The organism is Mycobacterium sp. E2327 (genome assembly GCF_001672675.1).
Taxonomy (GTDB): domain Bacteria; phylum Actinomycetota; class Actinomycetes; order Mycobacteriales; family Mycobacteriaceae; genus Mycobacterium.
The window spans coordinates 1-53586 of record NZ_LZKE01000022.1 but is presented as its reverse complement, the minus strand read 5'-3'; the positions used below and the strand labels follow the sequence as shown (position 1 = coordinate 53586).

Sequence of the window (53586 nt, the reverse complement as noted above, 5' to 3'; positions counted from 1 at the left end):
CAGCCCGCCAAACCAGCCGCGACGCCGCCGGCACGTCCCGTCGACCGCAACACCTGGCGGATGCCGCCGCTGACGCTCCTCGAACCGGTCACCTGGTCCCCCGGCACCCGGCTCGGCATGATCGCCCTGCGCAGCTACCTGGTCGTCGGCGCGCTGCTGCTAGTCGTCAAAGCCGTCCAGCTCGGCCGCTGAGTTTCCCCGAAGCGCTTGCCTGCCAATGCTTAGCAGTGTTAGCTGAGCAACCAGCAGCAAAGCACATCGCCGGCAAGTAGGGAGGTTTGGAGCATGCTCCAGCGAGCGTTCATCGTTACAGCAATCGTTGTCGGGATAGCGGTGCCACCCGTCGCCGATGCGGCGCCGTCGACCACCACGCCGTCGCCCGCCCCGACGACCGGGTCCAACGTCTACTACCCGAACTGCAAGGCGGCGTGTGCCGCCGGCGCGGCCCCGATTTACATCGGGCAGCCGGGTTACCGGGCGCCCCTTGATCGCGACGGCGACGGCATCGCGTGCGAGGTGTGCCACTGAATTCACCTAGCGGCTCGTCGGCGTGCCGGCGGTGATCCGGGCGGCGACCGAATCGAATACCAGGGTCACCAGGTCGACCACGTCCTGGCGCGTCACGTCCAATACCCCGTCGAGCCAGGCGAGCAAGTAGGAGTCGGCGGCGGCCACCACCCCGACGCCGAGCAACAGCCGTTCCCGGTCGTCGACCGTGTTCGACTCCGGCAGCAGGTCGGCGACGAGCCGGGCGAGTTTACGAAGTCCTTGTTGGCGTTGGGCTTGAACCGTTGGCCCGCCGGAAAACACCTCGCGAAGCTTGATGCGCGCATGGCCGGGATTGCCCTCGAGTGAGCGGCTGATGGCATCGATCATCGCCCGCGCACCGTCCGAGGCCCGGGAGGTGGCGCCGATCGCTGCCTGGCACGCACTGACTTCCTCGTCGATCACTTCGTCGTAGGCAGCCGCCAGCAGCGCATCCAGGTCGGCAAAGCTCTCGCCGAAATACCGGTCGCGCAGTCCCGCCTGACGCAATACCGCGCGGATGGACGTGCCGGCGTAGCCATATTTGCCGAACAGCTCGATGCCTGCGGTGACCAGGCGCGCACGGCGCTCGGCCACCCGTTCGGCCGCCGTCTTCCCGTCGTAATCCCTCATGCCCTGCCTTCTGGTTACACGCGTCCCACGATGTCGAATCCTAGGCCAACCTGCGAACTCGCGTCCCGACAATGTGAGGGCAGTCATCATCTGATTGCGCTTGCTCTCAGATGGCGGTAGCGTTCGGCGCATGACATCTTCAGCTAGAAAATCCGCACAGGATTCGTTCGACTACGTCATCGTCGGGGCCGGAAGCGCGGGGTGCGTGGTGGCCAACCGCCTCTCCGAGGACCCGTCGGTACAGGTGCTGTTGCTCGAGGCGGGCCCCGAGGACACGATGGACGCGATTCGGGTACCGGCGATCTTCGGTTCGCTGTTCGGGTCGGAAGTCGACTGGAACTATCGCCTCGAACCGCAGGCGCACTATCACGGATCGACGACCTACCCGCGCGGCAAGACCCTGGGCGGTTCGTCCTCGATCAACCTGATGGTCTACATCCGCGGACACCGCGCCGACTTCGACGGATGGAGCGAACGCGGCTGCGCCGGCTGGGATTACGACAGCGTGCTGCCCTACTTCATCAAGGCAGAGAACAACAGTCGACTGGGGCAGCCGTTGCACGGTCAAAGCGGTCCCCTGCACACAGAGGACCGGCTGTTCACCCACGAGCTCTCACACAGTTGGGTCAGCGCGGCAAGCGAATGGGGCCTGGCGACGACCGACGATTTCAACGGCGCATCCCAGATCGGTGCGGGCGCTTATCAAGTCAACTGCCATCGAGGCTGGCGGTGGTCGAGCGCCGACGGCTATCTGAGACCGGCGCTCGCCCGACCCAACCTCACCGTGCGGGCCAACGCCCTCGCAACGCGGATTCTGGTGGACGGCGGCCGTTCGACGGGTGTTTCCTACGTGCACGATGGCGCTGAGATCAGCGCCTACGCCGGCGCGGAGGTGATTCTCTGCGGCGGGACCATCAACTCGCCGCAACTGCTGCTGTTGTCCGGCATCGGTCCGGCCGATCAGCTGCGCGGTCTCGGCATCGGCGTCAACGCCGACCTGCCGGGCGTCGGAGAGAACCTGCACGATCACACGATGACGCCGATCGTCTGGGCCACCCAAAACTCGACCGATTTGTTGGAGATGGCCAGCCCGGAAAACCTTTCGCTGTGGCAGAGCCGCAGCGGCGGTCCGTTCACCTCCAACGGCGGCGAGGTCGGGGGCTTCGTATCCACCCACGGCCAGGCGATCCCGAACATCCAATTCATCGGCGGACCAACATCATTCGTCGATCACGGCCGGTTCAGCTTACCGCTGCCCAACTTCACGATGAACGTCGCCGCGACGCACCCGCGCAGCCGCGGTCGGCTGTGCCTGTCCTCCGCCGATCCGGGCGAGGCGCCCCGGATCAATCCGGCCTACTTCGCCGACCCGGCGGACCTCGACGACGTCACGGCCGGGCTGGGCGCCGCCGTCGAGATCGCGCAGCAGTCCTCGTTCCGGAAGTTCGTCAAGGGATTGAACCTGCCGACCGAGGCGAATCCGGGCAAGGCCGCGCTCACCGAGTATGCGAGGACCTGGTCACAAACCGAATATCACGCAGTCGGTACGTGCGCGATGGGCGTCGACGAGCGGGCAGTGGTCGATCCCGACCTCAAAGTCCGTGGCGTCGAGGGACTTCGCGTCGTCGACGCATCGGTGATGCCCGCGATAGTCAGTGGAAACACCAACGCGGCGGCCGTCATGATCGCCGAGAAGGGTGCCGATCTGATCAAGGGCCACCGGTCTCCGGGGCGGGACGTATGCTGCTGACCGGTAGGCGCCGGGCCGGGGTCGCTGCCCCTTATTGGGGCAGCGCCTCGCCCCGCGTCTCGGGCGCAAAGGGAATGATGAAAAGCCCGATCACGAACGCAATGGCCGTCAAAGCGACCGGTAGTCCCAGGGTATGCAGGTGCAGCACCGCCGCGCCGAGCAGGAAGTTGACGCCCGCGCCGACGAAGCGGCCGAACGACGTGCAGAAGGCGAACGCCGTTGCGCGCACGCGCGTCTCGAACTGCTCGGGCAGCCAGAGGCTGAAGATCGCGAAGTTGCCGCCAAAGAACCCGAGCACGAACAGCCACGCGATGAACGGCGCGAGCCCATTGGGCAGATAGAACGCCCAGCCGAAGCTCCCGACGATCGAAACAGCCATCCCCGCAAAGTAAATCGCAAGCGTCTTTCGGCGCCCGATGCGCTCGGAGAGCACCGGCACCATCAGGCACCCCAGGATGGTGCCGATGGACAACAGGCCCGTGGCCCAGGACGCCGTTCTGGTCGCGCCGGCCTTGTCGAAGCCCGCGTGCTGCGCCAACTGAATGACGGCGGTGGGTTCGTAGACGGCGCCGGCCCATAGGCCCACGATCGCGATCGTCAGCAGCGCGCAGGCCACCCAGGTGCGACGCCGATAGCGCGGCCCGAGAATCTCGCGCAGTGGCTTCACGCGGACCTTGGGCTGAGCCTCCAGGTTCTCCCACTTCTCCGTCTCCTTCACCCGCGTCAGGATCAGGATCGCAACGACGATCGGCACCGCGCCCGTCAAAAACATTGCGCGCCAACCGAAATGGACGCCGATCGTGTAGTTCAGGGCCGCCGCCAGAAAGAACCCGGCGTAGTAGCCGGTCTGCAGGTAGCCCGCCCCCATCTTGCGCCGGTCCTCGGGCCACGCCTCGGCCACGTAAGTCCCCGCCAACGCCCATTCGCCGCCGATGCCGACGCCCGCGATGAAGCGGAAAATCGCCAGCTGCCAGACATTTTGCGCCGCGGCCGAAAGCCCGGTGAAGATGGCGAAGGTAAAGATCGTCGCGGCCAGCACCTTGGTGCGCCCGAAGCGGTCGGCGATCGGCCCCCAGATGAACGACAGGCCCCAGCCCACCAGAAACAGGGCGAACAGGATCGATCCCGCGAGACCGACGTTGGTCGAAGTCGCGGCGAAACCCGAACGCGGCAGCAGTTCGGTCAGCGCGGGGGCGAGCACGAGGGCGTAGATGAACGAATCCATTCCGTCGAGCGTCCAGCCCGTCCATGCGCCCCAGAACCCCGCGATCTGGGAGCGATTGAGCGGTGTGCGACGCCTGGCGAGGCTTGCCGGCTCCGTCGTTGACGTCATCTGGCCTCCGTTGGCACGGGTAGAACGACTATCGGGATTCGCATATGCACGCGCCGGTGCTGGCCTAGCCACCCTCCGGCATCACATTGTATATAATATAGTGATGAGCGTAACAGGTCGAACTCCGTCGGACAATGCGTTGGGTGCGTTGCCGACGGCGCTCTCGCTGGCGGAACGCGGCAGCACGTCGCGGTTGATCGCCAACGCGCTGCGCGCCGCCATCGTCGACGGCACCCTCGCCCCCGGGGCACCGCTGCGCCAGGACGCCATCGCGCGGCACTTCTCAGTCAGCGCGATCCCCGTTCGCGAGGCCCTGCGCCAGCTGGAGAGCGAAGGCTGGGCCAAGGTGGAGATGAACAAGGGGGCGACGGTGGCCCCGTTGTCGCCCGGCGAGGCGCGCGAGGTGTACGAGATCCGCGCCGCCCTCGAGAGCCTCGCCATCGGGCTGGCGATACCCGCTCACACGTCGGACACGCTGCGCCACTGCGAGGCGCTGTACGAGGCGGCCGCGGCCGAAACCGAGCCGTCGCTGTACGTCGCGCGCAACGAGGCCTTTCACATGAGCCTTTACGAGCCGGCCGCGCGCCCACAACTCCTGGCGCTGATCGGCATGCTGCATGAGCGCGGAGAGCGCTACCTGCGGCTCAAGTTCGGGCTGCCGTCCTACAAGGGCGAGTCCGACCGCGAACACGCGTCGCTGCTGCGGGCCGTGCGCCGGGGCGATGTCGAGCGCGCACAGTCGCTGGTCACCAGGCACCTGCTCGGCACCGGCGAGCTACTCCACCGCGTCCTCGGCGAAAACACCGATGTGGTCGGCTCAACCGGGGACTCGGAAACCGGACGAGAAATGGGCGCGTAATTCAGCGCCGAAACGGACGGCGGCTCGCCGGGGCGGTGAAGCCTTCGGTGTCATCGAAGAATGCCCAGGTCCCCGCGTCGTCGACCTCCATGCGCCAGCCCAGCTCGGTGCTGCCCGCGACGGCGTCGGTGAACCACACGTATGCGGCCTCGGCGCTCTCGAAATCCTTGGTCGCCACAATCCCGCCATGTGGGTCGATGATCCGGAACTTGGCCATGCGCTGTGATTATCCCTTCCGGGGGAAATTCAACCGCAATTAGCCGGCGCCGGCGACCGGAAACGCTCAAACCGTGCGCGCCAAACGCTGCGCGAGCAGCTCGGCGAAGCGCGCCGGATCCTCGAGCGCGCCGCCTTCGGCGAGAAGGGCTGTGCCGTAGAGCAGTTCGGCGGTCTCGGCGACCGATTGGTCGTCGGCGCGGTCCTTGTGCGCGTCCCGCAGGCCCGTGACGAGCGGATGATTCGGGTTGAGTTCGAGGATCCGCTTGCCGACCGGAACGTCCTGCCCGGTGGCGCGGTAGAGGCGCGCCAGCGTCGGGGTGATCCCGAAGGCGTCGGTGATCAGGCAGGCGGGCGATTCGGTCAGGCGCGTCGACAGCCGCACGTCCTTGACGTGCTCGCTCAGGGTCTCTTTGAGCCAGGTCAGCAGGTCGGCAAACTCCTTCTCCTGCTCCTCGCGCTCGGCCTCGCTTTTGCCCTCTTCGTCGTCGAGGTCCACTTCGCCCCTGGCCACCGACTGCAGCGGTTTGCCGTCGAACTCGTCGACCACCCCCACCCACACTTCGTCGACCGGATCGGTGAGCAGCAGGACCTCGTAGCCCTTGGCCTTGAACGCCTCGAGGTGCGGTGACTTCAGCAGCTGCTGGCGCGTCTCGCCGGTGGCGTAGAAGATCTGCTGCTGGCCCTCCTTCATCCGCTCGACGTACTCGGCCAGGGTGGTGGCCTCCTCCTCGCTGTGGGTGGAGGCAAACGACGACACCTGCAGCAGCATGTCCTTGTTGTCGGCGTCGGACAGCAGCCCTTCCTTGATGGCCCTGCCGAACTGGGTCCACAGGGTGCGGTAGTCGTCCGGCCGCTCGGACTGCAGCTCCTTGATCGTGGACAGGACCTTCTTGGTCAGGCGGCGACGGATCGCCTTGATCTGCCGGTCCTGCTGCAGGATTTCGCGAGATACGTTGAGCGACAAGTCTTGTGCGTCGACGACGCCCTTGACGAAGCGCAGGTATTTCGGCAGCAGCTCGTCGCAATCGCCCATGATGAACACGCGCTTGACGTACAACTGGATTCCGACGTGGGCGTCCCGGTCGAACAGGTCGAACGGCGCGTGCGACGGAATGAACAGCAGGGCCTGGTACTCGAAGGTGCCCTCGGCCTTCATCGCGATGACCTCGAGCGGGTCGTCCCAGGCGTGGGCGATGTGCTTGTAGAACTCGTTGTACTCCTCGGCGGAGACCTCCTCCTTGGGCCTGGCCCACAGCGCCTTCATCGAGTTCAGGGTCTCGGTTTCGAGCGTGACGGTCTCCTCGCCACCGTCCTCGCCCGGGGTGCGTTTCTCGACCTCCATCCGGATGGGCCAGGAGATGAAGTCGGAATACCGCTTGACCAGATGCCTGATCTTCCATTCGGCGGTGTAGTCGTGCAGCTCGTCCTCGGCGTCCTCGGGCTTGAGGTGCAGCGTGACCGAGGTTCCCTGCGGCGCGTCGTCCACGGATTCGATGGTGTAGGTGCCCTCGCCGCTGGATTCCCACCTGGTGGCGGCGCTCTCGCCCGCCTTGCGGGTCAGCAGCTCGACCTTGTCGGCGACCATGAAGCTCGAGTAGAACCCGATGCCGAACTGGCCGATCAGTTCCTCGGAGGACGCCGCATTTTTGGCGTCGCGGAGCTGTTGGCGCAGCTCGGCGGTGCCGGACTTGGCCAGCGTGCCGATCAGGTCCACCACTTCCTCACGCGTCATCCCGATGCCGTTGTCGCGGACGGTCAGCGTTCGCGCGCTTTTGTCGACGTCGATCTCGATATGTAGGTCGGAGGTGTCGACGTCGAGGTCCTTGTTGCGAAACGCTTCCAGGCGCAGCTTGTCCAGCGCATCGGAGGCGTTCGAGATCAGCTCCCGCAGAAACGAGTCCTTGTTGGAGTAGACCGAGTGGACCATCAAATCCAGCAGTTGCCGGGCCTCGGCCTGAAACTCCAACTGCTCGACACGCGCGTTCATGACACTCCCTGCACTTTCCTTCCTGATACGACGTTGCAAATTTACCGAGGTGCGGTTGGTCTACGCCCGCGGGCTGGCCCTACCCTGAACCCATGTCCGTTGCTCAGCGCGAACGCGCCGCCCTCGTCGCGACCATGCGGGCCGTCGGCCCCGAGGCGCCCACCTTGTGCGAGGGCTGGAAGACGCGAGACCTGGCCGCCCATTTGGTGATCCGGGAGTATCGGCCCGATGCCGCGGCGGGCATCATGATTCCGTTCTTCGCGGCGCACACCGCCAAGGTGCAGCAGGAGGCGGCGTCGAAGAACGACTGGGACGAGTTGGTGGACAAAATCGCGTCCGGCCCGCCCGTCTATTCGCCGTTCATCCTGCTCGACCCGGTGGCCAACGTCGCCGAGATGTTCATCCATCACGAGGACGTGCGCCGCGCACAGCCGGCCTGGGAGCCCCGTGTGCTGGAACAAGGGATGTGCCGGGCGCTGCGTCGCACGCTGTCGCTGATGGCCCGGGTCACGCTCGGGAAGGTCCCGGGTCGGGTTGCGTTGCGCACGCCCGGGGGCAAGACGGTGCTGACGGCCGGCTCCGGCCCGGCGGTCGTGGTGACCGGTCCGCCCGAGGAGCTGTTGCTGTTCTCCGTCGGCCGGGAGGCTCGGGTCGAGTTCGACGGCGACCCGGCGGCGGTGCAAGCGGTCCGCGACGCGCCCAAGGGGTTGTAGCCGGACTATCAAGTCTCCAGACGACCGGTGGCGAGGGCCTCGCGCAGCTCCTTCTTGATCACCTTGCCGAACTGATTGCGCGGCAGCGCATCGACGATCACCAGGCGCTCGGGGTGTTTGTAGCGGCTCAACCCTTGCGAATGGCAGTGCTGCACCAGGGATTCCAGCGACACGTGGTCGCTCGACGCCGGTACCACCACGGCGCAGACGCGCTCGCCGGTGCGCGGGTCGGGTACTCCGACGACCGCGACGTCGGCGACAGCGGGATGGGTGGCCAGCGCATTTTCGACCTCCTGCGCCGAGACATTCTCCGCGTTGCGGATGATCGCATCCTTGATCCGGCCCGTGACACGGACGTTGCCATTCCCGTCGATCAGCCCGAGATCCCCTGTGCGAAGCCATCCTTCGGCGTCGAATGCGTCGGCGTCGAGCGCGGCATCGGCGTAGCCTAGGAAGCATTGGGGTCCCTTGAGCCGCAGCTCACCCTCCTGCCCGACGGGCAGTTCGATCCCTGCGTCGACGACCCGGACGCTGACGCCGGGTCCCGGTGCGCCGACGGTGTGGTCGAGCACCTCCGGCGCCCCGGTCAGCGGCGGTGAGGTGGCGACCGGAAACTCGGTGAGGCCCCATGCGTTCGCGATGCCGGCCACACCGAAGGTCTCGCGGACCTGGTGGCCCAGTTCGGGGGTGATCGGCGCGCCGCCGGCCAGGCAGCCACGCACGAACGGGAACAGCGGCTCGTCGCCGTGGTTGCGTTGAGCTTCGAGGAAGGCCAGGAAGAACGGTGTCGCCATGCCCAAAAAGGTCGGGTTGTGGGCGGCGATGGACAGCGGCGTGGTGGCCGGGTCGAATACCTCGAACAGCGCTAACCGCATGCCGGTCATCAGCCCGACGGCCAGCATCACGGCACCGCCGATGTGCGCGAAGGGAAAGCCGATGGGGTCCACGTCGCTAGCGGTGATTCCCATCTTTTCCGCCAGGCCCGTTGCGGGCGCCATCACCGACGCGTCGGTATGGCGAATTCCCTTGGGGGCCGCGGTGGTTCCGGACGAGTAGTAGATCCATCGCGCGGCGCCGGTAGGTCCCGGCGGCCGGCCGAGGGCATCGGCGCTCGCGCGGGGCAGCCGAAGCTCACCGGCCGCCGGGGGCGTCGCAAGGTCGACGGTGATGACGCGGAAGCCCCTGTCCGTGGCCAGGGCCCGCGCTAGGCCGCCGTAGTCGAATCGGTGCCAAAACTCGGGCACCACAAGGAATTCGGTAGACAGCTGGGCGGTGATGAAGCCGACCTCGTGTTCACGCAGTATCGGGATGATGGGGTTCTGGACCGCGCCGAGTCGGGCCAGCGCCGCCATGACGACGGCGGTTTCCAGCGTCGTCGGCAGTTGCCAGGACACCACGGTTCCCGCGCCTATCCCCCGTGCAGCGAACGCGGCGGCCGTCGCGCACGCGGCGTCGCGGAACTGGCGTGCGGTCAGGCTGCGGCCATACTCGTCGGCGAGCAGCGACAGGTCCGGTCTTCGCCGTGCGGCCTCGGCAATCAATGCCCAGTAGGTGAGGTCCTTCATCCGGCCGGTGGCGCGGTGATCGGCCGAAATCCAGAGTGCGCGATGGCAACTGACACGGAACTGCCGATCGGGCCGTGGTGGTCGACGAGCACGGCCGAGCCGGTGGCGACGCCGTCGTGGCTGTAATGCGTGAGCGAGGCCAGCCCGATGTGGGGTCCTTCGGGCAGCCGGGTCAGCGTCAGGGTGTAGTCGACGTTGATGAACTGCAGTCCGTTTGTGCCCCAATTGGCCAGTGAGGCCGTGATGTCCGCGCCCATGGCCGCGCGGGTGAAAGGGGTGAGCGGCTCGCCGTCGATCAGCGAGCGTGTCTCGTGCAGCCAGGTGTATTTCGGTCCCGAGGTGTGGGGCCAGTCGGGATCGGGATTCTGAATGTCGGTGCCCCAGCCGTAGGTGCGCATGAACAGCGACGGCGCGGGGCCGTCGTCGATGGGCAGCGGCGGCATCTGCACGGCCGGTGACCACACGTCCCCCTCGGGCTGCGGGCCGCGCCGCAGAAACAATGCGCTCCCCCGCGCGACGGGTGTACCGCGCTGGGTGAGGACGGTCTCGACGAGTCGCAGTCGCCGACGGTCGTGGTGCACCTGCGTGTGGACCTCGATCGGTTCGAGCGCGGTGGGCGCGGGTAGGTCGACGGTCAGCCGCGCGGGTTGCAGTTGCGGATCCTCCACCGCGCGTTCGGCGGCCCACCCCAAGAGACCGCCCACGACGTGGCCACTCAGCGACGGACCCCAGCCGCCCCGCGCGATTCCGTTTGGCACAAAACGGTTTTCGTCGCGCAGAAAGTATGGCACCTGCGCCGCGGAATCAACCTCATCCGGCGCGGTATTGGTTTCGGTCAAAGCGCGGCTCTTTCTCGTCAGGACGGCAACAGTTGATATTACAGTTTCTGTTTCCAGTCCAACCGAGAGGACTACGCGATCGCGGCGCCCACCAGGTGTCCGATCGCGTAGGTGACCGCCAACGCGAGTCCACCGCCGATGACGTTGCGGGCCACCGCCCGCCCCTGCGGCGCGCCGCCCAGTCCGGCCGACACCGCACCCGTCAGCACCAAGGCCAGCAGCACCGCGACGACGGTGGCCGGGATTCTCCATGCCGTCGGCGGCACCAGGATCACGATCAACGGCAACAACGCGCCCACGGTGAACGACAGCGCCGAGGACATCGCCGCTTGCCACGGATTGGTCAGCTCCTCGGGGTCGATACCCAGTTCGATCTCAGCGTGGGCGACGAAGGGATTGTGGTCGGTGAGCTCCTCGGCCACGGTGCGGGCCGTCGCCGGTGACAGTCCCTTGGCCTCGTAAAGCTCGGCCAGCTCGTCCAATTCGGCGGCCGGGTCGTCGCGCAACTCCTGCATTTCCTTGGTCAGCAGCGCCTGCTCGGTGTCGCGCTGCGTGCTGACCGAGACGTATTCACCCAACGCCATCGACACGGCCCCGGCGACCAGACCGGCGACGCCGGCGGTCAAGATCGGGCCGCGTTCCACCGTCGCCGCCGCGACGCCCACCACGATGCCCGCGGTGGACACGATCCCGTCGTTGGCGCCGAGCACGCCGGCACGCAGCCAATTCAGCCTCGACGAGACCGAACCCACATGGGGTTCGGCGGGGTGGGAGGTAGTCGACACGTCCGCAACCATATACGGCGAAATGGCTTCCGACCAGCAAATATAGGCTTGCCAAAGCGAGCGCAGCCTTGCCTCATTCGCCGTTCTCGGTGACGTGTCGCCGCCCAAACGTTGCGCATGGGCCCGTCACAGCTAATCCATAGACGCACTATCTAACGTGTGGGTTGTTGGGGGGTTCTAGGAACTCACTTATGGACAGGTGAAGGACTATGAAATTAAAGCAATTGATCGCGGGGGGAACCATCGCCGGCGCTCTCGGCGCCGCCGCGTTGGGTATGGGCGCCGGTTCGGCGTTTGCCGCTCCGGGAGCGCCCCCGCCGGCACCCGGTAACCACGGTGGCCCGGCGCCCGGGGATCACCGCCCGGCCGGACCGAATGACCCGGGTGGCCCGGGCGGGCCCGGCAATCCTGGTGGTCCTCCGGGTGGTCCCGGCGGGCCCGATCACCGCGGTGGACCGGGCGGTCCCGGCGGGCCCGGCGGCCCCGGTGGACCCGACCATCCTGGCGGACCCGGTGGCCCCGGCGGACCCGACCATCCTGGCGGACCCGGCGGCCCCGACCATCCCGGCGGACCCGGCGGTCCCGACCATCCCGGCGGACCGGGCGGCCCCTGGCATGGCGACCCGCAGCGCGGCTACTTCCACGGCGCCCCGTGGGGCGACGGGCCCGGACCTTGGGGTTACGGTCCACCGCCGCGGCCGGCGTGGGATCGACCGCTGCCGCCACCCGGCGGGCCGTGGGGGTATGGCCCCATCCACTACTACGGCTACGACGAGACGCCCGTCTGGGATCCCGGCTTCAACCAGTGGGGGTTCTGGTTCTTCGGGGTCTGGATCCCGCTGTAACAGGCCGACCGGCCCGATGCCCGTCTCGCCGACCGGCGGGGCGGGCATCGGCGGGATCGGTTGAGCCTAGGCCACTTTGGGCTTGATCTCCTCGATGACCCACTGGGCGTAGTCGAGGTACTCGTCGATCCCGCGGACGGCGGGAACCGGCACGGCGCTGAAGGTCACCCCCTGCTCGGCGAGCCAATTCAGGCGGTCGACGATCTCCTGAGCGCTCATGCCGGGACGCGCGTGTGGATCGCTGACGGCGCGATGTCCCTCGCCGACGCGGTTGGTGCCCAGCCCGTGCATCACCTCGAACGGGCGCCCGTCGTAGGCGGGTTGATCCTTGATGAACTCGACCCGCTCGGCGATCTTTTCCGGCGGGGTCAGAAACGGCCACCACCCGGAGGCGAATCGCGCCGCGCGCTTCAGCGCGGCATCGGCGTCGCCACCGATCCATACCGGAAGATGCGGTTTCTGAATGGGTTTGGGCTCGAACGCCATGTCGTGGAACGAGACGTAGTTGCCTTCAAATCGGGGCGAGTCGCTGGTCCACAGCTCGATGATCGCCTCGAGGTACTCGTCGGCGATGCGGCCGCGTTCGCGGAAGGGTACGCCGAGGAAGTCGAATTCGCGCTCGAGCCAACCCACTCCGAAGGTCACCATCATGCGCCCGCCGCTCATCCAGTCGGCGGTCGCCAGCGCCTTGGCGAGCACGATCGGATGATGCAGCGGCAGGATCGTGACGCACGAATTCAGCCGAATCTTCTCGGTGGCGCCCGCGATGTAGGCCTGCGCGACAGTCGAGGAAAGGTAATGCGGGCCCGACAGTTCGACATGGTCGGTGGGGATGACGTAGTGCTCGGGGATCGCGACCATGTCGTAGCCCATCGCCTCGGCGCGCTTGGCCATTCGGGTCTGATCGGCGCCGGTCACGCCGGCCTCCCAGGGCTGGGTGATCACCTTGAGGCGCAGCATGTGCGGTAGCGGGAAGGCGAACTTCATTTGCGCTCCTGGCGTGCTCGACGACCACTGTGTGGCATTGTGACTGGCCGAACGGCATGCGGTCGATGACATAGCAGAACCGCTATAATATGGCATGTCTTCTTACGGCGGTGATCTGGTCCGCGAGGCCCGGCGCCGGGCCGCCCTTACGCAAGCCGAGTTGGCGACCCGGGCCGGCACAACCCAATCCGCAATCGCGCGTTGGGAATCCGGCCGGACCGCTATCAGTCTCGATGACGTCCGTCGGCTGACGCGCTTGTGCGGCTTCGATCTCGAGCTCATGCTCGTACCGCGCGATGACAGCGACATCGCTCAGGCGACGCGGCTGGCGGGGCTGAGTGGCCAGGAACGGATGGATCGGCACGCCCGGGTGGCCCGGCAACTCGCGGCGCTGCGACAGGCGGGACGGGATTGAGTTGGAACTCGATTTGCCTCGCATGCTTGGGGCCCTGCACCGAAACAAAGTCGCCTACGTCCTCATCGGCGGCCTCGCCGCGGTCTACCACGGTTCTCCCTTTCCCACGGAGGACGCCGATATCACCCCCGACATCGGCCGGCGGAATCTCGACAACCTCGCGGCTGCCCTACGGGAACTCAACGCAAGGGTCCGCCCCGAGTCCGAGCCGAGCGGCCTGCCTTTCAGCTGTGACGGCGAGACACTGGCCGGCGCGCAAACCTGGAACCTCACAACCGACGCCGGCGATCTCGACATAACTTTTAAGCCTTCTGGCACAGGCGGATACCGTGATTTGCGCCGAGACGCGGTCCAGGCCCCGCTCTATGGAGTAAACGTGCGCATCGCGTCGCTCGGTGACGTCATCCGGTCAAAACAGGCAGCGAACCGACCCAAGGACCAGCGAACGTTGCCCACCCTTCGGGAAATCCTCGCCCGGCGGCGCGGCTAGCTCTTGGTGCCGACGGTGATCAGGTCCGACACGACCCGCGTCCACAGCGGCCGTTGAATGCGGTGTTGATCGCTGATGGTGAACCCGGCGTCCTCGAACAACGTCCGCATCTCGGCCGGCGACGCGTTGTGCTGTGGTTTCCACCGATTGGTCGCGGGAGCCTGCAGCATCGGTTGCCGGGTGCTCAGGGCGGAGACGGCCACCAGCCCGCCGGAGGCCAGCACGCGATGGAATTCCCGCAGGGCCGCGGGTTGGTCGAAGAAGTGAAAGGCCGACGTCGTCACAACGGCGTCGAGTGCCCCGTCGGCGAAGGGCAGCTGCTCGGCCGGACCGCGCCGCCACTGCACCCGGTCGGACCGGGCGCGCGCCTGGGCCAGCATGCCGTCGGACATGTCGACGCCGTAGATCTCGTCGGGATGCAGTTCACGCTCGATTCGATCGCTGAGAATGCCCGTGCCGCAAGCGATGTCGGCGATCTTGCGGCAGTTGTGGGCGCGCAGTTTCGCGATCACCTCGTCGTGTGGCGGGCGGTACACCCACCGCTGCAGAAAAGGCAGGTCGTAGGCCGGGGCGAGGAAGCTCCACATCCGGGTGACCGCATCGTTGAGCCCGCGGCGCTGAGCTGACGTCATCCGCCCAGTATGACCTTGGTCGCCGCGCCAGTGTGCGCTGGCGGCTTTGCGGGTGTACCCACGGCGGAATCTCGGCCGCTTTCCCGCCCAGGATGCACACGAAAGACCAGGATTTACACGCGAACGCCGGGCCGGGCTAGTGCCGGCCGGGACCGCCCGGTCCGGCGGGACTGCCCGGTAATCCAGGCCCGCCGGGGCCACCCGGGCCACCCGGACCGCCGGGCCCGCCCGGGCCGCCGGGCCCGTTTGCGGCGGGGAGCACGAACACGCATTGATTCAAGTCGACGCTCCACGCCCACCCCGGCGCGCAGGGGGGCGGATCGTCGGCCCTGCTGATCGCCGGCGCGGCGATCGCGATCACCGGCAGTCCCGCCAGCGCGAACGCGAACGCGCCGATGGCGCAACGCGTTCGAAGGTCCCTTGCTTCGGTCATGTCGGTCCTCCTCATGCCGTATGCCTATCGATTTAATCGCTCCGCGCGCGTGTTTACCGGCATTTTTGCGATTTTCAGGTCACCCGGCGGTGGTGAAGGTCCGGCGGTAGGCGTCCGGCGTGGTGGCAAGCGTGTCCCGGAAGTGCCGTCGCAGCGTGGCGGCGCTGCCGAAGCCGCAATCGGTTGCGATGCGCTCGATGGGTAAATTGCCGCGCGTCGGCCGGACCGAACTCCGACGTCGACGGCCGAGCGCTCGCGGCCGCGCCCAATTGAGGACTTCCTATTTGAGGACTTTGAGCAACTCCTGCGCGAGCGGCCCCGCCGAGGCGGGATTCTGCCCGGTGTACAGGTTTCGGTCGACGACGGTGAAAGGCTTCCAGATCTCGCCGCGGACGAAGTCGACGCCCATCTTCACCAATTCGTCCTCGGCCGTCCAGGGCGCCGTCTCACGCAAGCCGACACCGTCCTCCTCGTCGTTGGTGAAGGCGGTGACCCGGTAGCCGGCGAAGGGCGAGACGCCGTTGCGCCGGGTGGCCAGCATTGCGACCGGCGCATGGCACACGATGGCGAGGGGCTTACCCGACGCGAGCGCGGCGGTGAGCAGCCGGCCCGAGTCGGCGTCCCGCCACAGGTCCTCCATGGGACCGTGCCCGCCGGGGTAATACACCGCGTCGTAGTCGTCCAGGCGGGCGTCGGCCAGTTCGATTGGCCTGCGCAACTCTTCGGCGGACCGCAGGATCTCTTCGAGCTGGCGGGCGATCTCCTCGCTGCCGGCCATCGAGGGACGGAGGCTCATCACGTCCACGTAGGGCACCACGCCACCGGGAGTCGCCACCACGATTTCATGGCCGGCGCCGCTGAACGCGCTGTACGGGGCGGCGAACTCCTCCGCCCAGTAACCCGTCGGGTGCCTGGTCCCGTCCTTCAGCGTCCAGAAGCTTGTTGCGGTCATGACGAACAGGACTTTGGCCATCAGCCGATCCCTCCGTTTGAGCCGGCGGGCCTCTGGGAAGTCATGCGGGCATACCGACGGCAAAAGTCTATGTTGTCCCGCAGCCGACGGCAATCGGCGCATGGTCGTTGCAGGCCGACGCGGCGGATCGGGAATCGCTTGTGCGGCAACGCAATAAGTTCATCGTCAAGCCCAGGCTCGCTGCGTCCACGAACAGTGGTGCCGCACGAAGTCAGCGAAGAGCCAGGGCGGTGGATTGACCCCTCAAGAATCTGGGTATGACCTGGTCATCCCATCGATTGGGTGTCGGCTTTGAGAAATGAAGTGAGCACGTATGGTCGGCTGGCTGGACAGGCTGCAGCGGCGGAACCGCCCCGTCGGCGTAACCATCGCCGTCATCTACAAATACCTGGACGACCAAGGCGGCTATCTGTCCGCCTTGATCACCTACTACGGGTTCGTGTCGCTGTTTCCACTGCTGCTCCTGCTGACGACCGGGCTGGGGGTGATTCTGGCCGGACGCCCCGACCTGCAGGAGCAGGTGCTGCACAGCACGTTGAGCCAATTCCCCGTCATCGGAAGCCAATTGCATCAGCCCGAGGGGCTCAGCGGCGGGACCGTCGCGGTGGTCGTCGGCATCGTGGGCGCACTCTATGGCGGCCTGGGCGTCGGGCAGGCGGTGCAAAACGCGATGGACTCGGTGTGGGCCGTGCCAAGGAATAAGCGCCCCAACCCAATCCTGTCGCGCGTGCGCAGCGCGCTGCTGTTGTTGGTTCTCGGTTCGGCTGCCGTCGCGTCCACCGTCCTGTCCGCGATCGGCCAGGCCACGGGCTCCCTGGGCTTCGTCGGAAAACTCGGCCTCACGCTCGCCGCCATCGCCATCAACGGGCTGATCTGCCTGGTGGCGTTTCGCGTGACCACCGCCCGCCAGCTCAGCTACCGTCAGGTCTGGCCGGGAGCGCTTGCGGCGGCGTTGATTTGGCAGATCCTGCAGCGGTTCGGCGCCGGCTACGTCGCGCACACGGTCAAGAGCGCCAGCGCGACCAACAGCGTCTTCGCTTTGGTGCTGGGGCTGCTGGCCTTCTTGTACCTCGTCTCGACGACACTGGTCCTGTGCGCCGAGATCAACGTCGTTCTCGTGGAGCGGCTATACCCGCGCGCGCTCCTCACCCCGTTCGCCGAGGACGCGGATCTCACCGAGGCCGACCGTAAGACCTACGCCAAGAGAGCAAAAGCCGAGCGGGTGAAGGGGTTTCAGCGAGTCAGCGTCCGATTCCGCGACCTCACCCGCAATGAAGGCGATGAACAAACGCCGACCGTCCGCAGCCGGCCCGCCGGCTAGTCGGCGCCGCGTCCCGTCTGCTGTTGCAATTCGTCGATCAGCTCGGAGGCTTGCGCTTTCGTCATGTCGTCGGGAACGTCGCGACCGGCCTCCTGGGCCAGGGTATGTAGGTAGCTGCGCTGGGGTCCCGTCATCGGCTCGTCGCCAGTTACCCACTCGGACCTGTCCTTCTCGGGACTCTCGCGCGGGGCTTGTTGCGTGTCGTCAGTCATGCACTAGAGATAACCATCGCACGGGTGTTCGAAACGTGTCGCCGGAGAAAGTTCGCCATCGCGCTCGGCGCCGGGTCGTAGCCGGCCGTCAGGCGTCGATTACCACGCGGTCGCTTTTCGCCCGCGACACGCAGACCAGCATTTCGTCGTCGCCTTCCACGGTTCGGCCCCGGCGATCGACCTGCCCCCCAAGCACCTTGACCTTGCATGTCCCGCAGAACCCTTGCTGGCACGAATACGCGGTCGCCGGTTCGCGGTCGAGCATGACGGCGAGCGCCGACCGGTTCGCCGGCACGCTGAGCACCCGATTGCATCGCGCCAACTCGAGTTCGAACGGGACACCGTCGACAACCGGCGGCGGGCTGAACCGCTCGTAGTGCAGTGGCGCGTCGACGTGAGCGTCCCGGGCCGCACGAACCGCTTCGAGCACGGCGGTCGGCGCGCAGATATACACGGCCGTCGCCGGGCCGGCGCCGGCCAGGAGCTCGTCGGTGGTCGGGAAGCGGCCCCGCTCGTCGTCGGCCCAGACGGTGACCCGGTCCGCGTCCACCGCCAGCACCTCGTCCAGCAGCGGCATGTGGTCGCGTCGCCTGCCGGCATAGATTGCGCGCCAGTTGATTCCGTGCTGATGCGCCAGCCGGATCATCGGCAGGATGGGCGTCACCCCGATGCCGCCGATGATGAACAAGATGTCACGTTCGTCGGTGACGAGATAGAACGCGTTGCGCGGGCCCTCGAACTCCAACGTGTCGCCCACGTCGAACGCGTCGTGCATTTCGATGGAACCGCCGCCGCCGTCGGCGATCCGGCGCACGGCGATGCGGTAGTCGGTGCGCCGCTCGGGCGGACCGCACAGCGAATACTGCCGGCGGCGACCCGAGGGCAGCCGAACGTCGATGTGCGCACCGGGAGTCCAGGACGGCAGCAATCCGCCTTGGGGATCGGCCAACGTCAATGCGACCACGTCGGGCGTGAGAAGCTCACGTTTGATCACCGTCGCGGTGATGGTCCGCTGCACCGGCGATATCTGCGACGGCGTCCATCGCGACGCCGACGCGAAGCCGCCGAAGAGTGAACCCACACCCCACAACGCCGTGTAGCTCCGGTCGCGCTTGCGGCGGCCGTAGAGGTCGGCGGGTCTGCTCGCCCAAATGCTCTCTGCCATGGTCAATTTCCTATGCCTGCCGAACACCGGAGGTCAGCTTGACCCACTCGCCCGTATACCGGGCGACGACGTCGGGATGCGAGGCGACCACCCAGTGGCCGCCCTCGATGGAGACGATCCTGCCCTCGGGCGGTATCGAGCCGGTGAACCGCTGCAGGGCGGGCGTCACGAAATAGTCTTTGCGCGCCACCAGCACCTGCACCGGGACGTCGGTCTGCGGCAGCTTCTCCGGCGGCGCCAAGATCGGTGCAGGCATGTTGGCACGGTACAGGTTGAGCCCGTTGAGGTAGTCATCGATCGAGCGGATCGACGCCGCGCGCCGTTGGCCGCGGCGCCGAGAGCGGCCGATAAGCTCCACCGCCTCAAAGACTTTCACGGTCGCCCGGGATCGGATCGCCATCTCGGGCGCGCCCGGGCACAGAAAGAACCAGATATACGACGAAGCCAGAAGCTGTTTGACGACGTCGGGCACGGCGCGGGGCGTGCGCGCCGTGCGCAGGAACCGGCCCGCGTAGTTCAGGTGCGGCCCGGAGATCGACGTGAACGAGGCGATTTTGCCCATCACCGTGTCGTCGGTGACCGCGGCCCAGCCCTGAATCGATCCCCAGTCGTGGGCCAGGAGGTGGACCTCGTCGACACCCAGGCTGTCGATCACCGAGTCGATGTCATCGACGAGCTGGTTGAGGTGATACCCCGATCGATCTGCCGGCGTTGAGGATTCGCCGGCGCCACGCACGTCGAACGCGACGAAGTTGTACCGGTCGGCGAGTCCCCAGGCGACGCCGTCCCATACGTGGTGATTATCCGGGTAACCGTGAATCGCCAATATGGTCGGCCGCTCGGGGTCGATCCCGGTGTGCGCGTGCACGGCGAGCGCCACCCCGTCGGAGGCGGTCACGGTGCTGGTATAGGTCATGCTCGAGTTCTCCGCGGGCTCAATGCGACGCCCGCGCGGCGGGCGATCTGGCCAAGTAGTCGACCGCACGTCCCACGCCACCCAGTTGGGAAGGGTGAAAGCTCGGCCGGTAGTACGCGCCGATGACGCCCAGGAACTCAAATGGGCCGGGTACCAATCCGCGTCGCGCCGCGCGGAAGTAATCCCGCCAGCGCGGTTTGGTCCCCGGCGGCAGGTTCGGGTCGACGGAGTACATGAACCGGACGCCGCGGACGAACAACCACAACAGCGCCGGCGTGACCAGTAGCTGGGTGCGCACCTGCCGCCAGTAGCCCGCGCGCAGATGCTTCATGGTGTCGAACGCGACGGCCTTGTGTTCGACTTCCTCCGCGCCGTGCCAGCGCAGCAAATCCAGCATCACCGGGTCGGTGCCCAAGGCGTCATGTTGCGGCGTGTCGAGGATCCATTCACCCAGGATGGCGGTGTAGTGCTCGAGGGCCGCCACCATCGAAACCCGTTCGAGCAACCAGCTTTCCCGTCGCCGCCGGCTCCACTGGGGCCGGTCGCCGATGAGCCGCTGGAACAGCCAGGCCATCTGGTCGGTGAACGGTGTCACGTCGATGCCCTTGGCCGCGAAGTGCCCGAGCACCCCCGAGTGTGCCTGGGAGTGCATCGCCTCCTGGCTGATGAATCCCTGCACGTCCAACCGCAGCTGATCGTCCTTGATCAGCGGCAGGGTGCTCTTGAACGCCTCGACGATGAACTCCTCGCCCGCCGGCAGCAGCAGGTGCAGGACGTTGCAGAAGTGGGTGGTGAAGGGCTCGTTGGGCACGTAGTAGAACGGCAGCGTGGCCCAGTCGAAGTCGACGTCACGCGCCTGCAGAACGATCCGCTCGTGATCGAGGGATGCGTCGTGCGGGCCCGTCGCCTGGTCATCGACCGTGAACATGGTGGACCCCCCAACGTCATGATCATTACGCGGCGACCCGCTGCGCCCGGCTTCGCCGCCCTTGCGATCGCCGCTACGCACTGCGTTGCGCCTCCCCCTCAGCCTCGGTGATCAGGCCCTCCTGACGCAAGAACCGCACGAGGTTCTCGACCGTCTTCGTCAGGGCCGGCTCCCGCAGATGAACCTTGGCCAGCGTGCGAGCATGCCGGTATTGGGTGTTGTCGTAACGCTTTTCCCGCATCGCCGCGATCTTGTCCGCCGACCGGGTGAGGAAATCGACCAGCGGATAGAGCTGATCGCGCGGCGTGCACCGGCGGTTTAGCTGCTCGGTGAAGGACGGGATGTCGTGGTAGTCGAAGCGGTAGCCGTAGCGTTCCGACAGGATCCGCGTGATGTCGGTCAGGTTGTAGTAGTCATCCGCGGTCATGTTAAAGACGCTGCCCGCCTCCGGGGGGAGGTCCATCAGGGCGACGATGTGGTCGGCGATGAGGTCCGCCGGCAACATGCTGAGCTGGTTGAGCGCGTTGACGGCCACCCCGTGCTCGATCATGAACGCGGTCAGGCGCACCAGGATGTCGTCCTCGCTGCCGAAACCCGCGCGGGTGGGCGAGATCAGCGAGGGCCGGAAGATGCGCACGTCGAGCCCTTGCCGCTGCGCTGCCAGGACCAACTGCTCGGCGACCCACTTGGTCTGCGAGTAGCCGAAGTCCAGACCGCTCATCTTGGTGTTGGCATCCCACTCCCCGACCACCGGCTCGGTGCTCCAGCCGTAGATGAACGTGCTGGAGACCAGGTGGAAGGTCTTGCGGTGAGCGGTCATCGCCAGGCGCAGAAGCTCATGTGTGCCAATCACATTGGCCGCGCGCAGCGCGTCGTAGGTCCTGACGTAGTTGACCAAGGCGCCGTTGTGGACGATCGCGTCGACGCTTTCGGCCAGTCGCCGGAACGCCGCCTCACCGATGCCCAGGTGGGGCTGGGCGAGATCACCGCAGATCACTCGCACCCGCGCCCGGACCTCGGCTTCGAGAGCCGGGGACCACAGCTGGGCGCGGCGCAGCGAGGCGACGATCCGGTCCAGCCCGTGGGCGGCGTCCGTGGCGCGGACCAACGCGTGGATCGTGTAGGAAGTCTGGCCCAGCAGGCTGTTCACCAAGAACGGCCCCAGGAATCCGGTCGCCCCGGTGAGCAGGATGTCGCTCGCCGGGCCCGATTGCGCGATCGGCAACGCCGGCAGCGGCAGCCGCGCATCGGCGCGCATCTGCTCGATCTCCTGCGCCTCATACCTGGCGGAGATCTGGTCCAGCGCCTGCCGCAGTGCCTCCACGGGCTGCCCGGACCGATCACCGAATTGCCGCATGAGCCGGAAGAACTCGGCGACCGTCAGGCGCTGAAGCAGGCGCGTGTTGACCTCTTCGGCCAACTCCCCCGCCCCGTGCTCTTCCAGTAGCGCCTGTAGGTCCGCGCGCAGCTCCGCCAGAGCCAGCGAGTCGATCCCGAGATCGGCGAAGGAGCAATCTTCGTAGCCGGTGAGGTCGTAGCTCTCGATGAGGTTTTGGAAGCGTGCGAGGGGGCCCGCGCTGGCGTCCGGCCCGTTGTGGGTGTGGTGGGCCGTCTGGTTAACCCAGCTCGCCAGCGCGGGCAGCTTGCCGTCCAGCCACAACTGGCGGGTCTGCGAGCGCCTGATCTTTCCCGAGGTGGTCTTCGGGATGCTGCGCGGCGGCGCGAACACGATCGTGTGCGGATCGATGTGGCCGTGCCGGCGGATCGCTCGCGCCAGGGCCTTGCCGTCCGGGAGGTCATTACCATCCCGCACCTCGGCGACCACGATCAGCGCTTCCTGCTCCTCGGACTCCTCGCGTTCGACCGCGAATGCGGCGACGCAGCCGTGCCGGACTTGCGGGGCGGATCGTTCCACGACGGCCTCGATGTCCGACGGGTAGCAGTTGACGCCGCGGACGATGATCAGGTCCTTGGTCCGGCCGCAGACGAACAGCTCGCCCTCGTAGAGGAAGCCGAGATCGCCCGTCCGCAAATAGGTGTGCTCGTCATCGCCGGCGATGCGCGCGCCGAAGGTTTCCGCGCTGGCATCGGGGCGATGCCAGTAGCCGCCCCCCTTGGAGGGTCCGTCCACCCAGATCTCGCCGACCCGGCCCTGGCCCAGCGCCTGGCGGGATTCGGGGTCGACGATGCGGACCACGTTCCCGGCGACCGGCTTGCCGCTGCTTACCAGGCGGGCCTGATTGTTGTTCTCCGGCAGCGCCTTTTCGACCCGCACCACGTTCTGCTGCAGGGCCCGCTTGTTCACGGCCAGGGTCTGGCGCCCCTGCAGGGACACGATCAGGGTGTTCTCGGCCAGGCCGTAATTGCCGGTGACGGCATCGGGGCGCAGGCCGTAGGGGGCGAAGCGCTCCCGGAAGCGGGTAAACGTCTTGGCCCGCAACGGCTCTGCCCCGATGAGCAATGACTGGAGGCTGCTCAAATCGATGCCCTCGAGATCCGCCGCGGGAAGCTTGTCCTCGCGCAGGCAGTACTCGAGCGCGAAGTTCGGCGCGGGCGTGCGGGTGGCGTGCACCTCGCTGATGAGCCGCAGCCAGGATGCGGGTCGCTTCAGGAAGTCCTCCGGTGACATCCCGTGCGTAGTCCCGCCGAGCACCACGATGAACAGGTAGGCGGAGATCAAACCCATGTCGTGGTGCTGCGGCAGCCAGCTCACCGCCACCTCGATGTCGGGGAAGGCCGACGCGTTGGCGATGACGTTGGAGTGGGTCACCACCACGCCCTTGGGATCGCTGGTTGAACCGGATGTGTACTGCAGGAAGAGCACCCGGCCGGGCGTGTCGCCAACGGGGGCGCCGCCGAAGTTGCGCGTCCCGTCGGTCGCGACCCACGGGAGGTCCGGAAGCCGCTCGGCGTCCGGCCACGGCATCGCCCCCTGCCGGTGGTTGAGCAGCTGACGGAAGCCGGACTCGAGTTCCTTGGTCGACAGCACCGCCTTCGCCTGGCAGTCGCGGGCGATGAAGCTCAGCTTCGCCAGTCCCGACTCGAATGCCATTGGCAGCGGGGGGCTTACCGGAACGGCGATGACGCCGAGGCGCGCGCAGGCGTAGAACGCGGCCACCATCTCCAGACCGGGCGTGTAGACCAGCAGTGCTCGATCTCCCGGCCGGAGCCCGGCTTCAGTGGACAGGTAGGCGGCCAGCTCGCGCGTCCGCTCCGCGAAGCTCCGGAATGTGTAGTGCTCGAGCTCATGGCCGTCGGCATCGACGAACCGGAAGAGGGTCTGGTCCGGTTTCCGCGCTTCCCACATCTGCAGGTAGTCGATCAGAGTCTCCATCACGGAGTCACTCCCCTTCCAGGTTGGTGGCCCGATTTAAGCCGAAATCAAAAGAAGAACTGGTTACGTCGTAATTCACCCACGGTAGCGCCGTTAATCCATGTCCCGCAAAGCCATTTCGACGCCACACACGGATTTCACAGGTACGCGTGACGCATCCCACAGCGGAGGCATTTTCCGGCGAGCCAGGAATTGTTTATGCGGATACTGGTTTCAGTAGTTCAGTGCGCCCTCCCTCCTCGATAAACCCTGGTGGAGCGGCGGTACGCGAATACTGACCTACGGACACGCGACGTTCCGTACGCAACGACCCAGCCCGGGTGCGGGCGACCAATGACAGCGTTCTGATAAACCGGCCAGAAAGGGCCCCTTTGCAAATTCGCCGCTATTGCGGAGTTGCTTTTCCAACACGCCTAAGGCCAGCCGAATGACGACCGCAATTCGACGTGTGGGCGAGATGGGCGGAGCGGCGACAGCGGCCCGGGCAGGACTCAGAATCTACGGATATACTGAAACTGACTTACTGATCAACTGTCTACCGGCTACGACGAGAGAGTCCCCATGAGCACCCCGGACCGCATGGCCGCGGCGCCGACCGATCGCTTCGCGGTCGGGCGCACCCGTAATCCTCGCACCCGACGAACGGTTGACCTCACGCCCGCCCAGCATCGAGCTCTCGACATCTGGCAGCGAGAGGCCGCCGACCGGCTGGGCGTCGCCCGCGTCACCGGGCAAGAGGTGCTCGCCACGCTCGTCGACCAACTGCTCAACGACCCCAAACTCGCGGCCCAGATCACGCGCACCATCCAGGCCAAGCGGTAGCGCCCTCGTCAGGATTCCAAACGCCGCGAATCGATTCCGCGTGCCACCGCGTCACGCAGCGGCGACGCGTCGAGCGCGGCCGGTAGTTGGCGACCGACCTGTGCGATGCGGATTCGGGGTCCGGCGCGGGCGACGAGCCGGACGATGCCGTCGAAACGCTCGCCGTCGATGATCGGCGACAGCGGCTCGTCCTCGGCCTCGATGATCATCTCTTCGCCGTTGACATCCCGCACCCGATCACCGGGAAGCGTCCCGTTGCGGAGCGCCGCAGGCAGGTGCGCGATGATCCTCGACGGCCGCAGGTACCCGGCTTGGAAGTGCAGCGCGCCAGGTTCAGACGCTTTCGGGAAGAGCCGGAAACCTGCGCCGATATGCAGGTCGATCGCGCCGGCGTGCAGCAATGTGTGTGTCCGCGTAGGCACCTCGACGCCGTCGATCACCACGCGCGCGCACGTCGGCGCGAACAGGCGGGTCGCATAGTTGGACTTGTTCGAATGCCCGGGGACCACCTTGTTGGTCAGGTAGTCGCCGAACGAGCGGGCCATCACCCGAACGACGTCCGCCCGGCCATGGGTGTGGTTGTCGTAGTACTTGTCGTAGAACCGGTTACCGACACCCCCGGCGGCCAGGCCAAAGCAGAGCCGGTAAAACTTTGCGCCGTCCGCGGTTTCGCCGTCGAGCGCCAGGGTGTCCAGAAACGTTTCCGGCGGAGGCTGATTCGCCTCGGCCGCCGCGACCAGCGCGCGCAAAACCGCTTCGGGCCGGCCGCGCACCCGCGCCTTGCGCGCGACGGCGTTGACGCTGCCGCCATTGCTCGGCACGAACGCCGGCCAGTGGTCCGGATCGTCGACGCAGTGCCGGGTTTCGTTGATCAACCAGTTCAGCGAACCGTCGCCGCCGTCGCTGATCAGGTGGCTGACCCGCGGGTACAGCTGCCCGACGGTGTTGCGCAGCTCCTCCACCGAGGTGGTTTCGTGCACCTCGCCCCACGGGCCGACGATGCGGCGCATGTCGGCGGCGACATCGTGGCGCGCGGCACGGTTCTTGCGCGCAAGCGGATTGACGATGACCCCTAGATACATCTGGGGCTCCCCGACTCACGCCGGCCGGAACGCGTACTTGGGATTTCGCTGGCCATCTTCGCGACGATACCCGCGATGGCGATGTGGGCGAGTCGACGCGAATCTCCGCGCGGTCAAGGTGGAGCAAAAGCATTGCCCGGGACGGCCCCTGCCGCTTCGCGGCTATGGTGGCTGCCATGTCAGGTTGGACCGCGGCGGACCTGCCGTCGTTTTCGGGACGCACCGCCATCGTCACCGGTGCCAGCGGCGGGCTGGGCGAGGTGACCGCGCGGGAGTTGGCGCGGGTCGGCGCCCACGTCATCCTGGCGGTGCGCAACACCGACAAGGGTGACGCCGCGGCCGCACGAATGACCGGCCAAGTCGAGGTGCGCCGGCTCGACCTGCAAGACCTCTCGTCGGTGCGACACTTTGCCGACCAGGTCGACAAAGTCGACGTACTCGTCAATAACGCCGGCATCATGGCGACCAAGCGCGCGGTCACCGTCGACGGGTTCGAGGGCCAGATCGGCACCAATCACCTCGGTCATTTCGCGCTGACCAACCTGTTGTTGCCCAGGCTGACCGATCGCGTGGTGACGGTGTCCTCGCTGCTGCATCACATCGGCTACATCAGCCGCAAAGACCTGAACTGGCAGTCCCGGCCGTACTCGGCGTGGCTGGCCTACGGCCAGTCGAAGCTGGCCAACCTGCTGTTCACCAGCGAGCTGCAGCGGCGCCTGGATGCGGTCGGTTCTCCGCTGCGTGCGCTGGCCGCGCACCCCGGTTGGTCGCATACGAACCTGCAGGGCAACTCCGGCCGCAAATTCGGCGACGCGGCGGTGTTGGCCGTCGACCGCCTCGTGTCCACCGACGCCGACTTCGGTGCCCGGCAAACGTTGTACGCCGCATCGCAGGACCTGGCGGGCGATACATTCGTCGGCCCTCGGTTCGGCCTGTACGGCCGCAGCCAGCCGACCTGGCGAAATTGGCCGGCCAGGCGCGCAACCACTGCCGCCGCGCTTTGGGAGCTGTCCGAACAGCTCACCGGCACGAAATTCCCGCTCTGAGGCTGACCGCGCAGCCGTCGACGCGCCCCTCCCACGAGTCGCGGTTAGATTTGTGGGTAGCCAGTCAGCAGCTTGCTGCGCGGGTCCGCTACGGCGAGCCAGCTAACGGCGAACGAGTTCGGGTGAGGAGGTTATGCCATGTCGGATACGAACCTGGCGGTGCTACTCGCCCTGTGCGCCGCGCTGGCATCCGCGGTTGGCAATGTGATCCGGCAGCGCTCCGCGCAGGAGGTCACCGAAGAACAGGTCGGTCATCTGACGCTGTTCGGCATGTTGCTGCGCGACAAGCGTTGGTGGCTAGGCGGTTTGGGCGACATCTCGAGTTACCTTCTGCTGGCCTGGGCCCTCGACGAGGGGTCGGTGCTGTTGGTGATGTCGCTTCAGGTGACGGCGCTGCTGTTCGCGCTGCCGATCTACGCGCGGGTGACCCGCCATCGGGTGAGCCGCGGCGAATGGCTGTGGGCAATAGTGCTGGCCGCGGCATTGGCGGTCATGATCGTGGTCGGGCAACCGGCGGGTGGCCAGGAGCGCGGCTCGCTGGCAGCCTGGCTGGTGGTGGCGATCGTGATGGGCCCGCCGCTGTTGCTGTTCTTGGTGGGCGCCCGGATCTGGTCGAACCGTCCGGCCGCGGCATTGCTGTTGGCGGCGGTGGCCGGCTCGTTACTGGCGGTGTTCTCGGTGCTGATGAAGGGCGTTGTCGACGTCATCGAACACCACGCGGGAGACCTGTGGCGTACGCCCGAGCTGTATGCCTGGCTGTTCACCGGAGTCGCCGGGATGATCATCCATCAATCGGCCTATCGCGCCGGAGCGCTCACCGCGTCGCTGCCGACGATCATCGTCGCTAAACCCGTCGTGGCCGGCGTGCTCGGAATCACCGTGCTGGCCGAGACTTTGAACGCCGACGGCACAGGTTGGTTACTGCTGGCGGTGGCTGCGGTGGTGGTGATCGTCGCGACCATCGGTCTGGCTCGGGGCGAGGCGGCGACCATGGCGGCCGGCGCCGGGCGCGACGTGAAGCTCACCGACCGGCCGAAGGCGGCATCCCAAGCCTGAACCTGTTCAGCCTGAACAGATTTCGAAGGTGAATTCGTGGCCGCAGATGGAGATGCGGTCGCCGTCAGCCAGGGTCGCGCTGGTGCGGATCCGTCGGCCCGCGACGTCGACGCCGTTGGCCGACTGCAGGTCGGTGATCACAAAACTGTTCCCGGTGTCGACGATCACGGCGTGGTGGCGGCTGACGGTGTCGTCGTCGATGACGATGTCGTTGTCGGCGAGGCGGCCGATCCTGGTCGTCGCCCCGCGCAGCGGATGACGACCGCCGGCGGCATCGCGCAGGTATGCTACGACGAAGTCGCGTGAGTCCTCGGTAGGCCTACGCATAGTCGCGACAACACGTTTCGCCGTTGCGCGGGCCACCTGTTTGACGTCGAGCGGCTCCTGGCGAAGGATCCGCTGGTGCAGGGTTCGCAAGGTGGGACCGGGGTCGATGCCCAACTCGTCGGCGAGCGTCGTCTTCAGCCGGCCGTACGCGTCGAGCGCGTCGTATTGGCGCTCGTTCAGGTAGTAGGCCGTTATCAGCTGTGCCCACAACGGTTCTCGGTAAGGGTGCTCGGAAACCAGCGCTTCGAGCTCGCCGATAACCGAATGGACTCGCCCGCAAGCGATCTCGGCTTCCGCACGCGCGGTCAGCGCCACCAGCTTGTCCTCCCCCAGCCCGGCGGCGAAGGCCTCCACGAATTCGAAGTCGCGCAAGTCCTCCAGCACCGGGCCGCGCCACTCGGCCAGCGCGGTCGACAGGTGGCGGCTGGCCTGATCGAACCGGCCCGCCGCGGCCGCCTCGATCCCGGCCTTTTGCTCGACGGCGAAGCGCCCGACGTCGCATGCCTCGTCGGGCACGTTGAGCCGATATCCCGGCTGGGCGCTGACCAGAACGCCGGCGCCACCCACCAGTCGACGAAGCCGAGACACGTGCGCGTGCAGGCTCGCCCGCGCCTCGGGCGGGGGGTCCTGCTGCCACGCCGCGTCGATCAGCGAGTCGATGGCAACGGTGCGATTTCGATTGATCAGCAGGGCGGCCAGCACGGCTCGCTGCTTCGCAGGGCCCAGCGCAATCTCAATGCCGTTGGCGCACAATTGCAACGGTCCCAACACCCCGAACCGGAGAGCGTCATCGGCCATCGCGCGTCCCTTCGCCGTCACCAGAGGTACACGCGGGCGCTGCTGCCCCCGACGCAGGTAATCCAGCTGTCACCCGGGTGCTGCTGGCAGTGCATGAGGAAGTTCGAGCCGTTGCACAGCGCGCCGGGAACGGTCTTGCAGTCGACGGCGCCCGGCGCCGAGACGGCCCGAGGCAACGGGCTGGCGTTGCCGTATTCAGCCCAATAAGACGTCAGGACGCTGTTGGCGAAAAGGCATGACGTTTCCGGAGTCCCGCGTCCGGCGTGGGTGCCGAACCCGGTGGCCGTCGGCAGGGAGAAGCCTTGGTCGCAGGATTGATGCAGGACGCTCAGGTCCGGTCCCGTTATCAGCGGGGGCACCGCGGCGCGCGGTGGCGAGGTCGGCGGCTGCCCGCTCGGCCAATGGGCGACGAGCGCGATGACCACACCGACGCCCGCGAGAATCAGGGCGGCCGAGACCCCAATGACGGTCGGCAGCAGCCATTTCCGCTTGCGCTCGCTCGAACCGCGCTTCGGGAGTTCGCCCGTGGCGATCTCGTCCGTCGCACCGCCTGACGCCAGGCCGACGGTGGTAAAGGGACGGGTGCCGTCGCCGTCGGTCGACGAGCTGCCCAACGCGCGCTGCGCCGCGCGAGCGAGGGCACCCGCCGTTGCGTACCGATCGTCGGGGTCTTTGGCCATGCCGCGGGCGACAACTTCGTCGAGCGCGGCCGGAACGCGTCGATTCACCACGCTCGGGCGCGGGGGCGGCAAGACGAGGTGACCCGCCACCAGATGCTCGAGGCTGTCGCCGGCGAACGGCGCGTCTCCGGTCAGCGCCTCGTACAACACGCACGCGAGGGAGTAGACGTCCACGGCGGGCGTCGTGGCCCTGTCGTTAAACCGTTCGGGCGCCATGTAATTCAACGTGCCGATCTGGGTCCCGACCGTCGTCAGCCGGGGGTCGCCCTTGGTCTGGGCGATGCCGAAGTCGACGAGATACACGAAATCGGCCGGGGTGACGATGATGTTCTGCGGTTTGACGTCGCGATGAATCAATCCCTCGGCGTGCGCCGCGTCCAGAGCGGCGGCGACCTGCCCGATGATGGCCACCGCCCGGGCGGGCGCGAGCGGGCCCTGAGCGATCAGGTCGAGCAGCGTCTGCCCCTGCACCAGGCGCATGTCGATGTAGAGGCTGCCGTCGATCTCGCCCCAGTCGTGGATCGGAATGACGTGTGGCTCCTGCAGCATCGCCGCCGCCTGGGACTCGCGCTGGAACCGGGCCCGAAACGTGTCGTTAGTCGAGAGCTCGTCGGCGAGGATTTTCAGCGCGACGGTCCGGCCTTTGCCGGTGTCGTATGCCTCGTACACCACCCCGCCGCCGCCCTTGCCGAGCAGACGCGTGAGGTTGTACTTGCCGAACGTCGTACCGACGCGCGAGTCCACCACCACCGCCTCGATTCCTCGGGTACCGAGGCAGTATCTCCCGAGGCGGCCGGGCGATGCAGCTCTTTGCTGCGCGAGCCTTCACCGGCGGGTCGTCGGCCCGGCACAAGGTTGGCGCAAGAAACGCGCAAGGTCGGCGCCGCAGCCTCTACGTGACCGGGCAGCAGACCCGGACACGTACTTGAGGAGCCCGCTATGACCACCACGTCCCGCGCGACGTTCGCGCTGATGGCACTGGCCACGGCCGCGACGATCACCCTGGCACCGGCCGCGCACGCCGAACCCGAAAACTCACAGCCGATGGCGGCCCACGGCGTCGAAGCCCCGCTCGGGGCCGTCCCCTGGTCGCAGGTCGGTCCCGGCTGGATGCTCGCCGTGTGGAGCCCGGTTCCCGGCTTGCATACCGGCGAGACGCCTCCGCCCGGCACACCGACCTGGGAGACGGCAACGACGACGCTGTACCTGGTCGACCCCGCCGGTGGCCGCTACCCGATCACCACCTTCCCACCGCCGGGCAAGGGTCAAAGCCCGGAGCTGGTCGACTGGGCGGGTGACGGGACGCGCGCCCTGTTCTCCACGGACGAGAAGGACCGCACGGTCCTCACCGAGGTCGACCTGCGCAGCGGGGCGAAGACGACCTTCGCGGTCGACCGCACCGGAGCCAACCCGCGCTACACGCGCCCCGACGGCAAGGCGGTGCTGCTGTACAAATGGAAGGGTTCGAAGCCCGGGTCGCTCGAACGAGTCGATCTTGCCGGCAACCATCAGCTGACCTATCCGGTCGGGCAGGATTTCGACGGGTATCTGTCCACACCGGACGGCACGCAGCTGGTGCTGGGCACCGCCTCCGGCCTGGCTCTCATGGGCAACGACGGTGCGGTCGGCAAAACGCTGCCGATCGCCGGGGAACGGGACTGCACACCGACCCGGTTCTGGGACGCCGACTCGACGATCGCCGTCGCGCGCTGCAGTGGCTCCGCCGGATCGCAGCTGTGGCTGGTGCCCATCGACGGTGGCACCCCAACCGCGCTCACCGCGCCGAACAACGGCCAGAAGGGGCCTGACTACGGCGACTTGAACGCGTGGCAGGTCCCCGCCGGCAGGTACGTGCAGGCCGCGGGCGCGTGCGGCGTCATCTTCCTCGCCAAGGTCAACGACGACGGCACGACATCGAAGGTCTCGGTGCCCGAGGCGAAAAGTGACAGCGTCACCGTGCTCGGCGTCAACGACGGCCACCTCGAGCTCAGGGCCAGGGCCGGCTGCGGGGGCGGTCAGGCACTGATCGACTTCAACCCCGCCGCAGGCACCTCTACTGTGTTGCTCGGGCCGCCGGTCAACGGCGGTGGGGTCATCACCGCGGTGCCCTATCCGGGCCAGCGGTAGAGAGGGCGACCGACGTGACCAAAACCGCACGCTCCCAACGGCTTAGAAAGCGTGTGCTGATAGCGGCGCTGACCATCGCGACTGCGACGTTTGGCGCCGCATGCTCAACGAGCACCCCCGACGCGGCGTCGACCAGCTCGCCCAGTGGACGGACGCCGGCGCCCGCGCCCCGACAGACCGTGCTGCCGTTCACCGGCCTCGAAAGTCCGCACAGTCTGGCGGTGGACAGCGCGGGCAACGTGTACGTCGCCAACCTTCATCACTCCAAGGGCGAAACGGGACTGCCCTCCGTGACCACCCGCGTGATCGAGCTGCCGGCAGGGTCGACCACCCAAACGGTGTTGCCGCAGTTCGTTAATGCCGACCTGATGGCGGACTCCGCGGGCGGCGTGTGGGTCATCGACGCGGGACACGAGCAGTTGGTGAAGCTTGCGGCCGGGTCGAGCCCCCAGACCGCGCTGCCACTGCCCGATCTCGGCTTGCGCAGCGAAGTTCTCGCGGTGGATTCTGCCGGCGGCACCTACGGCACCGACGGAGGCGGGGTGTACCCCGACGGCGGGTGCTGCAGGCGTGTCAACGTGGTGAAGGCCGAGGCGGGGTCGCACACCCCGAAAGTGTTGCCGTTCACACACATTCTGGGCCTCGGCGGAATGGCGGTGGACGCCGCCGGAAATGTGTACGCGGGCGAGTTCAGACAGGTGCTGAAGCTGGCGGCCGGCACGGACACCCAAACGGTGCTGCCGCTCGACCTTGGCGGTGTCGGAGGCATGGCGGTGGACTCCGCCGGAGGCGTGTATGTGGTCGACGCCGAACGCAAGCAGGTGCTGAAGTTGCCGGCCGGGGCGGACAAGCCGATCGTGCTGCCGTTCAGTGGCCTCAATCAGCCCGTAACGGTCGCGGTGGACGCCGCGGGCGGCGTCTACGTCACCGACATCGGCAACCACAACGTGGTCAAACTTGAACCAGGAGGCCAGGAATGACTTCGAAGCTGCCGCTTTTCCTCGCCGGCGCGATGGCGTCGGTCGGTTTCGTCATCGCGCCACCCGCAATCGCCGACGCCGGGTGCGGACCGGGCGGGCCGCCGCCCGGCGCGGCGAGCAGGGACGTCAGCGACGCCTACGGCCAGCCGGCCACGCTGTGGATCACCGACATGGTCGTCGGCATCACGACCGCCCAGGGCTACGGCGAGGCAAAGATACAGAGCCCCAGCCCCCTTCGGCGCTCCGCGCTGCTGATCGACGCCCAACAGGACGGCAACCACCAGATCATCGTCGACGCCGGCCGGGAAGCGATCCTCTATGCGGTGTCGGGCTGCACCATCACCCCCGTTGTTGACCCGCAGGGCGCGGAATTCCGATTCGACCGCGGCCACCGCAGGGGCAATGGCGACGGCATCGGCTGCAGCGACCTCGGCGACGGCCGCCGCCTAGTCGGATTGCTACAGCTTCGCGACGAACACGGCACGCCCCCGTTGACCGTGCGCCGCAGCGAGATTGACCTCTATGGCGCGACCGCGACGATCGGTCGCTCGGATACCGTCACCGCAACGTCGGCTCAAGACCCGGCATGGACTTCGGCGGCGAACGTCAGCTGCGGCGACCTCACGATGACGCGCGACGGAGTTCAGGCCGTCGACTGACGCAAGGCTCACGCAAGAATCGCGCAAGGCCTCCCCCGCAGCCTTATACACATGAAGAGATTGGTCACCCGAGCCCTGACGGTCGGGCTCGCCGCGGCGGCACTGTCATTGACGGGATGTTCCACGACCACGGCCGGCGCGCCGGTGCCGTCCGTCGCGGCCACATCGGCTGCGGCGCAGGGACAAATGGGATGCACCGATCTGGGCGGAAAGGTTGGCCCCAACGGGATGTGCCAGGTGCGGAGCGCCACCCCCAGCTACCAGATCCAGATGAGCTTCCCCGTTGACTATCCGGAGATGCCGGCGGTGGCCGCGTTCCTGAAACGGAATCGCGACGACTTCGTCGACTGGGTCGCCAAGTTCGGGCCGCACGGTGGGCGCGATCGGCAGTATCTGTACGCCGTCACCGCCAAGACCTACCGCTCGGGAAAGCCGGACGCCGGCACCCAAAGCCTGGTGCTCAAGATCGACAACGACACCGGCTTCGCCCACGAAGGCCACCCGAACACCACGTTTCGGGCGTTCAACTTCGACCTCGCCAAGCATGTCCCGATCACGTTCGACACGTTGTTCAAGCCCGGCGCAAAACCACTGGAGTTGCTCAACCCGATCGTGCGGGCCGAATTGGACGCGCCGGCCGCCGATCTCGACGAGACGACGTACCAAAACTTCGGGATAACCGACGACGCGGTGATCTTCTTCTTCGGCCAAGACCAGGTGATCCATGACAACGCCGGACCACACAAGGTCGCGGTGCCCCGCACCGAACTCGCATCAATCCTGACCTAGGAAAGGAACGAATCAACATGGAGCATAAAGGCATTCGAGGGGCCGCCGCCGCATGGCGCGGCCGGGTAGGCGTGATCGCGGTGGCCGCGGTGCTGGCCGCCGGATGCGCGCCGTCGACCGGAACTCCCATGGCGCAGAGCCCATCCAGCGCCCCGGCAACGTCGGCACAGCCGGCGGCCCACGGCGTCGAGGCCGCGATCGACACTATCCCGTGGTCGCAGGTCGGCCCGGGTTGGATGCTCGCCCTATGGAGCCCGGCCATCAGCCATCAGCCGGGCGCGAAACGAGACCCCAACGAGCCCGACGCGAACAAGGTCACCACGACGCTGTACCTGGTCGACCCGGCCGGTGGGCGCTACCCGATCACCGCGTTCCCGCCCGGATCCACCGCCCGTCTCATCGACTGGTCCGGGGATCGAACCCACGCCCTCATGTACGCGACCAAACCGGGGTCCTTGTACGACGAATCGGTCATTGCGGTCGACCTTCGCAGTGGCAACCAGGCGACGTTCGCCGTCGTCGATGGCGGCCCCGTCCGCTACGCGCGCCCCGACGGCACGTCCGTGTTGATCAGCAAGGGGCACTACCCGGATCGACCCTCGCTCGAACGCGTCGACCTCGCCGGCAAGCAGCAGCTTGCCTATCCGCTGGGGCCGGACTATCAGGGTGGAGCGCTGCCGACGCCCGACGGCGCACAGCTGGTCCTCGGTACAACCAAAGGCCTTGCCCTGACGGGCATAGAGGGGGCGCCCGGAAAGGAGCTGCCGGTACCCGGGAACCTCACCGCGTGCACACCGGTCCGATGGTGGACCTCACCAACCGTGGTGCTCGCCCACTGCACCGACACCGGCCGGTTCTCCCACGTCGGTCAGCTCTGGCGAGTGCCCGTCGACGGCACAACACCGACCGCGCTGACAGCGGTGAACTCGGGAGGCGGAAACGATCCGGGATTCGACGGCGACCTCGGCGACACGGATGCATGGGAGTTGCCGAGCGGCACGTTCCTGCACTCGATCGGGGCGTGCGGCACCATGTTCCTGTCCCGGCTGACTCCCGACGGGCACGCTACCCGGGTGAAGGTGCCGAGCCTGTCCGACAGTGTGGTGGTCGACGGCGTGAGCGGCGACAAGTTGGTCCTGGTGGCCAAGGCCGGCTGCGGTCCCGGCACTTCGTTGCTGGCCTACGACCCCGCGGCAAACACGTTCACCGCGTTGCTCGGGCCGACCGTCAATGGCGGCAGCGTGACGCAGGCGATCGTCTATCCCGGCCGGAAATAGGCTTTGCGACAGTCTGAGTTCATGCGAAAACGCATAGATAGCTCATAACCGGCATTTCACACCCGCTTTTGCTGTTCATAACTTCATAGTTGAGCGCAAACGGTGCCACACGAGACCAGACTGTGAATTTAAATCGCAGTTGCGGTGTTGTGCGGGGAGTGGACCGGGCAGGAGAACAGCAGATGACTGCAACATCAGCGAAAGGGTCGGCCGTCGGTGCCGCGCGCACCCGCCGCGTCGTCCTCGCCGTGGTGGGCCTGTGCCTGATGCTGAGCGGCTGCACGGTGTCCGCCACCGGGCGTCCCGTGGCGGCGCCGAACATGGGCCATTGGCAACCGGCGCCAATCCTCAACGCGCGCTTGGCGAAGCTGCTGCTGAGTGCCAGGGACGTCAACGCCGTCGGGCAGACCACCGCCATGGCGCTGCGCAGGCCGATCTCCGAGATGTCGCACAGCGACGACGTGGTTTCCGACCGGAATTGCCTCGATGCCTACTCGCCGGTCGAGGCCAGTGTCTACCGGGACAGCAGCTGGGTCGCGCTGGAAGGACAGTTCCTCGACAACGCTCGCGCGAAAGCCGACCGGAACAAGCATGCGCTGCTGCAGGCCGTGGTCAGGTTCCGCGACGCCGAGGTGGCCCAGCAGTTCTTCAGCCAGGCCAAACCGCGGTGGGCCGCCTGCGCCAACCGGCCGTTGACCATCACCCAACCCGGCGACAACCCCGTCGCCTGGAAGTTCGGCGGGCTGGTGGCCACCGACAGCACATTGAGCCTCGTGCAGACCCTCGACACCGGCCGCGGCTTCTCCTGCCAGCGCGCGTTGGGAGTGCGGAACAACGTCGTCATCGACACGCTGTGGTGTGGATTCGACACCACCGACCAGGCGGGCGAGGTCGTCAACAAGATCGCTGCCGCCGTCGAGGTCTGACGGCCGGTGATTGCTGTTCGACCCTAATCGGCGGGCGCCGGCGGATCCGCGCCCTCCGAAGACCCAGGTGAGCCAGCCTTTACTCGATCTTGACCGCTTGTTGAATCGTCTTACCGACGATTGCGGACGTGACTAGTCTTCTAGAGGTGGAACTGGGGGTTTTGGGACCTCTCCAGGTCCGGCGAGCTGGCGCGCCGGTCACGATTCCGGGCGCCAAGCCGCGCGCGATCCTCACCATGCTCGGGCTGCACGTCGGTTCGGTCGTGTCGGCCGACGCGCTCGTCGAGCTGCTGTGGGGCGAGGATCCCCCGCGAACGGCAGCCAAGGCCCTGCAGACCCATATCTCCTCGCTGCGCCGGACCTTGGGCGATGGGTTCGTGTTGACGGAAGGGGCCGGTTGGACCCTGGCCGACAGCGAGGTTGACGCCTCGCGGTACAAGTCGGCCGCGCGACGGGGGCGCGATGCCGCGGCGGCCGGCGACACCGGCCAGGCGGTGGCCCGCTTCGAGGAGGCGCTCGAGCTCTGGCGCGGTATCCCTGAGCTGCCCGACGGCCGTAGGGGAACGTCCGAGAAGACGCGGTGGATCGAGGGCCACGCCGCGCTGGTGGAGGACCGGGCCGATGCGCTGCTCGCGACGGGCCGCGCCGCCGAAATCATCGGCGAGCTCGAGGCCGCGGTGGCCGACGCACCGCTGCGCGAAAGGCGCTGGGCCCAGCTGATGCTCGCCCTCTACCGCGCCGGCAGGCAAGGTGAGGCCCTGGGCGCCTACCAACGGGCGCGGACCCTGCTGGCCGAAGAACTGGGCGTCGATCCCGGGCCGGAGCTGCGCCGGCTGGAGGCCGCGATCGTGGCGCAGGACGCGGCGCTGGAAACACCTGGCGCGCAAAATGTTCCGTCGGTGACCCGCGCCGTGACCTTCCTGCTGACAGACATCGAGGGGTCGACCGCCGCATGGGAGGCGGACGCCGGCGCAATGGGGGTCGCGCTCGCACGCCACGACGAGCTCGTCGAACAGGTCGTCACGTCCCGCGGCGGACGGCTGATCAAGACCCGCGGCGAGGGCGATGCCACCTTCTCGGTCTTCGAGCGGCCGTCCGCGGCCGCCGCCGCCGCTCTGGAGCTGCAGGACGCGATCATGCACGAGCCGTGGGCACTGCGGGAGCCCATGCGCGTCCGGGTGGCATTGCACACCGGGGAGGCCGAGTTCCGCGACGGCGACTACTTCGGTCGCGCGGTCAACCGCGCCGCGCGGCTGCGGTCGTTGGCTGCGGGCGGCCAGATCCTGTGCTCGGGTGCGACCGCCGAGCTCGTCATCGACTCCCTGCCCGACGACGTCGTGCTCGCCGACCTCGGCACGCGCCAGCTGCGCAACCTTGCGCGCCCGGAGCACGTCTTCGAGCTCCGGCCGGAAACCGCGGAAGAACGAAGTGAGGAAGTCCCGGGCGAGGCGCCGCTGGAGCGGCCGGACCTGCCCGCCGTGCTGGCCGGCCCAGGGCCCTTCGTCGGTCGCGGGCGCGAGCTCGAGCGGCTTTTTTCCGCATGGCAGACGGCGCTCGTGGGCGGCACGAACGCCGTATTGATCGCCGGCGAACCGGGTGTCGGCAAGACGCGACTGGCCGGCGAATGGTCGCGACAGGCCTACGACCAAGGCGCCCTTGTCATTTACGGCCGCTGCGACGAGGACCTCGGTGCGCCGTACCAACCGTTCGCGGAAGCCCTGCGTTCGCTGGTGCCGTGCCTTGGTAGCAGTCGGCTTCGTGAGCTGCGGGGCGTGGAAGCGCTCCTCCCCCTGGTTCCCGGGCTGACCGATGTCCTACCCGACCTGGCCGCGCCGACCCGCGCCGACCCCGACACCGAACGCTACGCACTCTTCGACGCCGTCGTCGCGCTGCTGGGTGTCGCGTCAGCGAGCGCGCCCGTCGTCCTGATACTCGACGATCTGCACTGGGCGGCAAAACCGACGCTGCTCCTGTTGCGGCATCTGCTGCGTTTCGGCGAGCGGGCGCGAGTACAGATCATTGGCACCTATCGCAGCACCGACCTCGACCGTTCGCACCCCCTTTCGGCCATGCTCGCGGACCTTCACCGTGACGGCACCGCGAACCGCCTTCAGCTCAGCGGGCTCGACGAGGACGACGTGAGCGCCTACGTTGCCGAGGTCGGCTACAACGACGAGGAGCTGGCCCGGGCGTTGGCGTCCGTCACGGGTGGCAACCCGTTCTTCCTCATCGAGGCCCTGCGCCACGTCGAGGAAAGCGGCGGCCGGTGGGATCCGAGCACGCTGCCGCAGGGGGTCCGGGAGGCGGTGAGCCGACGCCTTTCTCGCCTGTCCCCGGAGACGAACAAGGCCCTTGCCGCGGCCGCAGTGGTCGGCAGTCGCTTCGCCTTGGAGCTGGTCGAACGCGTGGTCGGGGACGACCTGGTCGACCCGTTGGACGAGGCCTGCAAGGCCGGCATTGTGATCGAAGAGCCCGGCGGCCGTTACCGGTTCAACCACGCCCTCGTCCGACAGTCGCTGCTCGCCGAGCTGCCCTCGGTGCGACGGATGCGCCTGCACCAGCGCATCGCGACGACGCTGGAGAACGAGCCCGGCGCCGACGACGAGCTGCTCGCCGAGCTGGCCCACCATTACTTCGAATGTGCTTGGGCCGGAAACGCGGTCAAGGCCGTCGAGTACTGCCGGCGCGCGGCGGACCAGGCGATGGCGCGCCTCGCCTACGAGGGTGCGGCCGACCTTTACGATCGGGCGCTGCACGCATTGGAGGAAATCGACGACGAGCTGCCCGACCGCGACGATCAGATCGCCGAGCTGCTGATCGCACGCTGCGAGGCGCTGCTGGCCGCGGGTGACGTGACTTCCGCGGCCGGTGCTGTCTCTCAACTGCAAGGAACCACAGTCAATTCCGCCCGGCTAGCGGCCTGGGCGACTTGTTTTGACGGCCAGCTGTCGATGCTGACCGATCCCGAGCGATTGGACGAGGTCGAGGCCGCCGTGGGCGCGGCCGCCGCCAAGCTGGCCGAAATAGACGATGCCGCAGGCGAAGCCAAGGCACACACCGTTCGTGCCGGCTGCCTGGCACGGCTCGGGAGAATCGGCGACTGCGAAGTCGCCCTGGACGACGCCCTGACCGCGGCGCGGCGCGCACGCGAACACCGCAGGGTGAACGCGGTTTTGGCGAATGCGCCACTCGCGGCGCTGTGGGGACCCAATCCGGTGCCGCGCGCCGGCGGCCGGTGCCTTGACGTGGTACGACTGCTGCGAATCACGACCGACTCGCCCGCGGTCGAGGCGACGTCAACGCGGTGCCAGGCGGTGTTAGAAGCCTTCCGCGGCCGGGCCGCGGCGGCGCGGCGGATGATCGACTCGGCCCGGCGCACGGTTACCGAGCTCGGCCTGCGTCATGTGTTAGTTGAGGTCGAACAATTCGCCGGCATCGTCGAGCTGGTCGTCGATAATCCTGAGGCCGCCGAGCCGCATCTGCGCAAGGCCTACAACGGCTTTCGGCGTATGGGTTTGGATGCCGATACCGCCGAAACCGCCGCGCTGCTGGGTCGCACGTGCCTCTTGCTCGATCGAGAAGCCGAAGCCGACGAATTGTGTTCGGAAAGCGAGCGTCTCGCCGGGCACGCGCTGAAAGCATCGATCGCGTGGCGCACGCTGCGGGCGCGTCTCCTGTCGCGCAGCGGCGATCACGGCGCTGCGCGGCGGGTGGCCGAAGAGGCGGTCAGCCTCGCGGAGCGCACCGACGCGTTAGTTGATCACGGCGACGCGTGCCTTTCCCTGGCAACGGTATTGGCCGCCGGCGGTGATGCTGCGGGTGCGCGGGCCGCCGCCGAGCGCGCCGTCGGTCTGTACGAGCGGAAAGGCGCTGCGGCGCTTGCCGAGAAGGCGCGGCGAATTCTCGGCGAACACCGCCCCGGAGCTGCCCCGACACAATCCGAACCGCCGACGCGGCTCGAGCCGGACAATGAATGCGCGCGGGTAATCCGGCGCGGGGCCGCTGCTATCGATCGCGCGGCGTGGGACGAATTCGAACGGTTGTTTGCATCCGAGATCGTCGTCGAGAGTCGTCGGAAGATCACCGGCGGCTTTACCCGGGACTTTTCGCCCAGCGAAGCCAGGCTCGTAGCCGAGAACGGCGCTATGCGAATTCGAATCTCGGTTATCGATGTACGAGGCGAGCGCTTGGCCCTAGTCCGACTAGAAATTGGCACGGCCGACGTGAGCCCTGGAGCACCACGCGACGAAATGCTCGGGCTAGCGGGCATCAACCATGATGGTCGAATCTCCCTCGAGATGTTTTTCGATGTCGAAGACATCGACGCCGCGCGCGCCGAACTCGACGCCGCGCACGCACGGTTTGGGGAGGAGCAGCCGAGGGCGCTGCGGTTGGAAAATGCGGTGACCAGAGTTCACGAGCGCGTCCAGTCGGTGACTGAGGCTCCACCCGAAGCTCCGAGCATCGAACCAGACAACGCGGCCGTACGAGTGGGCGAACGCGTGATGGCCGCGGTTCACTGCGGGGCCTGGGAAGAGTTCGAGCAGTTTTTCGCACCCGATATCTCGATCGAGAATCGCCGGAAGGTCGTCGGCCTTACGCTGCCATCCGAGCTGTGGAGACGTGGGTGGAGGCGCGAAGTCGAGACGAGCGGCATGCGGGTCGAGCACGTCATGGTCGCGGCGCGAGGCGACCGCCTGGCGCTCGCCCGAATGTGGGCCGGCACCGAAGACGTGGACCCAGGGGCGCCCTACGACGAACTGCTTCACCTGTATGCCATCGACGATGACGGTCGAGTCGCGCTGCAGATATTCTTCGACGTCGAAGACATCGACGCCGCGATCGCCGAACTCGACGCCCTGGCTGCGCGATTCGAGGAAGACGCGCACCGGCCACGCCGGCTGGAAAACGCGGCCGCGCAAGTATTCCAGCACGTTTGGTCGCACTTCGCGGCCGGCGACTGGGCCGCCGTGGCAGCGACCGTCGCCGACAACTATTCCGGGATAGATCGTCGACGGGTCGTGAACGCCGGGACCCAGTATGGGCGAGATTCCGTGATCAACGATCTCCAGGCAGCTGCCGAGGTCGGCTTCACGATATCGATGGTGAGCGCAATCGCGGTTCGCGGCGAGCGCCTCGTCCTAGCACGGGTTCGTGCCTCGGGCCGCGACCCAGAGGCGATTCAAAACGACGCACTGAATGTCGTCGAGATCGATGCGGCCGAGCGGATCGCGACGACCGTCACATTCGACCTCGAGGATTTCGATGCCGCCATCGCCGAACTCGATGCGCGTTACCTTGCCGGCGAAGCGGCCCCGCACGCACACGTCTGGTCTGGCGTCGCAGCAGTATTTGCCGCGTTAAGGCAGCACGAGATGTCGCCAACAACACCGGATTTCGTGGACGTCGACCGGCGACGGCTCGCGGTCGACACCGGCGGATTCGAGGCATACCTCCGTGCCATCTGGGACGTCACCGATTACGTCAGCGTGCACATCACCGCTGTGCATCGGTTGACCGCGCTCGGAGCGGTCGTCACCCACGCGTCGCACGCGATATCCCACGACGGCCTCTACGCCGAGTGGCAGAACGTCAACCTTCTGACTTTCGACGGTGATCTGCTCAGTCGCGTCGAGCTGTTCGACGAGGCAGATCTTGATGCCGCCCTTGCGAGGTTTGAGGAGCTGCAGCCACAGACCCGGCGGCTGGAGAACGCGGCAAGCCGAGTGCTCGAGCGCTACTTCGCCCGCTTTGCGGCCCGCGACTGGGGCGTTATGGCCGAAACGCTGACCGACGACTTTCTGACCGACGACCGTCGACGAGTGGTTAACGCGGGGGTTCGGCGAGGGCGGGATGCCGAAATCGCGAACATGCAGTCATTTGCCGGGATTGGGATAATAAACATCGCCCCGACCACGATCGCGACCCGTGGAGAGCGCCTCGTCCTCTGTCGTCACGATGTGTCTTTCCGCGACTGGGCCGAGCCTTACGACGTGATCAGCGTCGTCGAGATCACCGATACCCAAATTTCTGCCCACGTTATGTTCGACGCCGACGACATTGATGCCGCCGTCGAGGAGCTCGATACCCGGTACCTCGCCGGCGATGCGGCCGCCAACGGCCAGACATGGTCGGTCATCGCAGGAGCGTACACCGCGCTGAACCAACATGAAATCGCCGCAACGACGCCAGACTTCGCGAGTACCGACTACCGCCGCGGGGCAAAGTTCGCGCCCGGTGACCTGATCGCAAATGTCCGCGCCACTTGGGATCTCGCACAAAACGGCAGCACCTATATCGAGGCTGTGCACCGGCTGACTTTCCTGGGAGCAGTCGTCACTCATGTCACGCGTGGAAGCTCGGTAGCGGGCTTTGATGCCGAGTGGCGGGAAGTCTTCCTCCTCACGGTCGATGGTGACTTACTCAGCCGTTGCGAGCTCTTCGATGAGTCTGACCTCGACTCCGCGATCGTGAGGTTCGAACAGCTGAGCCGGCCCGTGCCTCGGCTGGAAAACGAGGCAAGCCAAGCGGTCGGGCGCTTGTTGGCGCACTTCTCAACACGCGACTGGGACGCGTTGGCCGAGCTAGTTTCCGACGACTTTTACGGCGACGACCGCCGCCCCGTGCTTAGCGCCGGGACCCAGCGCGGTCGGGATGCCATGATCAGGCAGTTTCAGACCGCCGCCGACCTGGAGATCACGCAGGCGGCGTCAGACCCCGTCGCCACCCGGGGGGATCGCCTCATCCTCACCTGTATCCGGTTCGCACGCATCGACGAGGAACCCGACGCGTTCCGCGTCGATCTCCTATATGTAGTCGAGACCAACTCCGACTCGCAGATTTCGGCGCTGATCGCATTCGACTCTGGTGATTTCGATGCTGCCATCCAGGAACTCGATGCCCGGTATCTCACCGGAGAGGCGGCGGCGCACGCACGCACGTGGTCTGTCCTCATGCAGGCCTACGCCGCACTCAATAGGCATGAAATGCCTTCGACGACGCCAGATTGGGTGAATGTTGACCACCGCCGAGGAGCATCGTTTGCGTCCGGTGAAATGCCTGCGTTACTTGACGCCGCGTGGAACCTCACGACTGACCTCAGGCATTACATCGAGGCTGTGCATCGCCTGAACGATCTCGGAGCCGTCGTCACCAACACATCGCATGAGACCTCGCACGATGGCTTCGACGCCGAGTGGAGGGTGATCACCATTGGGACGGTGGAAGGCGACATGCTCAGCCGCACAGAGGTATTCGACGAGGCCGACCTTGAGGCCGCGATCGCGAGGTTCGACGAACTCACCCAACAGGCGCCACGGCTGGAGAACGTTGCGACGCAGGTGTACGACCGCGGGAACATGTACTTGGCGAACCGCGACTGGGCCGCACTGGCCGCGACGATGGCCGATAACGTAATCGACGATGATCGCCGTCGCATGGCGAACGCGGGCGTCCGATGCGGTCGCGACGCCGTGATCGCAGGTGCGCAGACAGCCGCCGCCCTAGGCGCATACCGCACAGCGTTGACCACCGTTGCCATCCGCGGGGATCGCCTCGCGTTGTGCCGCCTCCGTTACTCAGGTCGGGATCAAAGCCCCGAAGCGTTCTACAGCGAGGCGCTCGGCGTCATCGAGATCGACGCCGACGCCCGCGTGGTAGCCCACGTCACGTTCGACTTCGAGGACCTTGACGCCGCCGTCGCGGAACTCGACGCGCGCTACCTCGCCGGCGAAGCCGCCGCCCACGCGCACACATGGTCGGTGATCTCCGAGGTGTACGCCGCGCTCAATCGAAATGAAATGCCCGCGGCCACACCCGACTTGGTAGACATTGACCATCGTGCGCTTTCAGCAATCGGGTCTGGTGACCTGATGGCATACCTTCGTACCTCGTTGGAAGATACGGAAGACACGCCTCGAAACCGCATTTACATTGAGGCCGTTCATCAGCTGACCGACCTCGGCGCGGTCACTACCCATGTCGCGAAGTCGACGTCACGAGAAGGGTTCGAGGCCGAGTGGCGGATAACTAGCTTCTTCATCGTCGACGGCGACGCGATCAACCGCTACGAAATTTACGACGATGCCGACGTCGATGCCGCGATCACGAGGTTCGAACAGCTGAGCCGGCCGCTACCACGGCTGGAAAACGCGGCAAGCCGAATGTACGACCGCTTCAACACGTACCTGGCGGCGCGCGACTGGGACGCCATGGTGGAGATGATCACCGACGACATTTGCAGTGACGATCGACGGCGGGTGGTAAGCGCCGGCATCCAACGCGGGCGGGATGCCCAAACTGCGAATCTGCGAGCCATTGTCGATGTCGGGGTCAAGAACTTCGAGTCCTCGGTCATCGCGACCCGGGGCGAGCGCCTCGTGCTGACCCGTGCTCGCGTATCGGGCGACGAGCGGCCGGAGGCATTCGGTTCGGAGCTGCTGAGCGTCATCGAGATTGACAACGACAACCGGATCGCGGCGGGCGTCTTGTTCGACCTCGATGACCTCGAGGCCGCCTTCGAAGAACTCGACGCCCGATACCTCGCGGGCGAAGCGGCCGCCCATCTACACACATGGTCGGTGATCGCACGGATCTGCCCCGCTTTCAACCGGAAAGAACTGTTCGCGATCACTCCAGACCCGATTTACATCGATCATCGACCGCTCGTATCGATCGAGGGGGCTGATCTACCCGCATCCATCCGGGCCGTGTGGGACCTCACTTCGAAGGCCAGCGTCTACATCGAGGCCGTGCATCAGCTGAGCGAACGCGGAGCCGTCTTTACCGAGGTCCTGAACATGACCTCGCGAGAGGGCTTCGACGCAGAAGTGCGGATGATCATGCTGTTCACAGTCGAAGGCGACCTAATCAGTGGCGTCGAGGTCTTCGACGAGGCCGACTTCGACGCCGCGCTCGCCCGCTTTGACGAGCTGCATCAGCAGGCGCGTCGACTGGCAAACGTGGCAAGTCACGTGGACCAGCGCTTCTGGGCACTCTTTGCGTCCCGCGAATGGGATGCCATGGCCGAGTTGCTTGCCGCCGACGTCTCCACGGACGATCGCCGTCGGGTCGTGAACGCGGGAGCCCTACATGGTCGAAATATGCACATCGAAAGCATGCAAACCCTCGCCAAGCTGGGAGCGAAGGTGACGTCTGAAATCGTCGCGATCCGTGGAGCACACCTCGCCCTTACCCACTTGAACCGTCAGCTGCGGCCCGGACAATGGGGCAGTGAGCTTCTCTACCTCATCCAGATTGGCACCAACCACCGGCTCGCGGCGGGTGTCTTCTTCGACCCCGACGACTTCGATGCTGCCTTCGAGGAACTCGAAAACCGTTACCTCGCCGGCGAAGCGGCCGACCAAGCGCCCACATGGTCGGCGGTCAAGGCGGTTTACTCCGCGCTCAATCGACACGAGCATCCAGCCCTGACACGGGACTCGGTATGCATCGATCATCGACCGCTCGTACCGGTCGAGACGGCCGATCTGGCGACATGGATCCGCGAGGTGTGGGACCTCACTCCGGACCTCAGCAACTACGTCGAGAATGTGCATCGGCTCAGCAACTGCGGAGCGGTCCTCACCCACGCAGCGCGCGGCACCTCGCAGGCGGGCTTCAGCGCCGAGTGGCGGTTGATTGCCGTTTTGCAATTCGAAGTTGACCAGATCGCCCGGTTGGAGGTCTTCGACGAGGCCGAAATCGGTGCCGCGCTAGCCCGTTTTGACGAATTGCAACCGCGGGCGCAACGGCTGGAAAACGCGGCAGGCCGAATAGTCGAGCGATTCCAGGCGTGCTTCTCGATCCAGGACTGGGTCGCCATCGCGGAGTTACTGGCCGACGACATGGTCGCCGACGATCGCCGTCGTGTCGTGAACGCAGGGCTTCGACATGGCCGAGATCTGTACGTCGCGGACGTGCGAGCCGCCGTCGACGTCGGCGCAGAGACCATCACTACACGCGTCATTGCGACACGCGGCGAGCGCCTTGTCCTCACCCATGTTCGCGCCGTCAACCGCGGCTTTTCGCCCGACGAGGTCGGCGCCGAGTGGCTTTGCATCGTCGAGATCGGCGCCGACGAGCGGATCGTCGCAATGGTCGTATTCGACCCCGACGACATCGACGCCGCCTACGCCGAGTTCGACGCGCGATACCTTACGGGAGAGGCGGCCGCCCACGCGCACACGTGGTCACTCGTCGCACGCGCGTACGCAGCGCTCAACAGACGCCAACTCCCCGAGGTGGCCGCCGACTGGGTGAATATCGATCACCGCCGACTCGCACCAATCCCGGCCGGCGGTCTGAGCGCATACCTTCTCGCGACATGGGATCTCTCGCCGCAATCCGGCATCCGGATTGAGGCTGTGCATCGGTTGAGCAAGGTAGGAGCTGTCGTCACCCAGGTTGTGAAAGGGACCTCACACCAAGGTTTCCAGGCCGAGTGGCGCACCATTGACCTTTCGACCTACGACGGCGAAAAAATCAAACGGACGGAGCTGTTCGACGAGGATGACCTCGACGCAGCCCTGGCGAGATTCGACGAGCTCAATCGGCCACGACCACTTGAGAACAACGCCACACGTACGTGGTCTCACATGGCCGATGCGACGAACCGTCGCGACATGGAGGGTTTCCTAGCCCTGACCGCTGCGGACCTGCGATATGAAGACCGACGACAAGGCCTGCGCGGTGAATTCGAGGGTCCAGAACGGCATAAGGCCGCTCAAACGATGTTCGAGTCCCTGCCAATCAACGTGCGGGTGACGGCGGACCCTATCGCGATCAGGGGCTCTCGCCTTACGCTGATCCATATCTGTTACCGCGACACCGATTTCGCCGATCGGCCGATCACCGTCGAATTCTTGCAAGTCGCGGAAGTTGACGATCGCGGCCTAATGCTCGACTGCGTCAGCTTCGATCCCGACGACACCAACGCGGCGTTCGAGGAACTCGACGCCCGATACCTCGCCGGCGAAGCCGCCGCCCACGCACAAACGTGGTCGGTCGCGATGCAAGCGTACGCCGCAGCTAACAGGCACGAACTTCCTGGGATGACACCGAATTCGGCTTTCGTCGACCACCGGCCGGGCGTAACGACGGAGGCGGAGGATCTCGCCGCATATCTTCCTGCCGTGTGGGACCTCATTCCGGACATCAGCGCCTACATCGAGGCGGTGCATAGGCTGAGCGAATTCGGATGCGTCATCACCCATGCTGCGCGTGGAACCTCGCATGAGGGCTTTGACGCCGAGTGGCGAACACTTAACGTCCTCACAGTCGAAGGTGATTTGTTAAACCGCGTCGAGGTCTACGACCAGGCCGACCTCAACGCCGCACTCGCGAGGTTCGAGGAACTCAACCGGCCTGGCTAGCCTCGCCGGACGGATTGCCCCGAAAACGCGTGCGGCGCAACACTAAGAAGAGAACCAGCGCCCCCACGGCCAGCACCGGTATCCACGGGATGAGGAATCCGGCCACCATCACCACGCCGTGGATAGCGGAGAGCAGCGACTGCCAGCCGTGTCGAAGTGCATTCAAGAAACCAGGCTGAGGAACCGCCGCCGGTTTGGTCGAGAGGCTGACGTTGATCGTCGCGTAGGAAATCTGGTCGCCTAGCGTGGCGCGCTGCGCCCGCAACGAGTCCAGCTCGGCCTGTCGCTGGGTCAGCGACGACTCCGCCGCCAGCAGGTCGGCGACGTTGCCAGCGCGCCCCATCAGTTGCAGCAGTCGATTGACCGAGGTCTGCAACGCCTCGATGCGGGCATCGAGGTCGACGCGCTGCGACGTCACGTCGTTGTGCCCGATCGACATGGAGTCGACAGTCCCCAGTTTCTTGGCGTCGGCTAGCACCGCGTCAAGTTTGTCGGAGGGGATGCGCAGAACAAGATCCACTGTTGGCGTGGATGATCCTGATCGCTCCGATCGAGAGTCCACTCGCCCGCCAGCATCGGTGACCGCGGTGACGAGCCGGTCGGCCACTTGGGCGGGCTCGGCGACGATCATCTGCATCGATCCCGTCGTAATGATGTCGCGTTTGTAGGTGGCGTCTGCGGGGGCCTGCGGCGGTGGCGGTGCTTCCGGTAGCGAGACGGTGTTCTCGGGAACGCCTGCCCTCGTCCCGGACACCTGGCCCGCGGCGCCCCTATCCTCTGATGCTGGAATCTTGCCGCTCACAATGCCGTCGGCCGTCGAGGCGGGGTGACCGTCCCGACTCGCCGACCACGTCCAGCCGCCGCCGATGAGCAGCGCGCCGACGACCGCCGCGGCAATCGCGTTGCGCAGCTTGACTGTTCGTGCCTCTGATCTTCCCGATGACGGCGCCGTGGTGGACTGAACGGGTTGGCCCGGCATCACGGCGGCCCCGGCCAACGGCGGCGGGGGCAGGGCCGCTGCAAACACGGCATGGTCTGGCGCCCGGACCGGCTCCCAGCCAGCCGGCGCCTCGACGGGTTGCATCACGCGGTGCGGCAATTCACCGTCGGTAACGACGCGGCTATCCACCGCAACGAACGCCGTGAACCTGCACAGCACACCAAACCGCAACGACGTCGCGACAATCCGCTTCTCCAAGTCCTCCGTGGGGGCCGAAGCATAGCGGTCCTCGAGGTCACGTAGATGCGCGCGGGCCCACTGCGTGGTCACCGCCGGGGCTTCAAGGCGCTCCCCGGCGACGGTCACCGACCAGTCCCCGCCCTCCCCCGTCGTGCCGCGGAGGGTCAGGGAACCGGACGCGCTGCTCCGATACCGTCCGCTCACCACAAGCGGCACCCCCGGGAACAAGTCGGGCAATCGAGCCGGACTCACCGTGTCCTCAATGACTGCCAGTCCGCCCGCGCGCAGCGACAACGAGTGCGCAAGCGGCGCGCCGATGCGGCGGTGGATGGCGTCCATCGCCTCGTCGAGGCGGTCCTCGCTTTCCACCAGCTCACAGCGCCCGCCCCCGACACTGGCCAGCCGCCGAAGGAATCCGGCGTTGACGGCCTGGTCGACGCCGACCGCGTGCACTCGCACCCGATGCAGATCTCCGGACAACTCGTGCAGGAGTTGGTCCTCGTTGCCGACCTGACCGTCGGTGACAAGGACGACGACGGCGTCTCGCGCTTCGCCGTTGCGCGACGCGCCCAAAAGCGCAAACGCCTCTCGCAACGGCGCGACCATCTCGGTGCCGCCGCGCGCGTCGACGCGGGCGAGGTGCTCCACGGCGCGGTACCGGTGCCTGTCGCTCGCCTCGACCAGCCCGCCGGACAGCCCCGCGGGCCGGTCAATCCGATCGTCAAATGTCACTACGGCGAACCGATCTCCCATGGTGAGCGTGTCGACGATGCGCGCCGCGGCACGGCGGGCCGCCACCATCTTCCAGCCGGCCATGCTGCCGGAGCGGTCGAGCACCAACACCAGGTCGCGCGGGCGCGGCGGCGCGCTGGACGCCGGGGGCAACACGGTCAGCTGATACGTTCCCTCGTCGCCCTCCGAATCAGGCACCAGCACAAGCGAATCGGTGAGGTCGTCGGCCCCGTACCGCAGCCGCAGCACAAAATCCCGGTTGGCCCGCTCGCCGGGGTGTACCTGTATCCGGCCGTCGTCGCCGGAAACGGCGTGCAGGCTCGATCGCACCTCCGACAGCGTGAGACCAGCGGGGTCGATGCCGACCTCGATGGACAACGGAACCGGGTGCGGGAAACCGGGCAGCAGCACGGGCGGCGTGATGCGCGATGCGTCGGGCACCGCGTCGGTGTCGTCGGCGTGTCCGTCGCCGACCGCGATGTCGGCGAGCGCGCGGCCCGGAATGTACCGCGGCGCAACCACAAGCGGGAAGCGGAACATCGCCTCGCCGTCCGCATAGGCCAGGGGGATGACGAGCGTCAGAGCGACGCTGACCCGTTCACCGGGCAGGATGTTGCCGACCCGCATCGTGAAGACGTCCGGTCGCTCCTCCTCGGCGATGGACGCGCGCCGGCCCGACGCGATGGCGTCGTCGTAGGCCTGGCGGGCGGCCTCCCGCTCGCGCAGCTCGGCCTCGACGACCCGCCCTTCGGCCGTCATCTGCATCCGCGTGAGCGCCCCTCGATCCGGCAGCGGGAACACGTAGCTGGCCTCCAGGGGTACGTCAAAGGCATTGACGAAGTCCTGCGTCAGCTCGACCCGGCTGGTGAGCCCGGTGATCTCGGCGCGTACGTCGATGCGCTCCAGCGGTAGGTTGCCGCGCTCGGTGCTCAGAGCGCCAAACCCGGCCTCGTCGTCCGGGGCGGCCACCCGATCGGTTTCGGCGTCGCTCATCGACGTGATGCGGACGGTCATGAGGGGCTCCGTTCATCAGGGGTCAGCAGGCCACGCTCGGCCAGCAGTTCAAGCAGCGGCCGGGCGGCCGCACGGATCGCGTCGATGTCGTCGTCGTCGGGTCGGCCGCCACTGCCTGATCCGGGAGGCAGCAGCAACAGTGCTCCGCCGGGCAGGCTCACGGCCGCCAGCTTCGTGACACTGTCAGCGCCGTCGCCGTTGGCCACCGGTTCGGCGGCGGCGGGTGGCTCGGCCCAGAAGCGTTGTCGGCGAACGGGAGTCGACACCGGCTCAGCCGACTCCGTCGGCTCCGCCGCGATGAGTTCGTCGGGCACGGCGGCGACTTTGCGCAACGTCTCGTCCGTCGCGCCGGCGAGCTCGGCCTGGATGTCGGCGAGCGAGCGGCCCTCGGCCTGGCGCCGCTTCACCGCAACAATCTGCAGCAGGTGCCGCGGGCTGTACAGCGCCGTGCGTCCCTGCATGGTCGGCCGGTCGACGAGTCCCGTCGTCGTGTACCAGCGCACAACCCGCCGATCGGGCAGGTCCCGGACCCGCCCGTTGGGCGCGCCCGGGTACGCGGGATCGGCCAGCCCGGCGGCCACCCGCCGAACCAGCTCGTCCAGCGTCCAGGACGCCACGTCGGCCATATGTCGATACTGACACTGTCACGATGACACTGTCAAGGTTTTGGCAATAGCTCGATTACCGATGCGGCGAAAACGCGTCTGGAGAATCGAGACGTGAATACGCTTCATCCGCACAGGGATGAGGAGGAACGGCGTGTCGCTTCTGGTGGTGGCCCCCGAGTTGTTGACGTCGGCCGCTGCGGATTTGGAGAGCATCGGCTCGTCGGTGACCTTGGCGCATCTGGCGGCCGCCGTTCCGACGACGGGGATGGCGGCGGCCGCCGCGGATGAGGTCTCGCAGGCGGTGGCGGCGCTATTCGCCGCCTACGGGCAGCAGTATCAGGCGCTCAGCGCGCGGGCCTGCGTGTTTCAACAGCACTTTGTGCAGGCTCTCAACTCGGCGGCCGGCGCGTATGTCGCCGTGGACGAAGCGGGCGCGTCACTGCTTAATGCGGTCAACGCGTCCGCCGAGGCGTTGTTGGGGCGCCCGCTGATCGGCGTCGGAAGTGCGGCCGGGACGGGCGTGGCCGACGCGGCGATCAACGACCTGAACCTGCTCGCCCAGCGCGAGTTCGGCATCTACAACTTTCGCGACTGGCGCGGATGGGCCGCGTTTTTGTTGGATTACACCTGGGGCTTCGAGGGCACGGCGTTGGGCTACGGCGTGCAAGCCCTCAATTCATTCACGCCGAACGGCGGGAGCTACGACTCCGCTTTCAGCGCGCTCGTGGGTTCCCACGTCTACCGCGGCGGCATCGGACTGACGGGCTTTGCCACCACGATGGGCAACGTCACCACCCATCTCGGAACCGGACCGGGCGCCGACGACGTCATGGTCAACCACGAAGAGGTCCACGTCTGGCAGAACAGGATCTTCGGCCCGCTGTTCCAAACCAGCTACGCCGCTTGGGCGGTCGGCGGCTACTTCGTCGGGACGGGCTACTGGTTGATGCACCCGAACCTGGACTGGTTCAGCCTGGTCGAGACAGCGTCGTACTACGACAACCCGTGGGAGGTATGGGCCTACGCCAACGACAACAACTGGCCGCCGCCGGGCGCGAACCCGGCGCTGCTCTGGCCGGCCTGGACCGACCCGGTCCTGCTCTCGCCGATCTGGATGGCGCCGATCAAGCCGTTCCTGTAGCCGGTCGCTCAATCCCGTTGGACACCAATCAGTTCACGCCGCCTGCGCAAGCGCTTCCGCGCCAACAGCGGTCTTAGCCGCGCGCCGCGTGGCGGGCGTGCGCACATAGGCGAACCACGTGATCACCGCGCACAGCACGTAGAAGCCCAGGAATACCCAGAACGCCGTCGTCGCTGATTTCGCCGGCGAGAGGTACGACGCGCGCAGCACGACGTTGATGCCGACGCCGCCGAGCGCGCCGATGGCCCCGGCGATTCCGATCAGCGCGCCCGACATCCGGCGCGACCAGTCGGCCTTCTCCCCCGGGCTGAGACCGTCGAGGCTCTGCGCCTTGGCGTCGAAGATCGACGGAATCATCTTGTATACCGACCCATTTCCGATTCCGGACAGGATGAACAGCGCGACGAACCCCGCAACGTAGGCGAGCAGCACGCCGCCGGACGGGGCGCGATGTTTGGCGTCGCCCATCGCGCCGAACGCCACCAGCCAGCCGGCCGCAGCGATCATCGTGGCGAAGGTGTACAGCGTGACCTTGCTGCCGCCGATGCGATCGGACAGCCAGCCGCCGACCGGCCGCACGATCGAACCCAGCAGCGGCCCGATGAACGCGATCTGCGCCGCATGCAACGCCGCTTGCGCCGTCATGGCCGGAGTCACTTTGGCGCCGTGACTGAGGTTGGCCAAAAAGCTGATTTGCAGCACCTGACCGAACGCGAACGAAAAGCCGATGAACGATCCGAACGTGCCGATGTAGAGCACTGCGATCAGCCAGGAATCGCGGTATGCCATCACGTCGATCATCGAGCAGCCGTTGGTGCGCTGGTTGGTCAGGTTGTCCATGAACAGCGCGGCGCCAACCGCCGCGACGGACAGGAGCACCAAATACACCGCGCACACCCAGTGCGGGGAACGGTTGCCCGCGGTCGCGATTACCAACAGTCCGACGACTTGGATCATCGCGACACCGATGTTTCCGCCACCGGCGTTCAGACCCAGCGCCCACCCCTTGAGCCGCTGGGGATAGAAGGCGTTGATGTTGGTCATCGACGACGCGAAGTTGCCCCCGCCCAGCCCGGCGACCGCCGCCACGACCATGAACGTGGTGTAGGAC

At 66.8% G+C, this 53586-nt stretch carries 40 protein-coding genes and 3 pseudogenes; 20 read left to right on the top strand and 23 right to left on the bottom strand.

Annotated features, from left to right (window positions below; translation table 11 throughout):
• Positions 1-192, top strand: a pseudogene (locus tag A5712_RS29990) (manganese transporter); the annotation flags it as partial.
• 93 nt (positions 193-285) lie between these two features.
• Positions 286-528, top strand: a complete 243-nt coding sequence (locus A5712_RS30630; RefSeq protein WP_369830349.1) for an excalibur calcium-binding domain-containing protein — start codon at positions 286-288, stop codon at positions 526-528.
• A 6-nt stretch (positions 529-534) separates the two neighbouring features.
• Here the strand turns inward: A5712_RS30630 and A5712_RS02560 are convergent, their stop codons facing one another.
• Positions 535-1158: a TetR/AcrR family transcriptional regulator gene (locus A5712_RS02560; RefSeq protein ID WP_068100845.1), complete on the bottom strand. Its 624-nt coding sequence runs from the start codon at positions 1156-1158 to the stop codon at positions 535-537.
• A 130-nt stretch (positions 1159-1288) separates the two neighbouring features.
• On the opposite strand from A5712_RS02560, the gene A5712_RS02555 reads away from it, so the two are divergent.
• Positions 1289-2908, top strand: coding sequence for a GMC family oxidoreductase (locus A5712_RS02555; protein WP_068100843.1), 1620 nt, complete (start codon positions 1289-1291; stop codon positions 2906-2908).
• 31 nt (positions 2909-2939) lie between these two features.
• Here A5712_RS02555 and A5712_RS02550 read toward each other — a convergent pair whose 3' ends face one another.
• Positions 2940-4241: an MFS transporter gene (locus A5712_RS02550; protein WP_068100841.1), complete on the bottom strand. Its 1302-nt coding sequence runs from the start codon at positions 4239-4241 to the stop codon at positions 2940-2942.
• A 103-nt stretch (positions 4242-4344) separates the two neighbouring features.
• Here A5712_RS02550 and A5712_RS02545 point away from each other — a divergent pair, with 103 nt between their 5' ends.
• Complete coding sequence (locus A5712_RS02545) at positions 4345-5100, top strand: GntR family transcriptional regulator (protein WP_068100839.1); 756 nt, start codon at positions 4345-4347, stop codon at positions 5098-5100.
• A gap of 1 nt (position 5101) precedes the next feature.
• Here the strand turns inward: A5712_RS02545 and A5712_RS02540 are convergent, their stop codons facing one another.
• On the bottom strand, positions 5102-5317 hold the full coding sequence (locus A5712_RS02540) for a hypothetical protein (RefSeq protein WP_068100837.1): 216 nt from the start codon (positions 5315-5317) through the stop codon (positions 5102-5104).
• A gap of 66 nt (positions 5318-5383) precedes the next feature.
• Complete coding sequence (gene htpG, locus A5712_RS02535; protein WP_068100835.1) at positions 5384-7306, bottom strand: molecular chaperone HtpG; 1923 nt, start codon at positions 7304-7306, stop codon at positions 5384-5386.
• Positions 7307-7398: 92 nt separating this feature from the next.
• Here htpG and A5712_RS02530 point away from each other — a divergent pair, with 92 nt between their 5' ends.
• Positions 7399-8019 carry a TIGR03085 family metal-binding protein gene (locus A5712_RS02530; RefSeq protein ID WP_068100832.1) on the top strand — a complete coding sequence of 207 codons (621 nt, stop codon included), beginning with the start codon at positions 7399-7401 and terminating at the stop codon, positions 8017-8019.
• An 8-nt stretch (positions 8020-8027) separates the two neighbouring features.
• Here the strand turns inward: A5712_RS02530 and A5712_RS02525 are convergent, their stop codons facing one another.
• From A5712_RS02525 to A5712_RS02515, 3 genes are all read right to left on the bottom strand, one after another.
• Entirely contained in the window at positions 8028-9584 is a 1557-nt protein-coding gene (locus A5712_RS02525; protein WP_068100830.1) for a class I adenylate-forming enzyme family protein, read from the bottom strand.
• Entirely contained in the window at positions 9581-10363 is a 783-nt protein-coding gene (locus A5712_RS02520; protein ID WP_156766381.1) for a thioesterase family protein, read from the bottom strand. The genes A5712_RS02525 and A5712_RS02520 overlap by 4 nt, the downstream gene beginning before the upstream one ends.
• A gap of 131 nt (positions 10364-10494) precedes the next feature.
• Positions 10495-11208 carry a VIT family protein gene (locus A5712_RS02515; RefSeq protein ID WP_068100859.1) on the bottom strand — a complete coding sequence of 238 codons (714 nt, stop codon included), beginning with the start codon at positions 11206-11208 and terminating at the stop codon, positions 10495-10497.
• Between the two features lie 209 nt (positions 11209-11417).
• On the opposite strand from A5712_RS02515, the gene A5712_RS31700 reads away from it, so the two are divergent.
• The gene (locus A5712_RS31700) at positions 11418-12053 is read left to right on the top strand and encodes a chitin-binding protein (RefSeq protein ID WP_156766378.1); all 636 of its coding nucleotides are present in this window, start codon (positions 11418-11420) and stop codon (positions 12051-12053) included.
• A 66-nt stretch (positions 12054-12119) separates the two neighbouring features.
• Here A5712_RS31700 and A5712_RS02505 read toward each other — a convergent pair whose 3' ends face one another.
• A complete protein-coding gene (locus A5712_RS02505) occupies positions 12120-13040 on the bottom strand; it encodes a TIGR03619 family F420-dependent LLM class oxidoreductase (RefSeq protein ID WP_068100824.1) in 921 nt (306 codons plus the stop codon).
• A 94-nt stretch (positions 13041-13134) separates the two neighbouring features.
• On the opposite strand from A5712_RS02505, the gene A5712_RS02500 reads away from it, so the two are divergent.
• Both A5712_RS02500 and A5712_RS02495 read left to right on the top strand, forming a co-directional pair.
• Entirely contained in the window at positions 13135-13455 is a 321-nt protein-coding gene (locus A5712_RS02500) for a helix-turn-helix transcriptional regulator (RefSeq protein ID WP_068100822.1), read from the top strand.
• 1 nt (position 13456) lies between these two features.
• Entirely contained in the window at positions 13457-13945 is a 489-nt protein-coding gene (locus A5712_RS02495) for a hypothetical protein (protein ID WP_068100820.1), read from the top strand.
• Here the strand turns inward: A5712_RS02495 and A5712_RS02490 are convergent.
• The 4 genes and pseudogenes from A5712_RS02490 to A5712_RS02480 all read right to left on the bottom strand — a co-directional run bounded on the left by A5712_RS02490 (position 13942) and on the right by A5712_RS02480 (position 15983).
• Complete coding sequence (locus tag A5712_RS02490) at positions 13942-14577, bottom strand: class I SAM-dependent methyltransferase (protein ID WP_068100818.1); 636 nt, start codon at positions 14575-14577, stop codon at positions 13942-13944. The genes A5712_RS02495 and A5712_RS02490 overlap by 4 nt on opposite strands.
• Before the next feature lie 136 nt (positions 14578-14713).
• Positions 14714-15010 carry a hypothetical protein gene (locus A5712_RS31695; RefSeq protein WP_068100816.1) on the bottom strand — a complete coding sequence of 99 codons (297 nt, stop codon included), beginning with the start codon at positions 15008-15010 and terminating at the stop codon, positions 14714-14716.
• A 79-nt stretch (positions 15011-15089) separates the two neighbouring features.
• Positions 15090-15212 (bottom strand): annotated as a pseudogene (locus tag A5712_RS32600) (helix-turn-helix domain-containing protein); the annotation flags it as partial.
• Between the two features lie 78 nt (positions 15213-15290).
• On the bottom strand, positions 15291-15983 hold the full coding sequence (locus A5712_RS02480) for a type 1 glutamine amidotransferase domain-containing protein (protein WP_193376435.1): 693 nt from the start codon (positions 15981-15983) through the stop codon (positions 15291-15293).
• 313 nt (positions 15984-16296) lie between these two features.
• Between A5712_RS02480 and A5712_RS02475 the strand changes: the two genes are divergently transcribed.
• Entirely contained in the window at positions 16297-17304 is a 1008-nt protein-coding gene (locus tag A5712_RS02475) for a YihY/virulence factor BrkB family protein (protein WP_068100814.1), read from the top strand.
• On the opposite strand, the gene A5712_RS02470 is transcribed toward A5712_RS02475, so the two are convergent.
• The 5 genes from A5712_RS02470 to A5712_RS02450 all read right to left on the bottom strand — a co-directional run bounded on the left by A5712_RS02470 (position 17301) and on the right by A5712_RS02450 (position 23859).
• Positions 17301-17516, bottom strand: coding sequence for a DUF3072 domain-containing protein (locus A5712_RS02470; protein ID WP_068100812.1), 216 nt, complete (start codon positions 17514-17516; stop codon positions 17301-17303). The genes A5712_RS02475 and A5712_RS02470 overlap by 4 nt on opposite strands.
• A gap of 88 nt (positions 17517-17604) precedes the next feature.
• Positions 17605-18681 (bottom strand): PDR/VanB family oxidoreductase, encoded by a 1077-nt coding sequence (locus A5712_RS02465; RefSeq protein WP_068100810.1) that lies wholly within the window; start codon positions 18679-18681, stop codon positions 17605-17607.
• Positions 18682-18691: 10 nt separating this feature from the next.
• A complete protein-coding gene (locus tag A5712_RS02460) occupies positions 18692-19597 on the bottom strand; it encodes an alpha/beta fold hydrolase (RefSeq protein WP_068100808.1) in 906 nt (301 codons plus the stop codon).
• Between the two features lie 19 nt (positions 19598-19616).
• A complete protein-coding gene (locus A5712_RS02455) occupies positions 19617-20525 on the bottom strand; it encodes a metal-dependent hydrolase (protein WP_068100806.1) in 909 nt (302 codons plus the stop codon).
• 73 nt (positions 20526-20598) lie between these two features.
• On the bottom strand, positions 20599-23859 hold the full coding sequence (locus tag A5712_RS02450; protein WP_068100804.1) for a thioester reductase domain-containing protein: 3261 nt from the start codon (positions 23857-23859) through the stop codon (positions 20599-20601).
• 561 nt (positions 23860-24420) lie between these two features.
• Here A5712_RS02450 and A5712_RS02445 point away from each other — a divergent pair.
• Positions 24421-24681 carry a hypothetical protein gene (locus tag A5712_RS02445; RefSeq protein ID WP_068100802.1) on the top strand — a complete coding sequence of 87 codons (261 nt, stop codon included), beginning with the start codon at positions 24421-24423 and terminating at the stop codon, positions 24679-24681.
• An 8-nt stretch (positions 24682-24689) separates the two neighbouring features.
• Here A5712_RS02445 and A5712_RS02440 read toward each other — a convergent pair whose 3' ends face one another.
• Entirely contained in the window at positions 24690-25763 is a 1074-nt protein-coding gene (locus A5712_RS02440; RefSeq protein WP_156766377.1) for a diacylglycerol kinase family protein, read from the bottom strand.
• Positions 25764-25939: 176 nt separating this feature from the next.
• Between A5712_RS02440 and A5712_RS02435 the strand changes: the two genes are divergently transcribed.
• Together A5712_RS02435 and A5712_RS02430 are read left to right on the top strand one after the other, a co-directional pair.
• Positions 25940-26809 (top strand): oxidoreductase, encoded by an 870-nt coding sequence (locus tag A5712_RS02435; protein ID WP_068100855.1) that lies wholly within the window; start codon positions 25940-25942, stop codon positions 26807-26809.
• 138 nt (positions 26810-26947) lie between these two features.
• Positions 26948-27865, top strand: a complete 918-nt coding sequence (locus A5712_RS02430; protein ID WP_068100800.1) for a DMT family transporter — start codon at positions 26948-26950, stop codon at positions 27863-27865.
• A 6-nt stretch (positions 27866-27871) separates the two neighbouring features.
• Here A5712_RS02430 and A5712_RS02425 read toward each other — a convergent pair whose 3' ends face one another.
• A complete protein-coding gene (locus tag A5712_RS02425) occupies positions 27872-28990 on the bottom strand; it encodes a BTAD domain-containing putative transcriptional regulator (protein ID WP_068100853.1) in 1119 nt (372 codons plus the stop codon).
• A 17-nt stretch (positions 28991-29007) separates the two neighbouring features.
• A complete protein-coding gene (locus tag A5712_RS02420; RefSeq protein ID WP_068100851.1) occupies positions 29008-30414 on the bottom strand; it encodes a serine/threonine-protein kinase in 1407 nt (468 codons plus the stop codon).
• Positions 30415-30609: 195 nt separating this feature from the next.
• Between A5712_RS02420 and A5712_RS02415 the strand changes: the two genes are divergently transcribed.
• The 7 genes from A5712_RS02415 to A5712_RS02385 all read left to right on the top strand — a co-directional run bounded on the left by A5712_RS02415 (position 30610) and on the right by A5712_RS02385 (position 47800).
• Positions 30610-31797 (top strand): hypothetical protein, encoded by a 1188-nt coding sequence (locus tag A5712_RS02415; RefSeq protein ID WP_068100798.1) that lies wholly within the window; start codon positions 30610-30612, stop codon positions 31795-31797.
• Positions 31798-31811: 14 nt separating this feature from the next.
• Positions 31812-32777 carry a hypothetical protein gene (locus A5712_RS02410; RefSeq protein ID WP_156766376.1) on the top strand — a complete coding sequence of 322 codons (966 nt, stop codon included), beginning with the start codon at positions 31812-31814 and terminating at the stop codon, positions 32775-32777.
• Positions 32774-33436 carry a hypothetical protein gene (locus tag A5712_RS02405; RefSeq protein WP_068100795.1) on the top strand — a complete coding sequence of 221 codons (663 nt, stop codon included), beginning with the start codon at positions 32774-32776 and terminating at the stop codon, positions 33434-33436. The genes A5712_RS02410 and A5712_RS02405 overlap by 4 nt, the downstream gene beginning before the upstream one ends.
• Positions 33437-33487: 51 nt before the next feature.
• Positions 33488-34225, top strand: a complete 738-nt coding sequence (locus A5712_RS02400) for an esterase (protein ID WP_082973236.1) — start codon at positions 33488-33490, stop codon at positions 34223-34225.
• Between the two features lie 17 nt (positions 34226-34242).
• Positions 34243-35502, top strand: coding sequence for a hypothetical protein (locus A5712_RS02395; protein WP_068100793.1), 1260 nt, complete (start codon positions 34243-34245; stop codon positions 35500-35502).
• A 182-nt stretch (positions 35503-35684) separates the two neighbouring features.
• On the top strand, positions 35685-36428 hold the full coding sequence (locus A5712_RS02390; RefSeq protein WP_156766375.1) for a sensor domain-containing protein: 744 nt from the start codon (positions 35685-35687) through the stop codon (positions 36426-36428).
• Positions 36429-36574: 146 nt separating this feature from the next.
• Positions 36575-47800 carry a BTAD domain-containing putative transcriptional regulator gene (locus A5712_RS02385; RefSeq protein WP_068100789.1) on the top strand — a complete coding sequence of 3742 codons (11226 nt, stop codon included), beginning with the start codon at positions 36575-36577 and terminating at the stop codon, positions 47798-47800.
• Here the strand turns inward: A5712_RS02385 and A5712_RS02380 are convergent.
• Positions 47784-50726 carry a DUF4349 domain-containing protein gene (locus tag A5712_RS02380; protein WP_068100787.1) on the bottom strand — a complete coding sequence of 981 codons (2943 nt, stop codon included), beginning with the start codon at positions 50724-50726 and terminating at the stop codon, positions 47784-47786. The two genes, A5712_RS02385 and A5712_RS02380, sit on opposite strands and share 17 nt — an antisense overlap.
• Positions 50723-51352, bottom strand: a complete 630-nt coding sequence (locus A5712_RS02375; RefSeq protein ID WP_068100785.1) for a MerR family transcriptional regulator — start codon at positions 51350-51352, stop codon at positions 50723-50725. Before A5712_RS02375 ends, A5712_RS02380 begins: the two co-directional genes overlap by 4 nt.
• Positions 51353-51485: 133 nt before the next feature.
• Between A5712_RS02375 and A5712_RS31690 the strand changes: the two are divergent.
• Positions 51486-51860 (top strand): annotated as a pseudogene (locus tag A5712_RS31690) (PE family protein); the annotation flags it as partial.
• Positions 51861-52508: 648 nt separating this feature from the next.
• Here A5712_RS31690 and A5712_RS02365 read toward each other — a convergent pair.
• Positions 52509-53586, bottom strand: a 1078-nt coding sequence (locus A5712_RS02365; protein ID WP_068100781.1) for an MFS transporter, incomplete at its 5' end; no start/stop codon positions are given.

Excerpts from the sequence above, each read along its gene's own strand:
- A5712_RS30630 (WP_369830349.1), top strand. The coding sequence starts at position 286 with ATGCTCCAGCGAGCGTTCATCGTTACAGCAATCGTTGTCGGGATAGCG.
- A5712_RS02560 (WP_068100845.1), bottom strand. The coding sequence starts at position 1,158 with ATGAGGGATTACGACGGGAAGACGGCGGCCGAACGGGTGGCCGAGCGC.
- A5712_RS02555 (WP_068100843.1), top strand. The coding sequence starts at position 1,289 with ATGACATCTTCAGCTAGAAAATCCGCACAGGATTCGTTCGACTACGTC.
- A5712_RS02550 (WP_068100841.1), bottom strand. The coding sequence starts at position 4,241 with ATGACGTCAACGACGGAGCCGGCAAGCCTCGCCAGGCGTCGCACACCG.
- A5712_RS02545 (WP_068100839.1), top strand. The coding sequence starts at position 4,345 with ATGAGCGTAACAGGTCGAACTCCGTCGGACAATGCGTTGGGTGCGTTG.
- A5712_RS02540 (WP_068100837.1), bottom strand. The coding sequence starts at position 5,317 with ATGGCCAAGTTCCGGATCATCGACCCACATGGCGGGATTGTGGCGACC.
- htpG (WP_068100835.1), bottom strand. The coding sequence starts at position 7,306 with ATGAACGCGCGTGTCGAGCAGTTGGAGTTTCAGGCCGAGGCCCGGCAA.
- A5712_RS02530 (WP_068100832.1), top strand. The coding sequence starts at position 7,399 with ATGTCCGTTGCTCAGCGCGAACGCGCCGCCCTCGTCGCGACCATGCGG.
- A5712_RS02525 (WP_068100830.1), bottom strand. The coding sequence starts at position 9,584 with ATGAAGGACCTCACCTACTGGGCATTGATTGCCGAGGCCGCACGGCGA.
- A5712_RS31700 (WP_156766378.1), top strand. The coding sequence starts at position 11,418 with ATGAAATTAAAGCAATTGATCGCGGGGGGAACCATCGCCGGCGCTCTC.
- A5712_RS02505 (WP_068100824.1), bottom strand. The coding sequence starts at position 13,040 with ATGAAGTTCGCCTTCCCGCTACCGCACATGCTGCGCCTCAAGGTGATC.
- A5712_RS02500 (WP_068100822.1), top strand. The coding sequence starts at position 13,135 with ATGTCTTCTTACGGCGGTGATCTGGTCCGCGAGGCCCGGCGCCGGGCC.
- A5712_RS02490 (WP_068100818.1), bottom strand. The coding sequence starts at position 14,577 with ATGACGTCAGCTCAGCGCCGCGGGCTCAACGATGCGGTCACCCGGATG.
- A5712_RS31695 (WP_068100816.1), bottom strand. The coding sequence starts at position 15,010 with ATGACCGAAGCAAGGGACCTTCGAACGCGTTGCGCCATCGGCGCGTTC.
- A5712_RS02480 (WP_193376435.1), bottom strand. The coding sequence starts at position 15,983 with ATGGCCAAAGTCCTGTTCGTCATGACCGCAACAAGCTTCTGGACGCTG.
- A5712_RS02475 (WP_068100814.1), top strand. The coding sequence starts at position 16,297 with ATGGTCGGCTGGCTGGACAGGCTGCAGCGGCGGAACCGCCCCGTCGGC.
- A5712_RS02470 (WP_068100812.1), bottom strand. The coding sequence starts at position 17,516 with ATGACTGACGACACGCAACAAGCCCCGCGCGAGAGTCCCGAGAAGGAC.
- A5712_RS02465 (WP_068100810.1), bottom strand. The coding sequence starts at position 18,681 with ATGGCAGAGAGCATTTGGGCGAGCAGACCCGCCGACCTCTACGGCCGC.
- A5712_RS02460 (WP_068100808.1), bottom strand. The coding sequence starts at position 19,597 with ATGACCTATACCAGCACCGTGACCGCCTCCGACGGGGTGGCGCTCGCC.
- A5712_RS02455 (WP_068100806.1), bottom strand. The coding sequence starts at position 20,525 with ATGTTCACGGTCGATGACCAGGCGACGGGCCCGCACGACGCATCCCTC.
- A5712_RS02450 (WP_068100804.1), bottom strand. The coding sequence starts at position 23,859 with ATGGAGACTCTGATCGACTACCTGCAGATGTGGGAAGCGCGGAAACCG.
- A5712_RS02445 (WP_068100802.1), top strand. The coding sequence starts at position 24,421 with ATGAGCACCCCGGACCGCATGGCCGCGGCGCCGACCGATCGCTTCGCG.
- A5712_RS02440 (WP_156766377.1), bottom strand. The coding sequence starts at position 25,763 with ATGTATCTAGGGGTCATCGTCAATCCGCTTGCGCGCAAGAACCGTGCC.
- A5712_RS02435 (WP_068100855.1), top strand. The coding sequence starts at position 25,940 with ATGTCAGGTTGGACCGCGGCGGACCTGCCGTCGTTTTCGGGACGCACC.
- A5712_RS02430 (WP_068100800.1), top strand. The coding sequence starts at position 26,948 with ATGTCGGATACGAACCTGGCGGTGCTACTCGCCCTGTGCGCCGCGCTG.
- A5712_RS02425 (WP_068100853.1), bottom strand. The coding sequence starts at position 28,990 with ATGGCCGATGACGCTCTCCGGTTCGGGGTGTTGGGACCGTTGCAATTG.
- A5712_RS02415 (WP_068100798.1), top strand. The coding sequence starts at position 30,610 with ATGACCACCACGTCCCGCGCGACGTTCGCGCTGATGGCACTGGCCACG.
- A5712_RS02405 (WP_068100795.1), top strand. The coding sequence starts at position 32,774 with ATGACTTCGAAGCTGCCGCTTTTCCTCGCCGGCGCGATGGCGTCGGTC.
- A5712_RS02400 (WP_082973236.1), top strand. The coding sequence starts at position 33,488 with ATGAAGAGATTGGTCACCCGAGCCCTGACGGTCGGGCTCGCCGCGGCG.
- A5712_RS02395 (WP_068100793.1), top strand. The coding sequence starts at position 34,243 with ATGGAGCATAAAGGCATTCGAGGGGCCGCCGCCGCATGGCGCGGCCGG.
- A5712_RS02390 (WP_156766375.1), top strand. The coding sequence starts at position 35,685 with ATGACTGCAACATCAGCGAAAGGGTCGGCCGTCGGTGCCGCGCGCACC.
- A5712_RS02380 (WP_068100787.1), bottom strand. The coding sequence starts at position 50,726 with ATGACCGTCCGCATCACGTCGATGAGCGACGCCGAAACCGATCGGGTG.
- A5712_RS02375 (WP_068100785.1), bottom strand. The coding sequence starts at position 51,352 with ATGGCCGACGTGGCGTCCTGGACGCTGGACGAGCTGGTTCGGCGGGTG.